General features: G+C 62.1%; 52 protein-coding genes (2 of these 52 only partly in view). 18 read left to right on the forward strand and 34 right to left on the reverse strand.

The window, feature by feature from the left end:
• The 5 genes from V5F23_RS28035 to V5F23_RS28055 all read left to right on the forward strand — a co-directional run.
• A protein-coding gene (locus V5F23_RS28035) for a glutamine synthetase (RefSeq protein ID WP_080922143.1) crosses the window boundary here: on the forward strand, window positions 1–363 show its 3' portion. Its footprint begins 33 nt before the window's first position; the window shows 363 of its 396 coding nt (coding positions 34–396); the start codon falls outside the window, past its left edge; it ends in the stop codon at window positions 361–363.
• Window positions 364–470: 107 nt separating this feature from the next.
• Window positions 471–1,367, forward strand: coding sequence for a GTP cyclohydrolase FolE2 (folE2, locus tag V5F23_RS28040; protein WP_212803182.1), 897 nt, complete (start codon window positions 471–473; stop codon window positions 1,365–1,367).
• Window positions 1,364–2,032, forward strand: coding sequence for an ATP-binding cassette domain-containing protein (locus V5F23_RS28045; RefSeq protein WP_042729924.1), 669 nt, complete (start codon window positions 1,364–1,366; stop codon window positions 2,030–2,032). Before folE2 ends, V5F23_RS28045 begins: the two co-directional genes overlap by 4 nt.
• Window positions 2,032–2,898, forward strand: a complete 867-nt coding sequence (locus V5F23_RS28050) for a metal ABC transporter permease (protein ID WP_047735389.1) — start codon at window positions 2,032–2,034, stop codon at window positions 2,896–2,898. Before V5F23_RS28045 ends, V5F23_RS28050 begins: the two co-directional genes overlap by 1 nt.
• A gap of 11 nt (window positions 2,899–2,909) precedes the next feature.
• Entirely contained in the window at window positions 2,910–3,785 is an 876-nt protein-coding gene (locus tag V5F23_RS28055) for a metal ABC transporter substrate-binding protein (RefSeq protein WP_042729922.1), read from the forward strand.
• A gap of 65 nt (window positions 3,786–3,850) precedes the next feature.
• Here the strand turns inward: V5F23_RS28055 and V5F23_RS28060 are convergent, their stop codons facing one another.
• Window positions 3,851–4,372, reverse strand: coding sequence for a DUF3617 domain-containing protein (locus V5F23_RS28060; protein ID WP_042729921.1), 522 nt, complete (start codon window positions 4,370–4,372; stop codon window positions 3,851–3,853).
• Between the two features lie 140 nt (window positions 4,373–4,512).
• On the opposite strand from V5F23_RS28060, the gene cls reads away from it, so the two are divergent.
• Window positions 4,513–5,952 carry a cardiolipin synthase gene (gene cls, locus V5F23_RS28065; RefSeq protein ID WP_212803183.1) on the forward strand — a complete coding sequence of 480 codons (1,440 nt, stop codon included), beginning with the start codon at window positions 4,513–4,515 and terminating at the stop codon, window positions 5,950–5,952.
• Here the strand turns inward: cls and cfaB are convergent.
• The 5 genes from cfaB to V5F23_RS28090 all read right to left on the reverse strand — a co-directional run bounded on the left by cfaB (window position 5,949) and on the right by V5F23_RS28090 (window position 13,273).
• Entirely contained in the window at window positions 5,949–7,136 is a 1,188-nt protein-coding gene (gene cfaB, locus V5F23_RS28070; protein WP_042729919.1) for a C17 cyclopropane fatty acid synthase CfaB, read from the reverse strand. The two genes, cls and cfaB, sit on opposite strands and share 4 nt — an antisense overlap.
• Before the next feature lie 182 nt (window positions 7,137–7,318).
• Complete coding sequence (locus tag V5F23_RS28075; protein ID WP_338497138.1) at window positions 7,319–9,226, reverse strand: cation-translocating P-type ATPase; 1,908 nt, start codon at window positions 9,224–9,226, stop codon at window positions 7,319–7,321.
• Window positions 9,223–10,275: a protease modulator HflK gene (locus tag V5F23_RS28080; RefSeq protein WP_338497140.1), complete on the reverse strand. Its 1,053-nt coding sequence runs from the start codon at window positions 10,273–10,275 to the stop codon at window positions 9,223–9,225. Before V5F23_RS28080 ends, V5F23_RS28075 begins: the two co-directional genes overlap by 4 nt.
• On the reverse strand, window positions 10,272–11,312 hold the full coding sequence (locus tag V5F23_RS28085) for a protease modulator HflC (RefSeq protein WP_047735374.1): 1,041 nt from the start codon (window positions 11,310–11,312) through the stop codon (window positions 10,272–10,274). Before V5F23_RS28085 ends, V5F23_RS28080 begins: the two co-directional genes overlap by 4 nt.
• Window positions 11,309–13,273, reverse strand: a complete 1,965-nt coding sequence (locus V5F23_RS28090; protein ID WP_047735372.1) for a protease modulator HflK — start codon at window positions 13,271–13,273, stop codon at window positions 11,309–11,311. Before V5F23_RS28090 ends, V5F23_RS28085 begins: the two co-directional genes overlap by 4 nt.
• 221 nt (window positions 13,274–13,494) lie before the next feature.
• Between V5F23_RS28090 and lpdA the strand changes: the two genes are divergently transcribed.
• Entirely contained in the window at window positions 13,495–14,895 is a 1,401-nt protein-coding gene (gene lpdA / locus V5F23_RS28095) for a dihydrolipoyl dehydrogenase (RefSeq protein ID WP_338497144.1), read from the forward strand.
• Window positions 14,896–15,019: 124 nt separating this feature from the next.
• On the opposite strand, the gene V5F23_RS28100 is transcribed toward lpdA, so the two are convergent.
• From V5F23_RS28100 to V5F23_RS28130, 7 genes are all read right to left on the reverse strand, one after another.
• Complete coding sequence (locus tag V5F23_RS28100) at window positions 15,020–17,164, reverse strand: hypothetical protein (RefSeq protein ID WP_338497146.1); 2,145 nt, start codon at window positions 17,162–17,164, stop codon at window positions 15,020–15,022.
• A complete protein-coding gene (locus V5F23_RS28105; RefSeq protein ID WP_338497148.1) occupies window positions 17,151–18,344 on the reverse strand; it encodes a DUF3142 domain-containing protein in 1,194 nt (397 codons plus the stop codon). The genes V5F23_RS28100 and V5F23_RS28105 overlap by 14 nt, the downstream gene beginning before the upstream one ends.
• A gap of 75 nt (window positions 18,345–18,419) precedes the next feature.
• Window positions 18,420–19,253, reverse strand: a complete 834-nt coding sequence (locus V5F23_RS28110; RefSeq protein ID WP_042729911.1) for a class I SAM-dependent methyltransferase — start codon at window positions 19,251–19,253, stop codon at window positions 18,420–18,422.
• On the reverse strand, window positions 19,247–20,401 hold the full coding sequence (locus V5F23_RS28115; protein WP_338497149.1) for an acyltransferase: 1,155 nt from the start codon (window positions 20,399–20,401) through the stop codon (window positions 19,247–19,249). Before V5F23_RS28115 ends, V5F23_RS28110 begins: the two co-directional genes overlap by 7 nt.
• Complete coding sequence (locus V5F23_RS28120; protein ID WP_338497152.1) at window positions 20,398–21,270, reverse strand: class I SAM-dependent methyltransferase; 873 nt, start codon at window positions 21,268–21,270, stop codon at window positions 20,398–20,400. Before V5F23_RS28120 ends, V5F23_RS28115 begins: the two co-directional genes overlap by 4 nt.
• Window positions 21,267–22,559, reverse strand: coding sequence for a glycosyltransferase (locus V5F23_RS28125; protein WP_042732885.1), 1,293 nt, complete (start codon window positions 22,557–22,559; stop codon window positions 21,267–21,269). Before V5F23_RS28125 ends, V5F23_RS28120 begins: the two co-directional genes overlap by 4 nt.
• Window positions 22,553–24,178: a glycosyltransferase gene (locus V5F23_RS28130; RefSeq protein ID WP_338497155.1), complete on the reverse strand. Its 1,626-nt coding sequence runs from the start codon at window positions 24,176–24,178 to the stop codon at window positions 22,553–22,555. The genes V5F23_RS28125 and V5F23_RS28130 overlap by 7 nt, the downstream gene beginning before the upstream one ends.
• 422 nt (window positions 24,179–24,600) lie before the next feature.
• Between V5F23_RS28130 and V5F23_RS28135 the strand changes: the two genes are divergently transcribed.
• From V5F23_RS28135 to V5F23_RS28170, 8 genes are read left to right on the forward strand one after another with little or no spacing between them, the layout of a single operon-like run.
• Window positions 24,601–25,515, forward strand: coding sequence for a GDP-mannose 4,6-dehydratase (locus V5F23_RS28135; RefSeq protein ID WP_042731395.1), 915 nt, complete (start codon window positions 24,601–24,603; stop codon window positions 25,513–25,515).
• On the forward strand, window positions 25,512–26,480 hold the full coding sequence (gene gmd, locus V5F23_RS28140; RefSeq protein WP_042731396.1) for a GDP-mannose 4,6-dehydratase: 969 nt from the start codon (window positions 25,512–25,514) through the stop codon (window positions 26,478–26,480). The genes V5F23_RS28135 and gmd overlap by 4 nt, the downstream gene beginning before the upstream one ends.
• A gap of 3 nt (window positions 26,481–26,483) precedes the next feature.
• A complete protein-coding gene (locus V5F23_RS28145; protein WP_042731397.1) occupies window positions 26,484–27,926 on the forward strand; it encodes a mannose-1-phosphate guanylyltransferase/mannose-6-phosphate isomerase in 1,443 nt (480 codons plus the stop codon).
• A complete protein-coding gene (locus tag V5F23_RS28150; protein WP_042731398.1) occupies window positions 27,926–28,723 on the forward strand; it encodes an ABC transporter permease in 798 nt (265 codons plus the stop codon). Before V5F23_RS28145 ends, V5F23_RS28150 begins: the two co-directional genes overlap by 1 nt.
• On the forward strand, window positions 28,723–29,988 hold the full coding sequence (locus V5F23_RS28155) for an ABC transporter ATP-binding protein (protein ID WP_042731399.1): 1,266 nt from the start codon (window positions 28,723–28,725) through the stop codon (window positions 29,986–29,988). Before V5F23_RS28150 ends, V5F23_RS28155 begins: the two co-directional genes overlap by 1 nt.
• Window positions 29,985–31,352 carry a glycosyltransferase family 1 protein gene (locus V5F23_RS28160; protein WP_042731400.1) on the forward strand — a complete coding sequence of 456 codons (1,368 nt, stop codon included), beginning with the start codon at window positions 29,985–29,987 and terminating at the stop codon, window positions 31,350–31,352. The genes V5F23_RS28155 and V5F23_RS28160 overlap by 4 nt, the downstream gene beginning before the upstream one ends.
• Window positions 31,343–32,473: a glycosyltransferase family 1 protein gene (locus V5F23_RS28165; protein ID WP_042731401.1), complete on the forward strand. Its 1,131-nt coding sequence runs from the start codon at window positions 31,343–31,345 to the stop codon at window positions 32,471–32,473. Before V5F23_RS28160 ends, V5F23_RS28165 begins: the two co-directional genes overlap by 10 nt.
• Window positions 32,474–33,604 carry a glycosyltransferase family 4 protein gene (locus tag V5F23_RS28170; RefSeq protein WP_042731402.1) on the forward strand — a complete coding sequence of 377 codons (1,131 nt, stop codon included), beginning with the start codon at window positions 32,474–32,476 and terminating at the stop codon, window positions 33,602–33,604.
• Window positions 33,605–33,655: 51 nt separating this feature from the next.
• On the opposite strand, the gene V5F23_RS28175 is transcribed toward V5F23_RS28170, so the two are convergent.
• Both V5F23_RS28175 and V5F23_RS28180 read right to left on the reverse strand, forming a co-directional pair.
• Window positions 33,656–34,282, reverse strand: a complete 627-nt coding sequence (locus V5F23_RS28175) for a glutathione S-transferase (protein ID WP_042731404.1) — start codon at window positions 34,280–34,282, stop codon at window positions 33,656–33,658.
• A gap of 125 nt (window positions 34,283–34,407) precedes the next feature.
• Window positions 34,408–35,310, reverse strand: a complete 903-nt coding sequence (locus tag V5F23_RS28180) for a LysR family transcriptional regulator (RefSeq protein WP_212803193.1) — start codon at window positions 35,308–35,310, stop codon at window positions 34,408–34,410.
• A 404-nt stretch (window positions 35,311–35,714) separates the two neighbouring features.
• On the opposite strand from V5F23_RS28180, the gene V5F23_RS28185 reads away from it, so the two are divergent.
• Window positions 35,715–37,862, forward strand: a complete 2,148-nt coding sequence (locus V5F23_RS28185; protein ID WP_338498995.1) for a sulfatase-like hydrolase/transferase — start codon at window positions 35,715–35,717, stop codon at window positions 37,860–37,862.
• Window positions 37,863–37,941: 79 nt separating this feature from the next.
• On the opposite strand, the gene nudK is transcribed toward V5F23_RS28185, so the two are convergent.
• Genes nudK through V5F23_RS28205 form a run of 4 tightly spaced genes read right to left on the reverse strand, consistent with a single transcriptional unit; the run spans window position 37,942 to window position 41,319 of the window.
• Window positions 37,942–38,538, reverse strand: a complete 597-nt coding sequence (nudK, locus tag V5F23_RS28190; protein ID WP_047739385.1) for a GDP-mannose pyrophosphatase NudK — start codon at window positions 38,536–38,538, stop codon at window positions 37,942–37,944.
• A 41-nt stretch (window positions 38,539–38,579) separates the two neighbouring features.
• Window positions 38,580–39,431: an ammonia-dependent NAD(+) synthetase gene (gene nadE / locus V5F23_RS28195; protein WP_047739384.1), complete on the reverse strand. Its 852-nt coding sequence runs from the start codon at window positions 39,429–39,431 to the stop codon at window positions 38,580–38,582.
• Window position 39,432: 1 nt separating this feature from the next.
• Window positions 39,433–40,662: a nicotinate phosphoribosyltransferase gene (pncB, locus tag V5F23_RS28200; RefSeq protein ID WP_042727796.1), complete on the reverse strand. Its 1,230-nt coding sequence runs from the start codon at window positions 40,660–40,662 to the stop codon at window positions 39,433–39,435.
• Window positions 40,663–40,671: 9 nt separating this feature from the next.
• Window positions 40,672–41,319: a nicotinamidase gene (locus V5F23_RS28205; protein WP_338497165.1), complete on the reverse strand. Its 648-nt coding sequence runs from the start codon at window positions 41,317–41,319 to the stop codon at window positions 40,672–40,674.
• A 169-nt stretch (window positions 41,320–41,488) separates the two neighbouring features.
• Here V5F23_RS28205 and V5F23_RS28210 point away from each other — a divergent pair, with 169 nt between their 5' ends.
• A complete protein-coding gene (locus tag V5F23_RS28210; RefSeq protein ID WP_042727798.1) occupies window positions 41,489–42,046 on the forward strand; it encodes an adenylyltransferase/cytidyltransferase family protein in 558 nt (185 codons plus the stop codon).
• Window positions 42,036–42,743, forward strand: a complete 708-nt coding sequence (locus V5F23_RS28215) for an NUDIX hydrolase (protein ID WP_338497168.1) — start codon at window positions 42,036–42,038, stop codon at window positions 42,741–42,743. The genes V5F23_RS28210 and V5F23_RS28215 overlap by 11 nt, the downstream gene beginning before the upstream one ends.
• A gap of 3 nt (window positions 42,744–42,746) precedes the next feature.
• On the opposite strand, the gene V5F23_RS28220 is transcribed toward V5F23_RS28215, so the two are convergent.
• The 15 genes from V5F23_RS28220 to V5F23_RS28290 all read right to left on the reverse strand — a co-directional run.
• Window positions 42,747–44,003, reverse strand: a complete 1,257-nt coding sequence (locus tag V5F23_RS28220; protein ID WP_042727800.1) for a HipA domain-containing protein — start codon at window positions 44,001–44,003, stop codon at window positions 42,747–42,749.
• A complete protein-coding gene (locus V5F23_RS28225) occupies window positions 43,996–44,454 on the reverse strand; it encodes a helix-turn-helix transcriptional regulator (protein ID WP_042727801.1) in 459 nt (152 codons plus the stop codon). Before V5F23_RS28225 ends, V5F23_RS28220 begins: the two co-directional genes overlap by 8 nt.
• A 313-nt stretch (window positions 44,455–44,767) precedes the next feature.
• Complete coding sequence (gene glmS, locus V5F23_RS28230) at window positions 44,768–46,603, reverse strand: glutamine--fructose-6-phosphate transaminase (isomerizing) (protein ID WP_047739378.1); 1,836 nt, start codon at window positions 46,601–46,603, stop codon at window positions 44,768–44,770.
• 1 nt (window position 46,604) lies between these two features.
• Window positions 46,605–47,381: a DeoR family transcriptional regulator gene (locus V5F23_RS28235; RefSeq protein WP_042727803.1), complete on the reverse strand. Its 777-nt coding sequence runs from the start codon at window positions 47,379–47,381 to the stop codon at window positions 46,605–46,607.
• A gap of 206 nt (window positions 47,382–47,587) precedes the next feature.
• Entirely contained in the window at window positions 47,588–48,955 is a 1,368-nt protein-coding gene (glmU, locus tag V5F23_RS28240) for a bifunctional UDP-N-acetylglucosamine diphosphorylase/glucosamine-1-phosphate N-acetyltransferase GlmU (RefSeq protein ID WP_123579289.1), read from the reverse strand.
• Between the two features lie 114 nt (window positions 48,956–49,069).
• Window positions 49,070–49,495, reverse strand: a complete 426-nt coding sequence (locus V5F23_RS28245) for a F0F1 ATP synthase subunit epsilon (RefSeq protein WP_024777790.1) — start codon at window positions 49,493–49,495, stop codon at window positions 49,070–49,072.
• A gap of 45 nt (window positions 49,496–49,540) precedes the next feature.
• Window positions 49,541–50,917: a F0F1 ATP synthase subunit beta gene (atpD, locus tag V5F23_RS28250; protein WP_042727805.1), complete on the reverse strand. Its 1,377-nt coding sequence runs from the start codon at window positions 50,915–50,917 to the stop codon at window positions 49,541–49,543.
• Between the two features lie 27 nt (window positions 50,918–50,944).
• A complete protein-coding gene (gene atpG / locus V5F23_RS28255) occupies window positions 50,945–51,805 on the reverse strand; it encodes a F0F1 ATP synthase subunit gamma (protein WP_030139034.1) in 861 nt (286 codons plus the stop codon).
• A gap of 50 nt (window positions 51,806–51,855) precedes the next feature.
• Window positions 51,856–53,400 carry a F0F1 ATP synthase subunit alpha gene (atpA, locus tag V5F23_RS28260; protein ID WP_042727806.1) on the reverse strand — a complete coding sequence of 515 codons (1,545 nt, stop codon included), beginning with the start codon at window positions 53,398–53,400 and terminating at the stop codon, window positions 51,856–51,858.
• A gap of 21 nt (window positions 53,401–53,421) precedes the next feature.
• A complete protein-coding gene (locus V5F23_RS28265) occupies window positions 53,422–53,958 on the reverse strand; it encodes a F0F1 ATP synthase subunit delta (protein WP_003187192.1) in 537 nt (178 codons plus the stop codon).
• Between the two features lie 12 nt (window positions 53,959–53,970).
• The gene (locus V5F23_RS28270) at window positions 53,971–54,441 is read right to left on the reverse strand and encodes a F0F1 ATP synthase subunit B (RefSeq protein ID WP_030139033.1); all 471 of its coding nucleotides are present in this window, start codon (window positions 54,439–54,441) and stop codon (window positions 53,971–53,973) included.
• Between the two features lie 58 nt (window positions 54,442–54,499).
• Entirely contained in the window at window positions 54,500–54,757 is a 258-nt protein-coding gene (atpE, locus tag V5F23_RS28275) for a F0F1 ATP synthase subunit C (protein WP_003097235.1), read from the reverse strand.
• 134 nt (window positions 54,758–54,891) lie between these two features.
• Window positions 54,892–55,761 carry a F0F1 ATP synthase subunit A gene (gene atpB / locus V5F23_RS28280; RefSeq protein WP_024777786.1) on the reverse strand — a complete coding sequence of 290 codons (870 nt, stop codon included), beginning with the start codon at window positions 55,759–55,761 and terminating at the stop codon, window positions 54,892–54,894.
• 16 nt (window positions 55,762–55,777) lie between these two features.
• Complete coding sequence (locus tag V5F23_RS28285) at window positions 55,778–56,185, reverse strand: F0F1 ATP synthase subunit I (RefSeq protein ID WP_042727807.1); 408 nt, start codon at window positions 56,183–56,185, stop codon at window positions 55,778–55,780.
• Between the two features lie 148 nt (window positions 56,186–56,333).
• Window positions 56,334–56,997, reverse strand: the 3' portion of a protein-coding gene (locus V5F23_RS28290) for a ParB/RepB/Spo0J family partition protein (protein WP_042727808.1). Its footprint extends 209 nt past the window's final position; 664 of the gene's 873 nt are visible here — the last part of the coding sequence; its start codon lies off the right edge, out of view — the gene reads right to left on this strand; it ends in the stop codon at window positions 56,334–56,336.

Below are 56,997 nucleotides of genomic sequence, written 5' to 3' on the forward strand. Positions count from 1 at the left end.
ACATTGCTGCTATGGACTCTGGGCGCAGCCTCGGCACAAAGTCCGCTGCTGGCGACCTGTACACGCAGCGCAAATTTGCTGGCGTGCGTAGATGGGCAAGGCAATGCCTACAGCGTCATGACAGCTGGAAAGACGGTCTACTTGCGCGGATTTGAAATGGCCAGCCGGCGCTACTGGGCGCAAACCAATGATCGGTATGGTCAGCTCACCTTCTTCACAGGCGTAGCCTCCAACGGCGAAAGTTGGGTGGGTTACAGCCGGCGTGTGGGATGGACAACGATCAACCGTTTCGCCAGCTCAGGCGGCAGCGCTGGCGCATTTATCTGCGGTCGCCTCAACGGTTGCCAGAACTCAATGCCTTGATGTTTCACGTGGAACGCAGGCACATGAAACTCCGTTCATGAACAAAGAGTGTTCGAATTTTATGTAATACTATAACATCAACTTTGAACACATCACGGACTTCGACCATGAATGCGTTAACACTGCCAGACGTGGCTGCGCAGGTTTCACGCGAAACCCTTCCCCTCGATTGGGTGGGAATGTGCGGCATCGCGACCCCGGTTTTGATCAACGGACAACGCCTGGGCGCAACCGCCGATGCAGGTGTCAGCCTGGATGACGGCACCGCTCGGGGCATTCACATGTCTCGCTTGTACGTGGCGCTGGAAACGCTCGAAGACGCACCATTGGCTCCATCACTGATGCGCGAAATCCTCCAGCAGTTCCTCGACAGCCATGAGGGCCTGTCGCGCGCAGCCTCTTTGAGCATTCACACCGATGTGTTGCTCAAGCGACCGGCATTGGTCAGTCCGCTGGCCGGTTGGAAAAGCTACCCAGTAAGCATCGAAGCGCACTTGGAAAATGCAATGTTCCACGTGGAACTGCGCATTCAAATTCCCTATTCCTCCACCTGCCCCTGCTCGGCCGCGCTCGCCCGGCAGTTGATCCAACAACAATTCGTCGACGATTTCGCAAACAAGCGACTCGAGCACGCGGAAGTTCTCGCCTGGCTGGGCTCATCTAATGGCATCGTCGCGACCCCTCACAGCCAACGCAGCACAGCCACCCTGACCCTACGCTTGAACACCGATTGCAACGACATGCCGCTGCTAGCCGTGATCGACAACGCTGAGGCCGCCCTCGGTACGGCGGTGCAAACAGCGGTCAAGCGTGCCGACGAGCAAGCGTTCGCCCTCGCCAACGGTCAGAACCTGATGTTCTGCGAAGACGCCGCCCGGCGATTGAACGCGGCGTTGAGTCCATTACCCAGCATCGTTGCCGGCCAGGTGCAAGTCGTTCATGCCGAAAGCCTCCACGCCCACGATGCCGTCGCCCACAGCCGTTGGCCTCGGGAGGCACCATGATCCGTTGCCAGGATCTGTGCTGGGGTGCTCCCGGACAACCCCTCACTCCGCCGCTGAACATGGAGCGACCGGCTGGCAGCCTGACCGCAATCATCGGTGCCAATGGTTCGGGCAAAAGCAGCCTGTTGAAAGTCCTGGCCGGGCTGCAAAAGCCGCTGTCCGGAAAAGTTGTGCTGGAGGTTCCACGTCGTGGCGGCGTTTCGTTCCTGCCCCAGCAGCAACACCTTGATCGTCAGTTTCCCATCAACGTGCAGGAACTGGTGGCTGCCGGCGCATGGGGAAACAAACACACCCCACTCATTCGTAAGCAGTTGCTGCAAAGCGCACTGGATGATTGGGCACTGACCGGCCTCGAACGCCGACCGTTGATGGCGCTGTCCGGAGGTGAGTTGCAACGCGCCTTGCTCGCCCGCCTGAGCCTGGCCGAAGCGCCGCTGCTGTTGCTTGATGAACCTCATGCTGCCCTTGATGAACAAGGTCAGGCCCTGCTGTGGAAACACATCCACGGCTGGCATGCCGAAGGTCGAACCGTGGTGGTGGTGTGTCATGATCTGGCTGCGGTACGCCAACATATTCCCCAAACGCTGCTGATTAAAAACACGGGTTGCACGCTGGGCCGAAGCGTCGAGCTGATTGCTCAACAACCCTGCGCGTGGGTGGCTTGATGCTCGCGGCCACTCATTTCTGGCAACCGTTCCAGGAGTTCCTCTTCATGCGGCGGGCCTTGCTGGGCGGCCTGGTGCTGGCGTGCAGCACCGCGCCGCTGGGCGTGTTCCTGATCCTGCGTCGCATGAGCCTGATCGGCGACGCCGTGGCCCATGGCATCCTGCCGGGGGCGGCGTTGGGCTTCTGGTTCGCCGGCCTCAGCCTGCCTGCCTTGACAATCGGCGGCCTCGGCGCGGGCTTGAGCATGGCCGGCCTCGCCGCTTGGATCACCCGGCGCACCGGCCTGCGGGAAGACGCCAGTCTTGCGGCGATTTATCCCATCTCACTGGCGGCCGGTGTGTTGATTCTCGGCATCGCCGGCAAGCGTCTGGATCTGCTCCACCTGCTATTCGGCTCGGCATTGGCGGTGGACGGTCCGACGCTTACCGGCATGCTCTGGGTCTCGGGGCTCAGCCTCCTGGCGCTGGCATCGATCTATCGCCCCCTGCTGCTCGATACCCTGGATCCTCTGTTCCTGCAAACCGTCAGTCGTCTTGGCCCGCTGGCCCATGGCGTGTTCCTGACCCTGGTGGTGTTGAACCTAGTGATCGGCTTCCAAGCCATTGGCGCATTGATGGTGGTCGGGCTGATGATGCTGCCGGCCGCCGCATCGCGATTCTGGAGCCGCCGCCTGCCGGTGCTGATGGCTGTGGCCGCGCTCCTGGGCTGTCTATCGGTTTGGCTGGGCCTGTTGTTGTCCTTCCATTTTTCACTGCCCAGCGGGCCATCCATCGTATTGGTGGCCGGCGTGCTGTACCTGCTGTCCGTGGTATTCGGTCCGGTGCACGGCCTTTTCCGCCGCCCACCCTTGCTCACATCCCAATGAGGTGTTTCCCGATGCGCGCTCTACTCGTGCTGTTCAGCCTGATGCTGTCCATGTCTTTATCCGCTGCCGAGAAACTCCAGGTGGTGACCAGCTTCAGCATCCTCGCCGACATGACCCAACAGATCGGCGGCGAACACGTGCACATCACCAACATGGTCGGGCCGGACGCCGATGCGCACACCTACGAACCCACGCCAGACGACGCCAAGGCGCTGCTGCGGGCGAAACTGATCATCAAGAATGGCTTGGGCTTCGAGCCGTGGCTGGATCGCCTGGTCACCAGCACCGAAACCACGGCGCCGGTGATCAGCGCCAGCCGTGGCGTGATCCCGCGCTCGCTGGATGAGGACGGTGAAACCGTTCCCGACCCGCACGCCTGGCATAACCTGGCGAATGCCGAGTTGTACGTGAGCAACATCACCAAGGCACTGGAAGCCGCTGACCCGGCCAACCGTACGGATTACCAACGCAACAGTCAGGCTTACTTGAAAAAGATCTACGCCCTGTTGGCCGAGGCCAAGGCCAAGCTCGGCGCATTACCGCCGGGCAATCGCAAGATCGTGACGTCCCACGACGCCTTTGGTTACCTGGGCCAGGCCTACGGCATCGAGTTCATGGCACCTCAGGGCTTGTCCACCGAACGTGAACCCTCGGCGGCCGAAGTCGCGGCGCTGATTACCCAGATCCGTCAAGCGAACGTCAAAGCGGTGTTCATGGAAAACATCAAGGATGCGCGCCTGCTCAAGCAGATCGCCGACGAAAGCGGCGCCCACATCGGCGGCACGCTGTACTCCGATGCACTCGCCGCCAGTGGCCCGGCCAGCACATTCACCGGTCTGTTCGAGTACAACCTCAACACCTTGTACGAGGCGTTGAGCAAACCCTGATCACATTGCGTCAGGTTTGTGGGAGCTCTCGGCTCCCACAAGGCCATTCATCTTTGGCCCGGCTTTCAAGCCCGCGGCTTGACCGTCCCGCAGTCCTGCCCTAACCACACCGCACGGGTGTCGAGGCTGCCATTCTGCTGGATACCGGTGGCGTTGAAAGTGCCACTCACCTTGGTCGTGAATTCCCGATCACTCTGGAACGTCGCAACACCATTGCCCTGTGCTTTCGGGCAACTGAAGCGGAATTTCCACTGATTGCCGGTCCGCTCGGTGATCTGCTGCTTGCAGCCCGACTGCGGGTCTTGCAAGGGAATATCATTGGTTTGCACCTGTGCCGGGGTCAGGCAGACGCGAATGCCTTTGCCGCCCATGGTAATGCCCTGCTTTTCCAGCATCGCCCGCTGCTCCGGGGTCATCTGATTTTGCACCTGGCCCAGGATCAACTGCAGGTCCGGCAGATTCTGGTTATCGACTTTCATATTGCTGGAGGTCAATTCCCATAATCCCGGCTGAAGCATTTGTGCCTGGGCCGCCACAGATACCGACAACCCCATCGCCATGGCCACACCCAGCAGACGAACATTCATTGCGAAAACTCCAGAGGACAAGTGGCCGTTAGACGCCGCCCACAGGTTTCGGTTCAGGCCCACATGGCTGAATTAAATAGCGACAATCGCCCTGGAACATGGTCTGTTAAGCATTGAAACTTCAGGAGCAAGGCTGCCCCATGGATTATTTCGGCCCGCATATCTTCGGTTACCTGATCGCGTTGCTGCATACCCTGGGCTCCATCGCCGCCGTCCATGCGGTGCTGACCGTACGCACTGCCCAAGGCTCGATCGCCTGGGCCCTTTCCCTGGTGTTCATTCCCTACCTGACGTTGATTCCTTATCTGGTCTTCGGTCGCAGCACCTTCGATGGCTACATCAAGGCGCGGCGGCAGGCCAACGAAGAAATGCGCAAGGCTGTCTCCGAGCTCAACTGGCGCCCATGGGTCGAGGAAGCCCTCGCCGCCCGCGCTTCGCAGGCCTACGCTTCTTTGCGGGCGATGCCCAAACTGGGGCGTACGCCGTGCCTGGCGAATAATCAGCTGCGGTTGCTGGTCAACGGGCAGGCTACATTCGAAGCGATCTTCCAGGCCATCGAAAGCGCGCGCGAGGCGGTGCTGGTCCAGTTTTTCATCATTCACGACGACCGTCTCGGCCGACGCCTGCACGCGCTGCTTTTGAACAAAGCCGCCGAAGGCGTGGCGGTGTACCTGCTCTATGATCGTATCGGCAGCCACTCCCTGCCCCACCAGTATGTTCAAACATTGCGCGATGGCGGTGTCCAGGTAAAAGCGTTCGCCACCCGCAGTGGTTGGCTCAACCGGTTCCAGGTCAACTTTCGAAACCACCGCAAGATTGTCGCGGTGGACGGCGTGGTGGGGTTCGTCGGCGGGCACAACGTGGGCGATGAATACATGGGCGAGCTGCCGCCGCTGGCGCCGTGGCGCGATACCCATGTCGAAGTGCGCGGGCCGGTGGTGGCGAGCATGCAGGAATCGTTTGCCGAGGACTGGTTCTGGGCTGCTCGCTCATTGCCGCCGCTGATTTTACCGGACGCCTACCCGGACGACGGTGTGCTCTGCCAACTGCTCGCCAGCGGTCCGGCCGATGCCTATGAGACCTGCTCGCTGTTCTTCGTCGAGGCGATCCACGCGGCCAGTGAACGGGTGTGGATCACCACGCCCTACTTCATCCCTGACGAAGCGGTATTCGCCGCGTTACGCCTGGCAGTACTGCGCGGCGTCGACGTACGCATCCTCCTGCCCTCGCGGCCAGATCACAAGGTGGTCTATGCCGCCTCCAGCCTGTATGCGTTTGAAGCCGTGCGCGCGGGGGTGCGGGTGTTCCGCTACAGCCCAGGCTTCTTGCATCAGAAGGTGGTACTGATCGACCGGGAAATCAGCGCCATCGGCAGCGCGAACCTGGACAACCGTTCGTTCCGATTGAATTTCGAAGTCATGCTGCTGACCGTGGACATCCCGTTCGCCAGCGAAGTCGAGCAGATGCTCGAACGCGACTTCGCCCACGCCCAGGAAGTCGACAAACAGGAAAGCCGGGAGACCCACCGCCTCCAGAAAGTCGGCATGCGGATCGCCCGGCTTATTTCCCCGATCCTTTAAGGGGTGTAGAGGTCGTCGCGAGTCCAGGGCAGATCGTGGCTACCGTCTGCATGCGTTTTCACCGCAAGGATCTGGTGCAGGTTGATCCAGCCCTTGGCGAACGCGTAGGCGCAGCCGGCCAGGTACAGGCGCCAGATTCGCAACGCCTGCTCCGGCACTTCCTTTGCGGCCGCCGCCAGGTTGTCTTCCAGACGCTCGCTCCAGTGATCGAGGGTGCGCGCGTAATGCAAGCGCAGGCTCTCCACGTCGACGATCTCAAGCCCGGCTTCGCTGATGTGGGCAGCGATCATCGACAGGTGCGGCAACTCGCCATTGGGGAACACATACTTCTCGATGAATTCCCCCGCACCGCGTCCCACCGGACGCCCGTCGGTGTGCTTGGCCGTGATGCCATGGTTCATCACCAGCCCGCCCTCTCGCACAGCCCCAAACAATGTCTTGCAGTACTGCTCGAGGTTCGCGTGGCCGACATGCTCGAACATACCCACGCTGACCACTTTGTCGAAGCGGCCATCCTGGGGCAGGTCCCGGTAGTCCAGCAATTGCAGTTCTACCTGGTCTGACAGGCCCTGCGCCTTGACCCGCTCTCGCGCCAGGTCCAGTTGCGCCTGGCTGAGGGTAATGCCGAAGACCTTGGCCCCGAACTCCCGCGCCGCGTAACGCGCCAACCCACCCCAGCCGCAACCGACGTCCAGCAGGTAGTCGCCGGGTTGCAACCGAAGCTTGCGGCACAAATGACGAAACTTGGCTTGCTGGGCCTGTTCGAGGGTTTCACTGCCGGTCTCGAAATAGGCGCAGGAATACGCCATGTCGCTGTCGAGCCAGAGCTGATAGAACGCGTTGGAAAGGTCGTAGTGATAGGAAATCGCCTTGGCGTCGGTTTCCTTGTCGTGGGCCGAACGCACGGGATGGCTGTCGGCGTCCTCCTCCACCAGTGCCTGGCTCCACTCATCGCAGACCCGCACGACTTCGTGGATCGAGCCCTCAAGTTCCAGTTTGCCTTCGACGAACGCCGCACCCAGCGCATCCAGGCTGGGATGGGTTAATTGCCCGACCATCTGTGGGTCCTTTACCACGATCGTGACACTGGGGTCGGCGCCCAGTGTGAATTCATGGCCATCCCAGAGCCGCAGCCGAAGCGGCAAGTGAAGATTCTGGAGGGCCGGTGGAAGCTGCGCGAGCATGAGATATCCCCCTGGTTTCAGAACATCTGAACTGAGGGTAGACCATGGTAGAAAAATAGCAGGCTATCGAATTTATAGCCTTTTTCTATTGCTGTCCCATATTCACTCCCTGTAACGGGTACTCCCAGCGTGGCGCGCCCTCTCAATAGCAGACTGCAATGTCGCTAGACAGTTCGCCTGGGTCAGCCTTCGCTGATTTTCAGCAACGGCTCCTGGAACCGCAGCAGACGCCCGGCATTGCCCAGCACCAGCAGCGTGCTCAGATTGTGCAACAACGCAGCGATCATCGCCCCCGCCGCGCCGAGCCAACCGAACGCGGCAAAGGCGACGATGGCCAGGGTCCAGCCCAGGCCGATGATCACGTTGACCTGCAAAGTACGTCGACATTGGCGACTGAGCCGCACGCACGTGCCGAGGCGGCGCAGGTCGCTGCCGATCAGCACGATGTCCGACGACGCGAGGGCAATGTCCGCGCCACCGGCCCCCATCGCTACGCCGACCACACCGGCCTTGAGCGCCAGGGAATCGTTGATGCCATCGCCCACCACCATCGGGCGGAAGCCATGGTCGATTTCGGTCATGACCCGGTTGAGTTTGTCTTCCGGCAACGCTTGGGCTTGCACCTCGCGGATACCGACATCCTGTGCCAAGGCGTTGGCCACGCTGTGCCGGTCACCGGTCAGCAGCAACTGACGGCCCAAGCCCAGCTCGCGCAACTCCGCCAGGGCCATCCGGGCTTCCGGCTTGACGCTGTCGGCCAACAACAGCCAGGCGAGAAACTTGCCGTCCAGGGCCAGGCCGGCGATCGGACCGTCGTGGACAGGAACCGCGCAGGTCTCGATCCCCAGCTGGGAGAACAGCTCCGGCCGACCCAGCGCCGCCTCGCCCTGCCCGGTCATCGCGACCACACCGAGCCCCTGGCGCTCCTGGACCTGCGTCAGAGGCAGGCAGTGTTCCGGCTCGACCAACCCGGCCAATGCGCGGCTGACCGGGTGGCTGCTGGCCGACCCCAAGCTCGCCGCCAACGGCAGCAATACATCGGCGGGGTCATCCTGGGAGCCTTCGATGGATTGCAAACGCAGGGCGCCGTACGTCAGGGTGCCGGTCTTGTCGACCACCAGCGAAGTGAGGTCGGCCAACTCTTCCAGAAAGGCCGAGCTGCGAATCAGGATCCCGTGACGCGCCGCCACGGCGATTCCTGCGATGGCCGTCGCCGGCGCCGACAGCACCAACGCGCAAGGGCAAGCCGCTACCAGCACCGCGAGCATGGCCTGGGCGTCATGGGTCACGAACCAGGTCACCGCCGCCAGCAGCAACACCAACACCAGATAGCGAGCGGCGTAGCGCTCCAGCAAACGGGTGATGGGCGGTTTCGAACGCTCGGCGTTCTGCATCAGGGCGATGACCTTGCCGAGCGTTGACTCATCACCGGTGCGGGTCACTTCCAGGCGCAGCAAACCATCCAAATTGATTGCGCCACCAAAAACCTCGGTGCCCACCCCCGCCTCCAGGGGCACCGATTCGCCGGTGATCGGCGCCGTGTCGAGGCTCGCCTGACCGGACAGCACACGGCCGTCCGCAGGCACCCGGTCACCAGCACGCACCTCCACTACATCACCGGGGCGCAACGTGCCGTTGTCGACCTCGATGATCGAGCCGTCGGCCTGCACTTTGCGGCCCAGACTGCGGGTGAGCTGGCCGAGGGCATGGATCGCTTCCTGGGAGCCGATGACGCTGCGCTCCTCCAGCACGTGCCCGAAAATCATGATGATGGGCAACAACGCCGCCGTCAGCAGATCGCCTGTAGCCCAGGCCCCGAGCATCGCCAAGGCGATCAACTGGTCGGTGATCCCGTGCAGGCTGGGATAACGCAAGCTGTACCAGGCCGAACGCATGACCGGAACCGCCACCAGCAGCGAGGCGACACCCAGCAGCAATTGGCTGACCCCTGTTTGCTGTGGCAACCAGCCGCGCCATACCAACCCCAAGGCGAGCAGCCCGAACGCAAGCATCGCCAGGGTCAGTTGGCGCGCGGCGGTGCGCTGTTCAGCCGAAGACAACATCGGCAGGGCGTTGGCTTGAGCAGTCATTGTTCAGCTCCCTGGATGATCAGGCGGGAATCGTCTTTCGGATCGACCGTGGTCACGGAACCGGCTTGGCGAAGGATCGCCGGCACACGTTCGCGATAAAGGCGCAGCAGGATCTGTGGATCAGTGACTTGAGTTTTTGCCAGCCCCAGTACCGTGGCCGTGTCGGCCGACGCCTTGGCGAGCCGTTCGCTGGCTTGGGCGTGGGCGACCTGGAGCGCGCGATCAGCGTCCTGGCGGGCCGTCTGGGTGAGCTTTTCCGCGTCGGTGCGGGCGTTGGCCACGGCTTTGTCAGCCTGCTGGCTGGCGGTCAATACCGCGTTGAAGGCACTCACCGCAGGGCCTGGCAGGCTCGATTGCACATCCACCCGTGCCACCTCGATACCCAGCCCCTGCCCTGTCGCCGCCAAGTCGGCCAGGCGCCGGTTGATGCCCTGGACCAGATCGCCGCGCAGCCGTTCACGACGCTCGGCGGCCTGGCTGTCACTGCCCATCAATTCCGGCCGCGCCACCAGAATCGTGTCCAGGTCCCGCGCCGCCGTCAGGGCCACGGCACTGCGGGTCGCCAGTCGATCGAGCGCCGGCAGCACGTGTTCGCCTTGAAGCACAAAGGCGTAGGGGTCGGTGACTTTGTAGAACACCCGCACATCCAGTTGCACCACACCGGCATCGCCGGTCAATAAATAACCAGAACCCGCCAGCGCATCACTGATCGGCGTGGCGAAGCTGGCCACCCGGTCAGCCTGCAAAGCGGGATCCGAGCGCAGCAGGTTTTCCACCCGTCGCTCCAGTACCCGATCCGCCGCGGGCAACAGGATCACTTGTTCCACGGGACTGGGCCACGCCAATAGCAGCCCGGCATTCTGGATTCGATCCAAGGCCCCAAAGTGCAACACCACGGCGCGGTTCTGTGGATCGATCTGCCGCACATTTGAGCAAGCCCAGGCCAATGCGGCCAGTACCGTCACCGCGTAAAGCCCGAGAAACGCCAAACGTCCGGCCTGGACCCACGGGCTGGATAACGGATTTGTTCCACGTGGAACCATGCTCATGGTTGTGTTCCACTTTTGCCGTCCATCGCTGGCGGGCCGTCCACCAGTACGCGGAACGGCGCCGCATCGGTGCGCAAAATCAATTTGGTAGCGGGGCTGACCACGGTGCCAAGGGTGTCCAATGAGCGCAGCAGGTTGTAGAGCTGCGGCGAGCCGGCGTAGGCCTTGCCATAGATTTCGGCGGCTTCTACTCGGGATTGCGCCTCGATCTCGGCCGCTTTCACCGTGGCATCGGCCTGCATGACCCGCGCATCCCGCTCGGCGGCAGAACGGATTTGCGCCGCTTCGCGCTTGCCGATGGCGGTGCGTTCGGTGGCAATGGTTTCACGCTCGGCACGCATGCGATCCACCGTCGCGGTCAGTGTCACCGAAGGCAAGGTCAGGCGCTCGACACCGACCTGCAACACGCGCACGCCGTAGGTGGTGAGCAACTGTTGATCAATTTGCTGGCGCAGCTGCGCTTCGAAATCGGCGATGTGCACTTGGCTGGCATCGGTGTTGACCAGATTCGCCAGGTCGAAACTGGCGGCGGTGGTTTCCAGGGCCGAACCGACAAACGTGCGGATCTGCCGCGCGGCTTCGTCCGGCTGGTTCTGCACTGCCCGCATGAAACGTTGCACGTTGTCCGGGTCACCCTGGACCTGCCACGCTACGTACGCCTGGACAATGATCCGCAGACCATCGCGCGTACCGACATCCTGTAAACCGCTGGACGTGGTGCGCAGACGCAGGTCCACCGGAATAGCCGCTTCGAACGGCGCCGGCCACCGCCACCCCAACCCTGGTTGCAGCAGGACCCGCGCCGGGTTGCCGAAACGCGTGATCACGGTGGCTTCTCCCGAACGCACTTGCACCAGGCTCGCGGCGGCGACCGCGAACGCGACCAGCAGCGCCGCCCAGGCCATGCGCCGCCAAGGAAACGGCCCAGCTTCCTGTGGCTCACCGTGATGGTGGTGATGATGCCCATGGTGGTGGCCGCCATGAGCGTGAGCGTGGCCGGCGTGGTCGTGGTGACCGTGTGAAGAGGACTGGCTCAATGGGCAGCTCCTGGCAGGACAGGGTTACGCGGCGACGCGGGGTCTGCCGGCAGCGTGAAAGTACGCAGGTCGAGGGTGGGCGCGTTGCCGCCGCCGCCCAGGCGATGATCGAGAATCAGCAGCTTGGCGTTGCCCAGGCCTTGGCTTAGTTGGCTCAGGTAGCGCTCCAGCACAAAGGCGTGCCCGGCGGTGGCATAGGCTTGGCGGTCTGCGTTAAAGCGCAGATCGGCGGCCTGGGCAGCCGCGTGGGTTTCCCGGGCTCCGGCTTGGGCCTGGTCGCGGGCAACACTGGCTTGCAGCTGTGCCTGGTTAGTCTGCTCCGCCGCCGCCCCTCGTTCGCGCGAAATCAGCGCCTGGGCACCTATCTGCGCCGCTTGCACACCGTGGTAGGCGTTGGCTGCTCCGGCCGGTGGATGAATTGCTTCTACCACCGTCGCCAGGATTTCCACACCGCTGTCCAGCGCCTGCAAATCCGCCTGGACCGCGCGACCGATCTCGTCGGCCAGGCTGACGCGGTCCGCGCCCAACAAGCCATCCAGGGTGCGCGAAGCAAACTCATGCACCAGAACACGGCTGGCGGTGCTGCGGATCAGCGTGGGAATGTCGGCGCTGTTGTAGGTGGCTGCCAACGCGGCGGCGTCGCTCAGGCCAATGCGGTAGACGAAGCGCACGTCCATGTTGACGATCTGGAAGCTCTCCTGATCCGCCCGCCGACTGGCGATGACTTGGGACTTGTCGTTGACATGGCTGGCGTCCCATAACCGATTGGCAACCGCCGGCGCCGGCCCCTCGGCCGGTTCGACATCCGCGGCCGCCGCAGTGTCGGCGACACTGCTCGCCAACTCGTGCACGACCCCATTCTCGACAGCCAGCACCCTGCCCCACGGCCAGGGCAGCCCTGCGTGCAAGCCAGGGCCGAAGACCTCCACGGGCTTACCGAAGCGCTCATAGATTCCGCGTGCTTGCAGCGGCACTTCATGCACGCCCGTCAGCAACCAACCCACCAAGGCCACCAAGGCCAACACCGGCAGGAAAGCACGACGCATGTAGCTGAACGCCCAAATCTGGCGCAGGTCGATGCCGAAGCGGTTGTGCAGTTCGTGCTGCAACGCCTGCAAGGGTTGCGGCGGCCAGCACAGCAGATCGGCAATGACACTACGCCCCAACAGGGTCGGCTCCACCGCATCCCGACGGGGGCTGAACAGCGACAACACGGCACGCAGCAGCAACTCCAGCGCCACAAGCCCTGGCAGCACACCCATCAACACCGCCAGGCGCACAGGCCAGACCGATGTTTCGCCGGCGAACAACAGGCACATGGCGCCGAGGACCAGCACGATGATCGGCACCCGAGCCAATTGCGCCAGAGGCTGCGCTTCCGGCCACTCCACGGCAGGTTGCTGGGCCAATTGGCGCTCGAACACCAGCAACCCGAATGCCAGCAGCAACGACAGCGCCGCCCCGACACTGGCCGACGTCCCAAGGGGGGCAGCGGGCAACGTCAGGTTCCAGACTTGCGCCAGGCTCAACAACACCAGCGTTGCCCAGCCGGCCAGCCACAACGCCGGTGCGCCGATGTGCGCGAGCAGACCGGCCCAGCGCACGCCGAGCCGTTCGAGCAATCGTTCATACCACCCACCCAGCTCATCCACCGGCGGTTGCGGCGAAGTCGGGTTATCCAGCGGCGGCGCTAACGCCTTGCCGCGCCATTGCGCGATCCACCCGGCCGATTGCACACCGGCCAGCAACACCAGCACGCTTGCGCCCTGGCTCACCAGCAGGGCTGGCCACAGCGACAGCGGCGAGAACAGCCCGATAAAAAACGCCAGCACCCCGGCCAGGCCTGCCGCCCCACCCAGCATCAGGACCATTCGCCTCATACGACGCCCATGCACTATCGCACGCTGAAAGCGCGGCCATTCGGCCACCTGGCCTCCCTCGACATCAAGATCGACTTGCATACCACCCCAACGCTTGTGGCGATCAGAACCCGGGCTTGTGGACAGAAGCCACCGCCGCTTCGTTACATCTCGTTACCTTATAACGATTACTGTGAAATTTCCGTTTTGAATTCTTCATGCCGCAAGCCATGCCAGCCCCTTGACTTAAGCCTTGACCGTAATCCGTGGAAACGCTCATATTACGAGCATAATTTTTTATCAGGCCAAGTGGGAGAAGCGCGATGAGCAATTACGACGTAGTCATTCTGGGCGGCGGCCCTGGCGGGTACAACGCGGCGATCCGGGCTGGACAGTTGGGCTTGCGGGCCGCCTGTGTCGAAGGCCGCGCGACCCTGGGCGGCACCTGCCTGAACGTCGGTTGCATGCCTTCCAAAGCCTTGCTTCACGCCTCCGAACTGTACGAGGCGGCCACGGGGTCGGCGTTCGCCAACCTGGGGATCGAGGTCAGCCCTACCCTCAATCTGGCGCAAATGATGAAACAAAAAGACGAAAGCGTGGCGGGCCTGACCAAAGGCATCGAGTTCCTGTTTCGCAAGAACAAGGTCGACTGGATCAAGGGCTGGGGCCACATCGACGGACCCGGCAAGGTCACCGTCACCGCCGAAGACGGCAGCAAGACCGAACTCAGCGCCAAGGACATCGTCATCGCCACGGGCTCCGAGCCGATGCCGCTGCCCGGCGTGACCATTGATAATCAACGTATCCTCGACTCCACCGGAGCGCTGTCGCTGAATGAAGTGCCGCGCCACCTGGTGGTGATCGGCGCGGGCGTCATCGGCCTCGAACTGGGGTCGGTCTGGCGGCGGTTGGGCGCCCAAGTGACCGTGGTCGAATACCTCGATCGCGTCTGCCCGGGCGTGGACGCAGAAGCCGGCAAGACCTTGCAACGGGCCCTGGCCAAGCAAGGCATTGCATTCATGTTGAGCAGCAAAGTCACCGGCGCCATCCCCTCGGCCAGCGGCGTGCAAGTGCAAGTTGAGCCCGCCGCCGGCGGCGAGGCCCAGAACCTGGACGCCGATTACGTGCTGGTTGCTATCGGTCGTCGGCCGTATACCCAGGGGTTAGGGCTGGTCAACGTCGGGCTGGAACCTGACTCGCGCGGCATGCTTGCCAACCGGCATCACCGTACCGAAGCACCCGGGGTCTGGGTGATCGGTGACGTGACGTCCGGACCGATGCTGGCCCACAAGGCCGAAGACGAAGCCATGGCCTGCATCGAACAGATCGCCGGCAAGGCCGCCGAGGTCAACTACGCGCTGATCCCCAGCGTCATCTACACCCGCCCGGAACTGGCCAGCGTCGGCCAGACCGAGGAGCAGCTCAAGGCCGAAGGCCGCGCCTACAAGGTCGGGAAGTTTCCGTTCACGGCCAATAGCCGGGCGAAAATCAATCACGAAACCGAAGGGTTCGCCAAGGTCCTGGCCGACGAGCGCACCGATGAGATCCTCGGCGTACACCTGGTGGGCCCAAGTGTCAGTGAAATGATCGGCGAATACTGCGTGGCGATGGAGTTCAGTGCCTCGGCCGAGGACATTGCCCTCACCTGCCATCCGCACCCCACGCGCTCCGAGGCATTGCGCCAGGCGGCCATGAATGTCGAGGGGATGGCGACGCAGATGTAACCCCTCCCCTGCAGCCTTGCTTTTTTGTGGGAGCTAGCTTGCCCGCGAAGAACGATAACGCGACCTGTCCATAGCCGCGATGTCCGCTTCGCGAGCAAGCTCGCTCCCACAAGGGAGTGGTGACTCAGGCTGGCCGGGCTTTGCGCCGACGCCGGTTGACCAGCCCCAGCACCGCTGCCGCCACCAGCACCAGACCGCCCACCAGCAGCCAATGTTTATACGGTCGCAGTGCCGAGCGGATCGGGTCCAGCGCCTGGGTAACATAGCGCTTGTTGGCGTTGTGGAATTCCGGCTCCGGGCATTGGTAGCCGAAATTTGCGGCCCACTCCACGTACGGTCCTTCCTTCACGTACCGCTGGTACAACGCGCTCTGCTCTTCGAGGCTCGAGTTGTAGCCGACCGCCTTGCACAACACGGCCGCAAACGCCTGGCTGGTATGGGGCAGGTGATCCGCCGCCTGGCTCGCCAACGCCGTGGCGACAAAACGATAGTGGTAACGCACGTCTGGTTGCGCGGCGCTGGCCTGCTGGCGTTGCACCTCACCCTCGGCCACCAGGGGCCCGACTTTCAACTCCACCGGCTCCAGGGCATAGCTGCCGCCGAGGCTGGCGTAGTCCGGCGCCATCTCATACCCCAGCAGTTCCATGCCCCATTGGCGCGCGATCCGGGACGCACGGTAGTACGCCTCGGCCTGCCGGGTGGGCCACCATTTGGACTCCGCGTCCTGGCGCGCCTGCCCGTAGGCCCGTGCCTTGTCCTGCAGATCGGCATTGTCGAAATAGGCCGGGGCTTCGTCGTAACGCCCTTCGCGCAACAAACGTCGTCCCAGCAGGTTGCGCAGGCTCGCGGCGACGGGCAAGGGCACGTAGTTGTCGCGATCCTGTTGGCTCAACGCCGGCGGCGCCGGCACTTGCGTATCGACGTACTGCTTGAGTTCCTCCACCGTCAGTACCCGCTCGGCGACTGCGGCGGCGTCGTACCAGTAATTGCTCTGGCCCCGGTAGAGCTGATCGAAAGCTTGCAGGTAATCCCCGCGCTGCAAGGCGAGGATCGCGCTTTCACCGTCGACCCGGCACTTGGGCTGCACCGTTTCGTAGTCCCAATCCGGCGTACGCCGGTTGCCCCACGACTCGTCTTTCGGGAAGGCCTGGGCCGCTTTGGCATAGGCCGCCGCCGCGGCGACTTTATCGCCATCGCGCAACGCCAGCTTAGCCCGCACCCACCAGGCCAATCCGGTGTCGGCGGCTTTATCTACAAAGGCCTTGGCACCGGCGTAATCGCCGTGCTGGTAACTCACTGCCGCCAAGCGATCGGCATCCTCCAGGTTGTCCCGGGCGTTGGCTTGCAACAGTTTGACCAGCCGTTTCTCGCCCGAGGGCTCCTCGCCGTCCCACCAACCGATGCGGCTGAGCAGGTAAGCAGCCGCCAGGCGCTGCACCGAACGGCTCTTGAGCAAAGCCGCCAATGGCTCATCCGGCTGCACGTAGAGATCGCCGGCCAACTGCAACAAGGAGCTGTAGCCGACCGGCGATCCTTGCGCGGACTGGCTCGCATACAGCCCGATGGCACTGTCCCAGTCGCTCGCGGTGTAGGCCACCCTGGCCTCTTCGCCCAGGCTGGCGATGCCCAATTCCAACGGGTCGCTGAAGCCGGCCACGCTCATCTCCCGGACCTGGCGGAACGCCGCGCGGGCCTGGTCCTGCAACGCCGCCGGCTCGCCACTGCCCGCCTCGGTGCTCATGGCGAACAAGGCGCGCCCCAGGGAATACGCCGCCCAGGTGCTGCGCAACGGGCGCTGGTCAGCTGGCAACGCCAGTAACTGCTGGAAGGCTTCGGCAGCGCGCTGATGTTCGCCAGCGCTGAAGGCCGCCGCGCCAATAGCGTACAACCGCAACTCGGGCGGCAGGTTCGCGGCCTCGGTGGCAATCTGCTCGACATCGTTGAGAGCACGCAGACGCTCGACCACCGCTTGTTGCGGGGGCGTCAGGCCAATCCGTTCGGCCTGATTGCGCTGTTCAACGTAGGACGACACGTCGTCGTAGCTGTAATCGGGGTTGCGGGTCGCCTCGGTGGCCGGCTTGAGCCCGGCAATCGCCTGGCCGAGACGACTGACCTCGAAGCGAAAGCTGCCTTCAGGCAATTCAGCCAGTGACTGGGCGCGGTTATCCAGCAGGCGCATCGGGAACTCCGGCCCGCAAGCCAGCGCTTGACCCAGCGGCAGGCTGAGGCTCAGGCACAGCAGGCGACGGGGCCACTTACGGGTCAACATTGAAGCCTCCTTGATCAATTTTCGTACAGCGCGCCCAGCCGATCGCGCGCTGGGCACCGGCGGCCAAGCGGCCTTCCCGAATGCGGGTGAAGGTAAGCAGTCCGGGAGTTTGTTGCAACGTGTAACCGGCCAAGGCATCGACGCCGTCACACCCGCCCACCGCCAACGTCAGGCGCTGGGGCCAGGGGCTGTCGAGATTGCCCTGGTTGACCAGCGCGATATCGTACAAGCCGTCCCGCTCCGCCAACTGCACGACCAGTCGACGGGTCAGGGCATCGCCCCGGGCGACGGCCGCGAGCGTGGTCAAGCTCCAGGCCCGGCGATCGCCGGCCAGTGGCAGGCGGAACCAGATCAACCCGGCCAGGTGTTTCGGTGGGTCGGTGCGCAGGCTCGCCGCCAGCCCGGCCACTTGTTGTGGATCAGCCAGCAGCTCGCGCCGCTCGCCGCCCAGATCGATCGGCACCTCGCTTTCCACCACGGGCGCACCGCTTTCCTGGGTCAGCAACGCCACACCGTAGGCCGGCAGGGCCAGGTAGAACGGGCGTGTGGTGACCGCGCTCCAGCGTTCAGCCCAACGCCGGGCCTGGTCCGGGTCGAACAACCCTAGTCGCGGATCGCTCACCGCATGAACCTGCAGCACGCTGCTCTGCACCGTCGCTAATACCTCCGGCAACGCGGGGCTGTCGAGCCAGGCCGGCAGCGCGGTGATGCTCAGCCGCAGGCTGGCCGGCAAACGCTGCCGCAACTGGCGAAGGAATTGCCCGTAGGCCGGCAAGCGCGCATTGCCGGCGTCGTGGTCGATCTCCACCCCCACGGGCGCCAGCCCTTGAACTTGCCAGTCGTTGAGCACCTGCTGGATCTGCGCGATCACCTCGTCCTGGTCCAGGGATTTGAGCTGCCCGTCCAGGCGAATCACCGCGATCAGCGGACGCCCGTCCGCCTTGAGCAAGAGCGGATCGATCCGCGCCCGGCTCCAGCCGGCCCCAGGAAATGCTTGCAGCGCCAGCACCCGCAGGCTGGAGAAATCGGCATGGCTTTGCCGCAGCGCCGGCGCGTGGGCCGGGGTCCATTGGCGTTGCCAGATATAGAGTTGTTGGTCGAGGGGCGGGGCTGGCGGTCGTTCACAGCCGCCCATGAGCAGCGTGGCGAAGGCCAGCGACAGCCGGAAAAGAACACCCATGGAACCTCACCACCCCAGCAAAAGGTCGGCAGATTAACGCCACCCGGACCCGCGGCAAACCGGTTTCGCCAAGGCCTATGGCAGCACGCCAGGCTTGCGCGCAATGATCACCTGACTCTTGGCCACTACCGCATCCAGTGCTTGCTTGATCTGCGCGCCCCGAGGGGAATTGAGCACAGCCTGCCAGGTGTCGGCCCAGTGGTTGAGCAAGGGGTGGTCGGCGTTGCTGAAGTCGACCTTGGCCTCCCAGAACAACAGCATCCACAAAGACCAATAGAAACCGTACTGGCTGTGGCTCAACACCTCCAGCCCGGCCTCGCTGACCATCGCCTTGAACTGCTCTTCGCTGATGATGCGAATGTGGTTGGGCTTCTGGAAGTACTCCGGCGCGGCGATGTCTTTCTGCAACTCTTCGGAGCTGGGGTGCGGCACGCTCAGCAGGTACAGCGCGCCGGGCTGGCCGACCCGCACCAGTTCGGCGAGAAACTGCGCCGGGTCGTCGACATGCTCGATGACCTCGGTGGAAACCACCCGGGTGGCCGTGGCGTCGGCGATGGGCAAGGGGTTGCAGTCGGTCACGTGGCACTCGATACCGCGCGCGGGGGTGTCGCTCAGGCGCTGGCGGGTAGCCTCGACCTTGGCGGCATCGATGTCAGCGATGATGATCTTCGCCCCACGCATCGCGCAGAAATGCACGTTGCCGCCATCGCCACAGCCGACATCCAGCAATGTGTCTTGTGCGGTCACCGGGAAGCCGCTGAACAACTCCCCCGTCTGCTGGTTGAACCAGCCACTGAGCATCGCATCGTGCAGCCCGAGCATGTACGGGTCGACCTTGTCGGCCTTGGCGGCCACGGGCGCTGCGGGCGCAGGGGTGCCCGTGGTGAGTTTCTTCAAAAGGCTCAGCATGACGGGGCTCCAGGAACAGGAAGGACGGTTCGGGCGGTGGACAGGCGTTCAACCAGGCGGACACCGCGCTTGCGCATCGGCATTTCCACCAGTCGGTAGTTGAGTTCGCTCAGCAGTCCGATCAGCAGCAAGGCGCACGCCAGGGCCAGCCACGGATGGCTGGCCGGGTCCGGCGAGCCCAACGGGGCCAAGCGAAACCACAGCTCGCGCAGCAGGAAGAACACCGGGATATGGATCAGGTAGATCCCATAGGAGCGGCTGCCCACCCAAGTCAGCGCGGTTTTCAGCCGGCTGCGCGGTAGCAGGTAATCCCGGTCGTAGGAGGCCACCCAGACCAGCACCGCACTGCACAGCGCAATGACCCCCAGCCGGTAGAACGACAAATTGAAGTGTTCGGTCGCGACCCAGGCCATCACGCCGCCCAGGCCCACGATCAGCAACACACCCAGCCCGGGCCAGCGCAACCCTTTAGGCTCCAAGCGCCAATAGCTCGGTTGCAGGCTCCAGATCGACAACAGCACGCCAAGGGCCAGGGCATCGGTACGGATCACCGACAGCCACAGCGCACGCCAGGTGAAGAACTGCACCACCACCACCGCCAGCAACACCCAGACCAGGTAACGGCGCGAGACGAACACCAGCAGCGGCAGGACCAGATAGAACTGCTCTTCCAGCGAGAGGGTCCAGTACACGAAACTCGCCCCGTATTCGTAACGCATGAACGCGTCGGCGAAGCGCAGGTTGGCAAACTGCAGAAAGCCGGCCAGGGTCGCTTGCAGGTTGGCTTGCACGCTGCCGAAGGCACCGGAACGGTTCAGGAAAAACGTCGCGAAGAGAATCAGCAGCAGCCAGAGCCAGGCTGACGGCAACAGGCGAAAGGCCCGGCGAAGCCAGAAGTCGCGGGTGGTGGGCCAGAATTGCCGGGGCCCGTCGCAGCGGCGCAATTGGGGGATCAGGCTACGCCCGATGACAAATCCCGATATCGCAAAGAACAGGTCCACCCCCCACCACAGCTGGAAACTGTCGGCCAGGGCTGCCAGGCGTGGCCAGCCGCCGGGGAATGGCATGCCTTGCAGGTGATGGAACAGCACGCCCATCACCGCGACGGCGCGCAGCAACTCGATGTCCATGATTCGCTTGCTGCTCATGTGGCACTCCCGGGCAAAAGATCAGGCTTGCGGGCGATGATGACCTGGCTCTTGGGCATGAAGCGGTCCAGCACCTGCTTGATCGCCAGGCCATCGGGTTGCGTCAGCAAGTCTTGCCAGACGCCCGCCCAACGCTCCATCAGCGGCGGGTACGGGGCCTGGATTCGGTCGCGCACGGCCCCCTCGAGGTGACGACCGGCCGCCTGTTCGCTGGCCCAGAAGAAAATCATGCCCATGACCCAGAAAAAACCGCTGGCCTGGCGGTGCTCAATCACCAGGCCAGCGTCTTCCACCAAGGCGGCAAAACGCTCGGCAGTGAACACCTGGACATGGTTGGGCGCCTGGAAATAGCTTGCCGGCGCGATACCTCGCTGCAAATGCTCGCCCACCGGCGCCGGTACGCTGAGCAGGTACTGCGCACCCGGCCGGCCCATGCGCACCAACTCCGCCATGAACGGCTCAGGCTGGTCGATGTGTTCGAGCACTTCCATGCAGACGACCTTGTTCGCACACCCGTCGGCCAGGGGCAACGGCAAGCTGTTGCTGACCAGCCCCAGGAAGGGCGCAGTCGCTTGTGCTTCGACCTGCCGCGCCAACTCACGCACCTTGTCCTGCTCGCTGTCGGTGAAGATCACCGACGCGCCCTGGCGCATCGCGAACAGCGTTGCCACGCCTTCGCCGCAGCCCACATCCAGCAAGGTGTCGCCCGCCCCAATCGCGAAACCCTTGAGCAATTCGCCGGTTTCAGGGCGAAACCAGCCATCGAGCATCGCGTCATAGAGGCCGACATCACGGGGCGAAACGGCGGCAGCGGGTGGCGGCGCAGGTTCGACCGGCGGCCTGAGCCAGGCAAGCAGGCGCTGGATCATGGCTGCGGCGCGCTCCGACGACGCTGCCCGACCTGCTGGAAGAAAGCCGCCAGGCGCTGTTCGGCGTTGGCCTGGCTGCAGAACGTCTCCAGGCTGCGCACGGCGTGGGCCGACATCCGGCGATAGCGCTCGGGGTCATTGCGAGCCACGTCATAGCTGGCGCGAAAGGCCGAGCACAACGAGTCCCAATCGGTGACATAGCGCAGGGTCCGATAGGCCGCACGTGGATCGTGGGGCCAGGCGGTGAGTTCTTCGGTCGACTTCACCACGAAGGCATTGTCGTGATCGATGTAATCGGCCATCGCCGTGTTCAGCGGCGCGATCGCAGGACGACCGCAAGACATGAACTCCATCAAGGGCAAGCATTGCCCTTCCCCGTAGGAACTGTTGACCACATACCGGGTGGCTTCCACCAGCCGCTCGTAGTCCGCGTCCGCCAGGTAGCCGTGAATCAGCACGATGCGGCAGCGGTAGGACTGGTTCTTGTAGACGTGGTGCAGCATGTCGACAAGTGCCGCGGTGACATCGTGGTGGGTCAGTTTGAGCACCAGGGTCGCGTCGGGCACCTCGCGGAACGTGGTGCAGAACGCGCTGATCATGTCCTTCCAGTTCTTGCGCCCGTCGTAGGGATTGAACACCGAGGTGTAGATCACCCCGTCCAGCAACAACTCGCAGTCCTGGGGCGGGCCGTCCAGCACCAACGGGGTACCGGCCTGGTGGGCCGGCGGGCCATAGGGGCGCAGGTCGGTGGTCCGGCTGTCGATCAGCAAGCCCCGCAGTTGCAGGCGCATGTGCTCGACCGTCGGTCGCTGGGCCAGCAGCGCACCGCGCGCGGCGAAGCGGTCCCATACCGGCGCCGCGATAGCGACGATCGGGTAATCGGCCCCCATCACCTCGCGCACCGCGTTGACGGTGAAACTGGAATGGGTGATCGCCATGCCGGTCGCCCCTAGCACCACGCGCCAATCGTGCCGTGGCTCACCCTGCCAGCTCTCGGTGGGGATGGTGCTGAATTCCCAGGCAAACACCGGCACCGTCGGGCAGGCATAATGGGCCGCGGTGCGGTGGGGCGGTGAAAACGACAGGAACACGCAGTCTTCGCCGCGCGCCAGGCAATCGGCATACAGCGAGTCGACTTCCTCGTCCGGGCGGGTCACCTCGATCACCCGCCCCAGCCGCTCCAGCACCGGGCGGAACTCCTTGAGCACGAAGTAATAGCTGTACTCGGGCTTGCCGAGGTTCTCCAGGATGTTGCTCTGGTTGGTTTCCGAATAAATGATGATCAGCATGACGCACTCCCCGCCTGCACCGCGAGCGGCAGGCTGGCGTCGTCATCGACCACCAGGAAATCCGCCAGGCGTTGTCGCACCGGGGCGAAGCCGCAATAGCGGCGCATCCGTTCGTTGGCGGCAGCGGCCATGGCCTGATAGGCCTGCGGCTGACTCCGCGCCATGGCATGGCTCTGCTGGTAGGCAAGTTTCAACGAGCCCCAGTCGGGCCGATGGCGCAAGGTGCGATACAAGATGCGCGAATCTTCCGGCCAGATGGTGGGTTCGCGGCTGGACTCGACCACAAAGGCCACCTCGGTGTCGATGTAGTCGCGCATCGCCGTGTGGTCCGGCGCAATGGCCGGACGCCCACAGGACATGAACTCCATCAGCGGCAGGCACAAGCCTTCGCAGCGCGACGCATTGACGTAGAAGCTGGCCGCGCCATACAGGCGGGCGAACTGCTCGTCTTCCAGGTAACCGTGCATCACGACCACCCGACACTTGAACGGCGACAACTGGGACAGCAACGTCAGCAACTCGACGTAGTAGGTCGACAGGTCGTTCTGGGTCATCTTCAGCACCAGCGTGGCGTCCTCGGCGTCACGCAGGGCCCAGCAGAAGGCGGTGATCAGGTGGTGCCAGTTCTTGCGCCCGTCATCAGGGTTGAACACGCTGACATACACCACGCCGCTGACGTGGGTCTCCACGGTCTGGCGGGTGTCCGGCAGCAGGGCCTGGGGGTGTACCGGTTCCGGTGGCGACGGCTCAGGCACTGGCTCGATGACCACAGGCGCAGATGGCCCCCTGAGAATCCGGCTGGCCGACATGCGGACCGGCACCGGCACAAGGTCACGGGCCGCTTCGCGATACCAGCAAAGCAGGTTGTGCTTGAGCCGCCACACCGGCCCTTGTTCGGACTTCGTGGTGAAGACACGGAACACTTCGCGCAGGTAATGGCGGGAGATGAACGCGCGGCGGCGCCACGTCAGGGGCGGTGACTCAATCGCAGGTTCCACCACCGGCGCCTCCACGGGCGGCTCGGGCAGCGGCGCTTGGCCTTCGTTGATCGGCGCGATCAAGCCATCGGCCGACAGCCCGAGGACCTGGCTGTCGATGATGCAGCCCTTGATCTGCAAGGTGGCGCCCGGGTTCACTGGCGTACTCGGGTACCGCTCGCGCACCGCCGCGAAACGCTCCCACAGCGGCGTCGGCAGGACCAGCACCGGAAAGTCCTCGCCCAAGGTCCGGCGAATCGCCGCGGCCGTGTGGCTGGACAGGGTGATCACCCGACCATGGCGCGCCAGCGTGCGGCTCCAGTCATGCCGAGGGTCGTCATCCCAGTGCTCGGCCGGGATCGAATCGAACTCCCAGGCGACGACACAGACCATCGGGCACAGCAGGTCGACCGGGGCCTTGTGGGGCGGTGAAAACGAAAGGAACAGGCAATCCTGCCCGGCTTCCTGCAATGCCAGGTAGAGCGGATCGACCTCGGCGACCGATGCCACCACGTGCACCGTACCCAGGCTTTCAAGCACGGGACGATAGGCCTTGAGCACGAAGTAGTAACTGTACTCGGGGCGGCCCAGGCTCTGGCTGATGGAGTGGTCGTTTACGTCCGAGTAAAGAATGAAGTTCATGGCACCCCAAAGGGAGGTCGCCTTCCTGGCCACCTCTTTTCATGACGGTCGAGCCAAAGAGCGAAGCGGTGCATGCCGCATTCGTCGTGACCCTCGCTACCCGTCTCGTTCTTGTTTTTAGTGATCCTCGCCCTGCCGTTCGATCTGCGAATCAGCACCGAAGAGGGTGTCGAGGGGCATTCTAAACACATCCGCCAAGGGTTCGTGAACCGCCCGGCGCGAATAAACCCGCTATAAATATGAGAACTGACCGGTCACGGTTTGCGTTATTGAAATTGCCGCGAAATTGGCACAGATTGGCAACCAAACAACTACAACAAACGCTTCTCTTGGCCGATTGTTGAGGGATATTTCCCCGATCTTACGGAGATTTCCTACTCGACTCAGCCAGGCACGAGGCATTCTTCAAAGGGGGTTGGTGCTTGAAAAAACGTCTGTTCGTCACGGGCCTCAGTGGTTTCGTAGGACGTCATATCAAATCACGTCTGGATGCTCCCGATTCGGCCTGGCACGTCATGCCCGCCGCCGCCCGCTACGACCTGACCGACAGCAAGACCCTGGAAGCCCTCTGGCCCGAAATACCCGACGCGGTGATCCACCTGGCGGGGCAGACATTCGTCCCCGAAGCCTTCCGTGACCCGGCACGTACCCTGCAGATCAACCTGCTGGGCACGTTGAATCTTCTCCAGGCGCTCAAGGCCCGGGGGTTCAGCGGAACGTTCCTGTACGTCAGCTCCGGTGACGTCTATGGCCAGGTCAGCGAGAGCCAGTTGCCCATCACCGAGTCGCAACCCGCCGCCCCGCGCAACCCTTATGCCGTGAGCAAACTGTCAGCCGAGCTGTTGAGCCTGCAATGGGGCATGAGCGAGGGCTGGCCGGTGCTGGTGGCCCGCCCGTTCAACCACATTGGAACCGGCCAGAAGGACAGCTTCGTCATTGCCAGCGCCGCCCGCCAGATCAGCCGGATCAAGCAGGGCCTGCAACCGGCCCGGTTGCAAGTGGGCGACATCGACGTGACCCGCGACTTCCTCGACGTCGGCGACGTGATCTCGGCCTACCTGGCCTTGCTCGACAGCGGCGTGCCGGGGCAGGTCTACAACATCTGCTCGGGGCGCGAGCAGAGCATTCGCAGCCTCATCGAGCAATTGGCCGACATCGCCCAGGTCGATGTGCAACTGATCCAGGACCCTGCGCGCCTGCGCCGTGCAGAGCAACGTCGCGTCTGTGGCAGCCCCGCCAAGCTGCAGCAGGCCACGGGATGGATACCTGAAACAACAACACAACAATCCTTGCGGGCGATCCTGTCCGACTGGGAGATACGGGTACGAGAAGAATGAAAAGTGCATTGATCACAGGGATCACCGGCCAGGATGGCGCGTATCTGGCCAAGCTGCTGCTCGACAAGGGTTACCGGGTCCATGGCCTGGTGGCGCGGCGAAGCAGCGATTCACGCTGGCGACTGCGCGAGACCGGTATCGAACAGGACATCGTCTACCTGGACGGCGACATGGCCGATGCCTGCTCGGTACAGCGGGCCGTGATCAAGTCAGCGCCGGACGAAGTCTACAATCTCGCCGCGCAAAGCTTCGTCGCCGCCTCCTGGGACCAGCCGGTGACCACCGGGATCGTCGACGGGCTGGGGGTGACCCACCTGCTCGAAGCCATTCGCCAATTCAGCCCCCATACCCGTTTCTACCAGGCGTCCACCAGTGAAATGTTCGGCCTGATCCAGGCCGAACAACAGGACGAACACACGCCGTTCTACCCGCGCAGCCCCTATGGCGTGGCGAAGCTGTACGGCCACTGGATCACCGTCAACTACCGTGAAAGCTTCGGCCTGCACGCCAGCAGCGGCATCCTCTTCAACCATGAATCACCCTTGCGCGGTATCGAATTCGTGACCCGCAAGGTCACCGATGCCGCGGCTCGCATCAAGCAGGGCAAGCAGCAGGAGTTGCGCCTGGGCAATATCGACGCCAAGCGTGACTGGGGTTTCGCCGGCGATTACGTCGAGGCCATGTGGCTGATGCTGCAACAGGACAAGCCCGACGATTACGTGGTGGCCACCGGCGTGACCACCACCGTGCGGGAAATGTGCAGGATCGCCTTCGAACACGTCGACCTGGACTACCGGGACTTCGTGAAGATCGACCCGGCGTTTTTCCGCCCGGCCGAGGTCGAGGTGTTGCTCGGCAACCCGGCCAAGGCCCAGAGAGTGCTGGGCTGGAAGCCCAGGACCGACCTCGACACCCTGATCCGCATGATGATGGATGCGGACATGAAACGCGTCGCCAAGGAGTAGGCCATGCTCATTCCCGTGATTCTCTCCGGCGGTGCCGGGACGAGATTGTGGCCGGTGTCCCGCGAGGGCCATCCGAAACCCTTCATGGTCTTGCCCGACGGCCAGTCGTTGCTGGGCAAGACCTACCGACGCGCCGCAGGGTTGTTCGACGGCCGGGGCGATATCGTCACCGTCACCAATCGCGAGTATTACTTCCAGAGCCGCGACCATTATCAGAACGCCCACCTGGAGCGCCATCGCGGGCACTTCGTCCTGGAACCGACGGGTCGCAACACCGCACCCGCGATTGCCGCCGCCACCCTCGCCGTGCAGGCCCTGCACGGCGACGATACGATCCTGGTGGTGATGCCCGCCGACCACCTGATCCAGGATGAAGCCGCCTTCAAGGCATCCGTGGACCACGCCGTAGAGCTGGCCAAGCGCGGCCACCTGGTGACCTTCGGCGTATTGCCGACGACACCGGAAACCGGCTTCGGCTACATCGAACGAGGCAAGCCGCTGGACACTCGGGGCGCGGCCAAAGTCGTGCGCTTCGTCGAGAAGCCCGACTTGCAGACCGCCACCCACTACCTGGAGAGCGGCCGCTTCCTGTGGAACTCGGGCATGTTCTGCTTTTCAGCCAAGACCCTGCTGGCGGAGTTGCACACCCACGCCCCCGAACTGCTGGAGAAGGCCCGCGCCTGCATCGCCGCGAGCACGGCCGTGGAGACGGCAGGTTGCGTGCAGCAGGAGTTGTCCGCCGAACATTTCGCCGACATGCCGGACATCTCCATCGACTACGCCCTCATGGAACGCTCGGCCAACGTGGTGGTGATCCCGGCGGCCTTCGACTGGAGCGATATCGGCTCCTGGACCGCCGTCGCCGGCCTGGTGCCGGCCGATGCGCAAGGCAACCGCACCACGGGCGAGGCCTTGTTCATGGACAGCCAGCGCAACTTCGTCCAGAGCGATGGGCGCCTGGTGGCGGCCCTGGGCGTGGAAGACCTGATCATCATCGACACCGCCGACGCCGTGCTGGTGGCCCATGCCGACCGCGCCCAGGAGGTTCGTCGCGTGGCCCGGCAGCTCAAGGACAAGGCGCACGAAGCCTATCGCCTGCACCGTACGGTCAGCCGCCCCTGGGGCAGCTACACCGTGCTCGAAGAGGGCCCGCGCTTCAAGATCAAGCGCATCGTGGTCAAGCCGGGCGCCTCGCTCTCGCTGCAGATGCACCACCATCGCAACGAACACTGGGTGGTGGTCGAAGGCATGGCCAAGGTCACCAACAACGGCTCGGGTTCGCACCTGGTGGCCAAGAACGAGTCGACCTTCATCCCCGCCGGCCACAAGCATCGCCTGGAAAACCCCGGCGTCATCGACCTGGTCATCATCGAAGTGCAGAGCGGCGAATACCTGGGGGAGGACGACATCGTTCGCTTCGAGGATCACTACGGCAGGGCCGGCTGATGTTATTGACCCTGCAACGCACCCTGTGGAGCTATCGCGGCTTCGTCCTGGGCAGCGTCAAGCGCGAGTTCCAGGCGCGCTATCGCAACTCGTTGTTCGGCGCGCTGTGGACGGTGCTCAATCCGCTGTCGATGATCCTGGTGTACACGGTGATTTTTTCCCACATCATGCGGGCTCGCCTGCCGGGTGTGGAAGATGGCATGGCCTACAGCGTCTACCTTTGCGCCGGGTTGCTGACTTGGGGTTTTTTCGCCGAGATCACCACCCGCAGCCAGGGCATGTTCCTGGAAAACGCCAACCTGCTGAAAAAAATCAGCTTCCCCAGGATCTGCCTGCCGGTGATCGTGCTGCTCAACGCCGGGATCAACTTCGCGATCATCCTCGGGCTGTTCCTCGGCTTCCTGCTGATCACCGGGCGCTGGCCAGGCCTGAGCTTGCTGGCGCTGGTCCCGCTGCTGGCCCTGCAAATCATGTTCGCCGCGGGGCTGGGCATGCTTCTGGGGATTCTCAACGTGTTTTTCCGTGATGTCGGCCAGTTGTTCGGTATCTGCCTGCAATTCTGGTTCTGGCTCACGCCGATCGTTTACCCGATCACGATCCTCCCCCCTTCGGTCCAGCCATGGCTGGCCCTCAACCCCATGACCGCCCTGATGCAGAGCTACCAGAACCTGTTCCTCTACAACCAGTGGCCGGACTGGGGCTCGCTGTTGCCGTTGCTGGTCGTGGGCCTGCTGCTGTGCATCACCGGCCTACGCCTGTTTCGCACGCGCAGCGGTGAAATGGTGGACGAACTCTGATGGGACATCTACGTGTCAGTGGCCTGGGCAAGGCCTACAAGCAGTACCCGAATCGCTGGAGCCGGCTGTTCGAATGGTTGATCCCCTTTTCCCGCCAGCGCCATCAGTTGCACTGGATCCTGCAAGGGGTGGATTTCGAGATCCAGCCCGGTGAAGCCGTCGGTATCGTCGGGGTCAACGGGGCCGGTAAAAGCACGTTGCTGAAGATGATCACCGGCACCACCCAGCCCACCTGCGGCCAGATCCAATTGCGAGGCCGCGTCGCCGCGTTGCTGGAACTGGGCATGGGTTTCCACCCGGATTTCACCGGCCGCCAGAACGCATTCATGGCCGGCCAGTTGCTGGGCATGCAGGTCGAGGAGATCCAGGCACTGATGCCCGAGATCGAAGGGTTCGCCGAAATCGGCGAGGCCATCGACCAACCGGTACGTACCTATTCCAGCGGCATGCAGATGCGCCTGGCCTTCAGCGTCGCGACAGCCCGGCGCCCGGACATCCTGATCGTCGACGAGGCGCTGTCGGTGGGCGATGCCTACTTCCAGCACAAAAGCTTCGAGCGCATCCGCAACTTCCGCAAGGCCGGCACCACGCTGCTGATCGTGTCCCATGACCGTTCGGCGATCCAGTCGATCTGCGACACCGCCATCCTGCTCGAACACGGGCGCATGGCCATGCACGGCAAGCCCGAAGAAGTGATGGACTACTACAACGCCATGCTGGCCCAGCGCGAAGGCCAGGTGGTGCGCCAGGAAATGCTCGCCAACGGCCAGGTGCGGACCATTTCCGGCACCGGCGAGGCAGGCATCCTCGATGTGCAACTGCTCAACAGCCAGGGCCAGTCGGTGGAAGTGGCCGAGATCGGCCAGCCGATGGTGCTGCAGGTCCGGGTCGAGATCCGCCAGGACATCGAGCGCCTGGTGCTGGGTTTCCTGATCAAGGACCGCCTTGGCCAACCCATGTACGGCATCAACACCCACCGCCAGGACAAGGCGGTGACCGACCTCAAGGCCGGTGAACAGATCACCTTCCGCTTCAGTTTCGACATGCGCCTGGGCAAGGGCAACTACTCCGTTGCCCTGAGCCTGTCGCGGCTGGATTCGCACCTGGACCGCAATTTCGAATGGCGCGACTACGGCTTGGTGTTCCACGTGATCAATAACCGCCAGGAAGACTTCGTCGGCTGTTCCTGGCTCCAGGCCCGGACCAGCATCCAGCGTTCGAGCCAGACGGCCGTCGAAGCACTGGCGCAAAAGGAGTTGCCATGACCCGCCTGCTGGTCGATTGCACCTACGTATACGACCACCCGAATGACAACTCGGGCATCCAGCGAGTGGTGCGCAACGTTATTCGCCAATTGCCGGCCAAGGACCGGGAACGCGAATGCATTCCGGTAGTGATGCTGCAGGGCAAGCTGTACGAAGTGAAAAGCCTGGCGCCCTTGCCCACAAGTGGGCTGGACCTGGCCAGGCTGCGCGTACGGCTGCTGCAGTTCGCCAATCTGTTCTGGGTCAGGCACAGGTCTCTGGAACAGCAGCGGCCTTTCAGCCAGTCGATCTGGGCGCGCCGCTTTCTGTACATTGCCTGCCGACTGTTTGCCCTGGGCTGCCTGAGCATCCCCATTCGAATCCTCGATCGCCTGCTCAAGCGCAAGCCAGGCCCGGAACGCAGCGTACCGCTGGCACATAGGGCCGGCGATCAACTGGTGTTGCTCGATTCTTCCTGGCACTCGGGCTTCTTTCCCCTGGCCGAACAACTCAAGCGTGACGGCGTCGGAATCATCTCGGTGATCTACGACCTGATTCCCCTGACCCATCCGCAATTCTGCGACGCCGGGCTGGTCAAGGTGTTCAACCACTGGTTCGACTGGATTGCCCGTACCGCCGACGGCTACATCGCCATTTCGCTCACCATCCGTGACCAGCTTCGCCAGGAAATGGTCCGACGCCTCGGCGAGCAACAGGTGCGCGAACGCTGGTTCGACTATTTCCATCTGGGCAGCGAACTGGACTTGGCCGACACCTCGCAAACCGTTGACCCAAACCTGTCGCGTCTGTTCCAGCAGCCCGAGCCGGTGTTCCTGATGGTCAGCACCATCGAACCGCGCAAAAACCATGCGTATCTGCTCGATGCCTTCGAGCGGGCCTGGGCTGCCGGTTCACGGGCAAGGTTATGCATCGTCGGGAAGGTCGGCTGGAAATGCGAAGCCCTGATCGAACGTATCAAGCGTCATCCACAACTCGACAGCCGCCTGTTCATGTTCAACAACCTGGCGGATCGAAGCCTGGAGCACGCCTATCAACACTCCACCGCCCTGGTATTCCCATCCTACGTGGAAGGCTTCGGCCTGCCGTTGGTGGAGGCCATGCAACGCGGCTTGCCGGCAATGGGCAGCGATATCGAAGTGTTCCGGGAAATCGGCGGTGATTTCATGACCTACTTCGACCTCGACGACCCCCAGAGCCTGGCGAACCTGGTTCTCGACATGGAACACACCGGGGTATTCCCGGCCAAGCGCAACCTGGATCAATGGCAATGGCTGAATTGGCGCCAGGCCAGTGCACAACTGGTGGAGCGGATCGAACACCATGTGGGGCAAAGGGTCGTCGACCGGGAAACAGCATGCGGATAGCCCTCAACGCCCGGATTCTCCAGGCGCCGCGCACCGGCATCGGCCAATACGTGGCAGAGCTGGCCACCGCCCTGGCCCGGGAACCGGACGTGCAACTGTCGCTGTTCCACGGCTGGGGCTGGAGCCGGCAGTTGCCGCAAGCAGCCAAGCCTGGTTATTCAAAGCTGAGCCCATTGCTGCGACGGGTTCCGGGCGCCTATCAGGCGCGGCGCTGGCTGGAACAGAAACGCTTCGATCAAGGCCGTTCCAAGGCTATCGACCTGTACCACGAACCCAGCCTCTGGCCGCTGGCCTTCGAAGGGCCGACGATGATCACCCTTCATGACCTCACGCACCTGCGCTACCCCGAGACGCAACCGGCGGCCCGCTTGAAGGAAATCGAGCGACGGCTCAGCAGGGCGGTGGAGCAGGCGCAACTGATCATGACCGACTCGCAGTTCATCGCCGATGAGGCCCAGCAGCATTTCGGCCTGCCAGCCGAGCGCCTGAGGGTTGCGCCGCTGGGGGTGGCGGCCCGTTTCCACCCGCGCGAACCGGAAGCGATCGACGCGGTGCTCAAGGCCCATGGCGTGGAGGCGGGGCGTTATTTCCTGTGTGTCGGCACCCTGGAGCCACGCAAGAATCTGTCATTGGCCCTTCGCGCCCATGCCGGGCTGCCCGAGTCCATCCGTCAGGCCTTTCCTTTACTCATTGTAGGAATGGGCGGATGGCAACAAGGGCAGTTCAATGAAGAGTTGCGAAAAGCCCTGGCTGACGGGCATGTTTGTCTGACCGGGTACCTGCCGGACGAGCAGGTCGCCCAACTCTTGGCCGGCGCACGCGCACTGATCTTCCCTTCGCTCTACGAGGGCTTTGGCTTGCCGGTGCTCGAAGCGATGGCCAGTGGAACACCGGTGATTACCACCCGCTGCTCGGCGATGCCCGAGGTGGCCGGGCCGGCCGGCAGCTACTGCGAGCCGCACGACCACCAGGGCCTGCGCGAAGCCATGCTACGGTTAATGGAAGATCGGCTGCACTGGCAGGCCTGTCGGGAAGCGGGATTGCAACAAGCGGCGCTGTTTTCCTGGGAGCGCTGCGCCAAGGTGACCGCGGGCGCGTATCGCCAGGTCTTGGGAGGTTGAATGCGAGTCCTGCACTTTTACAAAACCTATCTGCCCGACTCCATGGGCGGCATCGAACAGGTCATTTTCCAACTGTGCGACAGCACCGACCGGCTGGGCGTCAATAACACCGTACTGTCGCTGAGCAGGGAGCCCGCTGCCGACCCTATCCGGATCCGACAACATGATGTTCATCAAGCCAGGATGGATTTCCAACTGGCTTCCACCGGTTTTTCCTACAGTGTCTTCAAGAAGTTTCGCGAGCTCGCCGCCGAAGCGGACGTGATCAACTACCACTTCCCCTGGCCGTTCATGGACTTGGTGCATTTTTTCAGCGCCGTGAAAAAGCCCTATGTGGTCACCTATCACTCCGACATCGTTCGCCAGCGCAACCTGCTCAAGCTCTACAAACCGTTGATGCGACGCTTTTTGGACGGCGCCGATCGCATCGTCGCCGCATCGCCCAATTACGTGCACACCAGCGATGTGCTCAAGGACTACCCAGACAAAACCCGGCTCATCACCTACGGCCTGAACAAGAGCAGTTATCCACAGCCTGACGCCGAGCGCATGGCGGGCTGGAAGGCCAGGCTGGGCGAGCGCTTCTTTCTGTTCGTTGGGGTGATGCGCTACTACAAGGGCCTGCACATCCTGCTCGACGCCCTCAAGGGCGCGGATTATCCCGTGGTCATCATGGGCGCGGGCCCGCTGGAAAAAGCGCTGCACGCCCAAGCCGCGGCATTGGGCTTGCGCAACCTGCACTTTCTCGGGCGCCTGGGGGATGAAGATAAAGTCGCGCTGCTGGAACTGAGCTACGCCATCGTGTTTCCCTCGCACCTGCGCTCCGAAGCCTTCGGTATCTCCCTGCTCGAAGGCGCGATGTTCGGCAAGCCGATGATCTCCAGCGAAATCGGCACCGGCACCAGCTACATCAACATCCACAACGAAACCGGCCTGGTGGTGCCCCCGAGCGATCCCGACGCGTTCCGCGAAGCGATGCGCACCCTCTGGGATAACCCGGCGCAGGCGCACGCGATGGGCGCCAAGGCCGAAGCCCGCTACCGACTGCTGTTCACCGCCGAAGAGATGGGCCGCAAGTGGGTGGAGCTGTATGAAGAGTTGCTGGAGGAAAAGGCGCTTTCGTACGCATGACGACCATGGCCAGGGAGCCGGCTCCCTGGCCGCAAGGTCGTGGTCGATGGCTCAAGCCGTTTTCTGCAGCCCGATCACCGTACGCGGCATGCCCACGAACCCCGGCAACGCCTCGATCCGCGCCAGCCATGCCCGCACGTTGGCATAGTCCTCCAACGACACGTTGCCTTCCGGCGCATGGGCGATATAGGTGTAGCCGGCGATGTCGGCGACGGTCGGGGTGTCTCCCGCCAGATAAGGGCTGTGGCTCAGTTCCTGATCCACGACCTTGAGCAGGGCGTGAGAACGGGCAATCACGTCCTCGGCGTTATAGGCCGCGCCGAACACCGTGATCAGCCGCGCCGTGGCAGGCCCGGCATGGATCGGCCCAGCCGCGGCCGACAGCCAGCGCTGCACCCGTGCGGCGCCAATCGGGTCGGTTGGCAACCAGCGCCCCTGGCCATACTTGTGCGCCAGGTACACCAAGATGGCATTGGAGTCTGCCAGCACTACACCGTCATCATCGATGACCGGTACCTGGCCAAAGGCGTTGATGGCGAGGAACTCGGGTTTTTTATGGGCACCCTTGGCCAAATCGACGAACACCACCTCGACGGGCAGCTCAAGCAACGACAACATCAGTTCAACGCGATGGGAATGGCCGGAAAGCGGGAAATGGTAGTGCTTGATGGGTTTCATGGTCGACTCCGCTGAGGTGGACGCCATCACCGGAACGGCGTCGATGGAGTCATCCTGCGCTTGAACCGATAACTCGAGAATCACCCGCAAACGCAATCCATTATTTCAACGGAGGAAATAATGCCTCAGCCCCTCAAGGCCGGGACGTGGCGCAATGCATTGACGGTAAAGTCGACAAAACTGCGCACCCGCGCCGGTGCATTGCGCCCACCCTGATACACCACATGGATCGGCAGCGGCGGCAGTTCGAAATCAGCCAAGACAATCTCCAGCTCACCGGTGGCCACAGGATCGGCCACCTGGTAAGACAGCACCCGCGTCATCCCCAGGCCCTGGCGGGCTGCGTTGATCGCGGCCTGGTTGGCCGTCACCGCCAATCGCGGCGCGAGCCGAACGACCAGCGGCTGTTCGCCCTCGGCGAAGGTCCAGCTTCGGTTCTGGTTGATGGCCGATGACAACACCACCGGCATCTGCTCCAGCTCGCCGGGATGCCGGGGCCGGCCATGGCGGGCGAAAAATCCCGGCGAACCGCACACCACCCGCCGCACCTCGCCCACGCGCACGGCATGCTGGCTGCTGTCCGGCAACTCGCCGATGCGTACCGCCACGTCGATGCCCTCCTCGACCATGTTGACGTTGCGATCGAGCAGCAAGGCGTTGATGCTGACCTCGGGAAACTGCAGCAGGTAGTCAACCAGCAACGGCGTGACGAAGGACTGGCCGAACAACACCGGCGCGGTAATCGCCAGTTGCCCACGAGGCTGGACATGGCTTCCCGCCGCCGAATCCTCGGCTTCCTGGAGATCGTTCAGGATCCGCCGACAATCTTCCAGAAAGCGCTGGCCCGCTTCGCTCAAGTAGACATTGCGCGTGGTGCGCACCAACAGGGGCGTACCGATGCGCTGCTCCAAGGCCGCCACCGCCCGCGTGACACTGGCCGCCGACAGGCCAAGACGCCGTGAGGCCGCCGAAAACCCCGACTCCAGCGCCACGGCGACAAACACCTGCATTTCCTGAAACCTGTCCATCCAGTCCCCCGATGAGAAATCCTGATACAAGTTTTCCAGACATCCTGAAACAGCGCTACGCAGCCAGTGTAGAGGCCTGGGCCAGTGAACCACAGCGTAGCGCCGCCGGACACTGGGACATTGAACCGGTCGTTGGCAGGCATGCTTGGTACCATCGCGCCGTGTGACAATTTGATGACGAAGGAAAACCCTGTGGGAGCGAACCTGCTCTCGATGGCGGCGGATCAACATGAAAATCAGCGGCTGATTCACCGTCTTCGCGACCACGCCCGTTCCATAGGGTTTGTCTGCTGTTTCATGGATTAGCTTCGACCGAAGGCCTGCTTGTGAAAATTTTTTACCCCCGTTTAAACCCTTCCTACACGCCCCTTCTTGCCTTGATCGGCTGCGTGCTGTTGACCCCGATGGGCCTGCGCCTGGCGCTGGGCTGGTCCGACCCGCTGGGCTATCTCTCGGACCTGGGCGTCGGCGGATTGCTGGTCGCGCTGCTCTACCGTCGCCCCTGGTGGCTGGCATTGCCCGTGCTACTGGCCTGGAGCGCGTTGACCCTGGCCAGCATCGAACTGGTCAGCGCCGTCGGGCGGATGCCCAACCCTTCGGACGTGCATTACCTGATCGATCCGCAATTCGTTGAGAACTCTACCAGTGGCGGCTTCGCCCACCCCTGGCTGGCCACGTTCCAGTGCGCGGCACTGGGGTTCTGGCTGCTGGTGCAATGGCTCGATCGGGCGCGACCGGCCCCACGCTTGCCGCGCCATGCCTGGGTAGCGCCGCTGCTGGTGCTGCTGATCCACGGTGCGGTGCAATCCTGGCGGCCCAGCGAGGCGGACCAGTGGAACCTGTTCAACCTGCCCCATCAATTGGCTACCGCCGCCCTCGCCGAGGGTCAGGAGGGCGCCCAGCAATGGCTCGAAGGCAGCGCCCCGGACCCGGTGCCGCCCATGGACGGACTCACCCGCCTGGACCTGGACGGGCAACGCTTGCTGGCCGAACCGGGCCGCGCGCGCAACGTCCTGGTCATCGCCCTGGAAGGCATCCCCGGGGCCTACGTGCGTGCCAATCGCCAGGCGTTGAACAGCACCTATCAAGAAGACCTGATGCCGCACCTGAGCGCCTGGGCCGAGCGCGGCATGAACACCCCCGATTACGTCCTGCATAGCCACCAGACCATCCGAGGCCTGTACGCCATGTTGTGCGGCGACTACGACAAACTCGACGACGGCACGCCCAAGGGCGTCGAAATGCTCAACCAGACTCAGCGCAACCAAGCCTGCCTGCCGGCCCAATTGCGCCAGAACGGTTTCTCCACCCACTTCCTGCAAGCCGCCGGGCTACGGTTCATGGCCAAGGACCGGATCATGCCGCACATCGGCTTCGACACGGCACTGGGCGTGGAGTGGTTCACCCAGCCCGCCTACCTGGAATTCCCCTGGGGCAAGGACGACAAGACCTTCTTCGAGGGCGCGCTGGACTACGTCGGGCAATTGCAACAGGCGGACCGGCCGTGGATGCTCACCTTGCTGACCGTCGGCACGCACCAGCCCTACTCCGCACCCGATGACTACCTGAAACGCTACGACTCTGCCAAGCAGGCGGCGGTCGGTTACCTGGACGACGCCTTGGACAGTTTCCTGGCTGGCCTTGAGCGCCAGGGCATCCTGGACAACACCTTGGTGGTGATCACTTCGGACGAATCCCATGGCATCGACGATGTGCGCCTGGCGTCATCCTGGGGTTTCAACCTGATGCTGGCGCCGGAACCATTGCCCAGGATCAAATCAGGGGTCTATGGCCACGTGGACCTGAGCGCCTCGATCCTCGACTACTTCGGCTTCGCGGTGCCCACGGCGTTGTCCGGACGCTCGATGCTCAGGGATTACACGACGGGCCGGGAGATCATGTCGTTCACCAACGGCAAGCTGCGCCATCACGACGGCAACGGCACGTTCACCGAGTGCGATTTCCTGCAGCGTTGCCGGTCCTACGCCAGCCCCGGCTTTATCGCCGACCGGGCTGTCTACAGTGGGCAATACAGCGGCCAGCGCGCACGGCTGATCAGCGCCCAGGCCACCGCCCTGGGCCAGACCCTGCTGCCCACGCCTCTCAACCAGCGTTATCAATTTGGCAGCGCAGAAAAGATCCCGCTGCCGGCTCAGGTCTCCAACGACTGGACCGACAACCTGATCGGGGCCCAGTACCTGGAGATGCCCAAGGGCTCGCAGACCCGCGTCAGCCTGACCATCCGCGCCCTGGAGGCCGACCACGCCGCCTATATTTCCCTGAAGGCCAAGGAGTTCGAACAGGACGTCGCCATGGACCTGCCGACCGAGGTGGCGGTAACCCCCGAGCAGCCGCTGGTGATGGACATCAGTTTTGACAACCCGCAACAGCGCAAGGCCTTTTCCTTCCACCTGCTCGGACATGGGGTGGGCGCCATCGAGATCAGCGACTTCAGCGTCGTGACCGAACTGCCAGGCCAGCCGGAGCAACCGGAATATCTGGACGAGTACCTGGACGATGGGCAGGACGACGGCGAAGTCCAATCCAGCTGAACAAAAAACGCGCAGCCTTTGAAACAGGCTGCGCGTGATCGAAATCGCCCAATGCCACTCGGTGTGGGGATGCCCCAGGCTAATCCAGCAAGCGGTGCAGCTTCGCGTACTGCAACAGCATGATGGTCTTGGCGTCGCAGATCTCCCCCGCCTCGACCATGCCCAGGGCCTGGTCGAGGGACATCTCCAGCACCTCGATCTCCTCGCCCTCCTCCTCCAGCCCACCGCCTTCATGCTGCTTGTCTTCGTCGAAATACTCGCCGACGAAAAAGTGCAGCCGTTCCGTCACCGAGCCCGGGCTCATGAAGGCTTCGAACACCTTGCGCACGTCCTGGATGACGTAGCCGGTTTCCTCTTGGGTTTCCTTGCGGATGCAAGTGTGCGGGTCGTCGTTGTCGAGCAGCCCGGCGCAGGTTTCGATCAGCAGGTCATCGTGCCCGTTGACGAAGGCCGGAAAGCGGAATTGCCGGGTCAGGACCACGGTCTGCTTGGCCTTGCTGTACAACAGGATGGTGGCGCCGTTGCCCCGGTCGTAGGTCTCGCGCGTCAGTTCCTGCCATCGACCGTCACGACCGAGGTAGTCGTAGGTGGTCTTGCGCAGTACGTACCAGTTGTCCGAGAGGACTTCGACGTGCTTGATCCGCACACGGTCCTTGATGCTGGTTGCCTGGGTCATTCATCCACTCCCTTCGAGATCCGTGTCCCATTAAACACTGTTCAGGCGGCCTCGCCGTCAATCGGCACGGCCGGGACCCGGGGCAGCGCTCGCTTGTGCGCCGTCCTGGCGTAGGCGCCCTCGATGATCCGTTGCGCCTCGGGCGAGACCTCTTCGCCCATCAGGTACGCATCGATTTCCTCGTAGCGGCAGCCATAGGCGTCTTCATCCAGCTTGCCAGGGGCCAGGTCCTCCAGGTCCGCGGTCGGCGCCTTGTGCACCAGGTGCGCCGGGGCGCCCAGGGCGTCGGCCAACCCGCGGACCTGGGTCTTCGTCAGCCCGGACAACGGCGCCAGGTCACACGCACCGTCGCCAAACTTGGTGAAAAAGCCCATCACCGCCTCCGCGCCATGATCGGTGCCCACCACCAATCCCTGGCTCAGGTTGGCGATGGCGTATTGCGCCAGCATCCGGGCCCGGGCCTTGGCGTTGCCCTTGGCGAAGTCGGTGAGCGCTGCCGAAGGCTGCAAGCCGTCGAGGACGATATCGGCCATTAGCCCGTCCACGCATGCGGCGATGTTGCACGTGGTGATCACGTCCGGCTGAATGAAATCCAGGGCTGCCTGGGCATCCTGTTCGTCGGCCTGGGCCTTGTAGGGCAACCGGACGGCAATGAAACGCGCCTCGTGGTTTTCATCCCGCAGTTGCTTGACCGCCCTCTGGCACAGCAACCCGGCCGTGAGCGAATCGACGCCGCCGCTGATGCCCAGCACCAGGGACGTACAACCCGACTCGCGCAGAACCTGCTGGATGAACGCGACGCGACGGGCGATCTCGGCGGCTTCACCGCCTGGTTTGAGTTGGCGATCGATGCCCAGTTCCCGGGCAATGGTCTGTTGCACAAGCGAAGTCATATCAGGCTCCCAGTTGTGGATTGATCAGGGCAACGTTGAACACTTGAGCGGCGTACCGCAGGAACGAAACATCCTCACAGACATTCTTGACCGGATCGTCGGAGAACTTCACGACCGGCTCGCCATGGACCCGCACCAGTTTCATGACGATGCTCAGCGGCTCGACACCGTCGACATCGCAAGCCAGGCTGGTGCCCATCCCGAAGCCGAACTTGGCCTTGCCACGCACATGCCGCAGGATCGGCAGGCATTTTTCGAAATTGAGGCCGTCGGAAAACATCAGGTCCTTGGTGCGCGGATCGACACCCAGCGCCTTGTAGCGGTCCAGCACCTTGTCAGCCCAGAGGATAGGGTCACCGGAATCCTGGCGCAGGCCGTCATAGAGCTTGGCGAAGTACAGGTCGAAGTCCTTGAGGAAGAAGTCGGTGCTGATGCAGTCCGTGAGCGCGATGCCCAGGCGGCCGCGATACTCGCGTACCCAGTTTTCCAGCGCGGCGTTCTGGCTCTCGCGCAACCGGCCCAGTTGCTGGTGCACCATCAGCCACTGGTGGGCCATCGTGCCGATCAGCGGCAGGTCGAACTCGTAGGCCAGGTGAGCGTTGCTGGTGCCGACAAAAACCCCGGGGAAATCGCTGCGCATGACGTTCACCACTTCGCGCTGGGCCCGGAACGACAGCCGCCGACGGGTGGAGAAGTCCGAGACACGGAACTCGGCGAGCTCTTCACGGCTGGCGTTTTTCTCCAGCCATTCGAACTTCTGGTACAGCTTGCGGGTGACGTCGGCCAACTCGACATCCGGGTACTTCTCGCGGTTGCGCAACTCACTGACCATGGCCAGTACCGGTTGCTCGAACATGATGCAGTGCAACATCGGGCCACGGACGCGGATATGCAGTTGGCCGTCGACTTCCGACACATGGATGTAGCGCAGATTGAAGCGGAACAGGCCAAGAAACTGTTCGAAGTCGGCGGTCAGGTACTCGCGAAAACGCTTGTTGAACAGGAACCGCTGCTCGCCTTCGCGCAGTTGCAAGCCGGCGAGTTTCTCCAGTTCGACCCGAATCTGCGGGATCAGGTGGCCGAGCCGTTCCTTGGAACGCACGATGAACTGGTATTCCACTTCCACGTTGGGGTGCTGGTGCAAGACCGCCTGCATCATGGTGAAGGTGTAGTAGTCGGTATCCAAAAGACTCTGGATGGTGCCGTTGCTCGAATCGAATGCGCTGTCCATGGGTCTTCCTTACACGCTTGCCAGTTGAACGGTTTCTTCGCGAGTCGCGGCCACCGCGATGCCCGCTTGCTGCATATCCCGGATGGCCTGGAGGGCGCCCTCCTCGCTGATGGCCCGGCAGGCCGGCAAGTGGATGACCACCTTGAACCCGGCGCCCGCCAGTTGCAGCGCGGTGGTCTTGACGCAGAAATCCAGCGCCAGCCCGCCGACGATGACCTGCTCGACACCTTGGCCCTTGAGGTACTCGATCACCCCGGTAGAGAGCTTGCCGTGCAAGTCGTGGTAGCACGCGCCGTACGGGTGCAGGTCCGGCTCGACGCCCTTCCAGATGAAATAGTCGTAGTCGTAAGGCGTCGGCAGTTCGTCCAGCAGGGTGAAACCTTCGGTGCCGGGCACACAGTGACTGACCCATGTGATGTCGGCGTGCGCGAGCCCGGTGGGCTTGAGCATCTGCGCATGGTCGGCGACCACCCAGGGCGCTTGGGGCGAGTGGGCATCCTTGCTGCCGATGCGCAGGCTGGCCAGGGACGCGATGAAGTTCAACTCACCGCCGATCTGCTCGCCGCCAGGCACCGGCAGCTCATCAGGGCAGAGCGGGGTAAAGCTCTTTTGCGCATCGACATCAAAGGAAGCGGTTTTGCGAGTCAGGCTGTTCATGCTGGGTTTCTCCTGTTCATGGTCGATACAGTACACAACATGTACTTTTACAACAAGCTTCGTCTGCAAAATTTTTTCACGCCCATATCTATTAAATATGGGATCCGGAAGATGTCGTTTGAGATCTTTGGTGATAAAGTACACGTCACGTACCAATAGAGGATCAGCCATGTTCGAGATTGCGCTTTATGGCGGTGCCTTCAATCCGCCTCACGCCGGCCACGCCCAGGTGATGATCGAGGCGTCCCGCCAGGCCCGGCGAGTACTGGTGGCCCCCAGTTTCAGGCACCCTTGCGGCAAACGAATGGTCGACTATGAGGTGCGTATGAAGTGGCTGGAGTCGATCGTCGAGCACATCCAACCGCTGTGCCGCACCGAAGTGCGCGCCAGCCGGGTGGAGCAGCTCGTGGCCCGTGGCGTCGAAGGCCCCATCTACAGTTACACCCTGCTCGCCCACCTCGCCGACAGCCTGGCCCTGGACGGCAAGCGGATCGCGCTGGTGGTGGGCCAGGATGTGGCCGAGCAGTTGCCGAGCTTCTATCGCGGCCAAGCCCTGCTGGAGCGTTTTTCCATCCTGTGCGTGGAGGAAAGGCTCCACGTGCGCAGCACACTGCTGCGCGAACGCCTGGCCCTGGGCGAACCGCTGCCCAGCCACTGGATGGCACCGGGCATGGACCCGTTAAACTATGACCTTTATGCGACCTACGGAAACCGACATGCGCAATAGCACCGCCCCCACGCGCGATTACCTGCACACCATCGACCTCTGCGTGCTGCGCTTCAACCGGCAAGCCCAGGCCATCGAAATCCTCTTGAACCGCAGGGAGGCCGAACCGTTCGCCGGCCACTGGGCTCTGCCCGGGATCGTAGTCAATGGGGGGGTTGAAGATCTGACGCTGAACGACGCCGTGGAGCGCCTGCGTCACTCCAACAAGGTAGGGATGCCACTGGCCTGGATCGAACAGGTCGGCACCGTTGGCGACGCCTTCCGCGACCCGCGTTGCTGGTCATCGTCGACGTTCTACCTGGCGATTGCCAGCGAGGCGGTCCAGCTCGCCGAGCACCAGGGCTTCTTCCCGCTCAAGGACGTCGCGGATGCCGCGATCAAACTGCCTTTCGATCACAACAGCCTGGTGGCCGCCGTCCAGGAACGGCTGTTGTCCAAATCCCTCTACAGCAGCCTGCCGCTGATGTTCCTCGGCCCCGAGTTCAGCGCGCCGCAAGCCGTGGGCATCTTCTCTGTGGTGCTCGAACGCCCGGTACTCAAGACCAGCATGCGCCAGCGCCTGCTGAAGATGACCGAAGCAGGCTACCTGCAAGAGACCGGGCGCAAGAAAAGCGGCGACGGCGGCCGCCCCCAGCGCACGCTGGAAAACCTGAAGCCGGGCAGCGTTTATCTTTTTGACCGGTGTTTTCTGGAGTAGCGCTTAGCGAGCAAGCGCAAATGCTGGCGCCATCCGCTCCTGCTCATTGCTTGAGATGCCCAGATAGCACGCGACCCTGGGCCATTTTCTGACGACGCCCTGGAATCTTTGGATGGTTTGTCTGGCATCGTCAGCAGAGACGCGGAAGTAGCCGGCCACGCTCATTGCCAAATCAAGGTCTATGGCGTTATCAGCCTCTGAAACGTTGAGCCTCAGGCCAGTGTCACCAGGGACAGGGTTCATGTCATACGCAGGCGAAAGACGCCAACCGCGCCCTGGCTCCAATAGGAAGCCATGGTTTCGTAGATGATCGTCAGTATTCGAAACCAGCATGTTGAAAACAATTCTTCGCCAAAGCTCGGGAAGATCTACGTCGGCAGCGGCTCCCTCCCTTACCAGTACCTCTGCAATCTCCAGGTAACTGGCCCCTGTCTCATGCCCATCACCATCTTGGTGGTCCGTCAGGGTCATCGCTGAAGCAAAGTGAAGTCGGCCCCCCCTTGCTGTTCTGTCAAAGCGCTTAACCATGAAACAGTGATACTCACTCGCGTACCGTTGCGCTTTTCCTTCAGCCACATATAGCCCACAGCCTTGAGCCAATGTGTTGACGACCATCTCCCAGCCGCCCACGTCGTGGGCGTCTCTATTACTGGGAAATTTTCCTATCCAGAGAGCCTGATCGTCATCAACTACGCTTGCCTTGGGCCTCGCTCCACCCAGAGAACCACCTGGAGCGATGAGCATTCGAATCCAGTCCTGACCCTGTGCACCCCGATCCTCGCCAGCTTCAAATCGACGCGAAGCCTCTTCAAGCTCACGCATGCGGGCCATCGGTGGGGCGGCATGCTCCATATGGGCATCAAGGAACGCTCCTTCTTCCTCGACTTTGAAACGCAGTCCCCCTACCCGGTAGGCGTCGTGAACCCCGATGAGATAGTCCGAGTCAAACAGCCGTGCGTCCTGCGGTGCGACTCCAGCTCTTTTATCCCGCTCCAAGCGACGATCCATCAGCAGTCGCCCCCATCGATCAGGCGAGGAGTCCGATATGCACCCAAAGCAATTTCTCGCTGGATATTGCCTCCCTTCGTAAGGCTGAATCCGAGGGTCTATCGCAATCTGAGTGTGAATGGTTTGAAGAACAGCCCGCGCGTACTCAAACTCCATACGCTCGGATCCTGCCAATCTGCGGGAATGAAGGGTTCCAAGCAGTACGGGTGCTGTTTCGTTCCAGTCTGCGTAGACGAAAATCCTTTCAGGCATCGTCTTCCCCTAAAAGCTTCTTAGCGAGTTCAGAGCTTGTCTGGCTTCGGCTATAAGCGGCTGGTGATGCAGAACTATTATCTTTTGCTGAGACGCTGACCAAGTTGTCCCAATGAAACTGCGGCAGCTTTACTTTTGGCTTGATGTGCTCGACTGCAGAACGCCCTTTCAATTCAGCATCTTGCAGATCACGGCCTAACTCATCCGTGCGCGCGAGCAATTCAAGGTCCTTCTCCAGGCCCAAGGCTACCAATACCGAGACGTAAGCCCCTATGGTTACAGCAGGACTGCCACTTTCCAGCGCCCTTAACGTTGGGGCGCTCATGCCCGCACGCGCAGCCATTTGCGTCGCAGTGATCTTACGACGCTTACGAGCCAGCTCGATCCGTTCGCCAAGCTGGCGCAGGAGCCGCTCAGCGGATGGCATGAGGGGTGCTGTTTTTTTGGGCATGGCCGTATTTTTTCAATTTCTTTGAGGATTTGAAAAAATACTAGCACAGAGATGCCTGATATCGGCTTCCAATGAGGAAAAGTGAAATTATTTTTTTAATATTTAGAAAAAAAAGAAAAAATACCTTCAAACCCAAATTTGGTTTCTCAAGATGAGCCCAGATGTTTAGTCGGGTTCTCTTCAGCTATTTGGCGAAGCGCCAGCCATGCGTAAAGGACGATGCGGCTTGGACGAATGAGCGGGTTTAGCAGCGCTAAACCCGCTCAGATTCATTACGCAGAATCACCAAGAAACCTGGCTCTTGGTGGACGACTCACTCCACCGTCACAGACTTCGCCAGATTGCGCGGCTGGTCCACGTCCGTGCCCTTGAGCACGGCCACGTAGTACGACAGCAGTTGCAGCGGGAGGGTGTAGAGGATCGGCGACAGGATGTCGTGGATGTGCGGCATGTGCACCACGTGGGTGCCTTCGCCGTTGGTCATGCCGGCTTTTTCGTCGGCGAAGACGATCAACTGGCCGCCGCGGGCGCGCACTTCCTGCAGGTTGGACTTGAGTTTTTCCAGCAGCTCGTTGTTCGGTGCCACGGTGACCACCGGCATGTCGTTGTCCACCAGGGCCAACGGGCCATGCTTGAGCTCGCCGGCAGGGTAGGCTTCGGCGTGGATGTAGGAAATTTCCTTGAGCTTCAAGGCCCCTTCCATCGCCACCGGGAATTGCGCGCCACGGCCGAGGAACAAGGTGTGGTTTTTCTCGGCGAACAGCTCGGCGATTTTTTCCACGGTGCTGTCCATCGCCAGGGCCTCGCCCAGGCGCGTCGGCAGGCGGCGCAGTTCTTCCACCAGTTTTGCCTCGACACCCTCGGCCAACGTGCCACGCACCTGGCCCAACGACAAGGTCAACAGCAGCAGGCCGACCAACTGGGTGGTGAACGCCTTGGTCGACGCCACGCCGATCTCGCGGCCAGCCTGGGTCAGCAGGGTCAGGTCGGATTCACGCACCAGTGAGCTGATGCCCACGTTGCAGATCGCCAGGCTGGCGAGGAAGCCCAGCTCCTTGGCGTTGCGCAGGGCCGCCAGGGTGTCGGCGGTTTCGCCGGACTGGGAAATGGTGACGAACAGCGAATCGGGTTGCACCACCACCTTGCGGTAACGGAACTCGCTGGCCACTTCGACCTGACACGGAATCCCGGCCAACTCTTCCAGCCAGTAACGGGCGACCATGCCGGCGTGATAGCTGGTGCCGCACGCGACGATCTGCACATTGCGCACCTTGGCGAACAGCTCGGCCGCTTGCGGGCCGAAGGCCTGGACCAGCACCTGGGTCTGGCTCATGCGCCCTTCCAGGGTGCGTTGCACCACGGCTGGCTGCTCATGGATTTCCTTGAGCATGAAGTGACGGAACTCGCCCTTGTCGGCGGCTTCGGCGCCGTCGCGGTACTGAACGGTTTCACGTTCGACGGCTTTGCCCTCGATGTCCCAGATTTGCACGCTGTCGCGGCGGATTTCGGCGATATCGCCCTCTTCCAGGTACATGAAGCGGTCGGTGACCTGGCGCAGGGCCAACTGGTCGGACGCCAGGAAGTTTTCCCCAAGGCCGAGGCCGATCACCAACGGGCTGCCGCTGCGGGCCGCCACCAGGCGATCCGGCTGTTTGGCGCTGATGACCGCCAGGCCATAGGCGCCGTGCAGTTCCTTGACGGTCGCCTTGAGGGCTGCGGTCAAGTCCGCCAGGTCCTTGAGCTTGTGGTTGAGCAGGTGGGCGATGACTTCGGTATCGGTGTCCGAAGTGAACACATAGCCGAGCGCCTTGAGCTGTTCACGCAGGGCCTCGTGGTTTTCGATGATGCCGTTGTGCACCACCGCCAGGTCGCCGCCGGAGAAATGCGGGTGGGCGTTACGCTCGCACGGCGCGCCATGGGTGGCCCAGCGGGTATGTGCGATGCCAAGGCGACCGACCAGCGGCTCGGCGTCCAGCGCCTGCTCCAGCTCACTGACCTTGCCCGGGCGGCGCATCCGCTCAAGCGTCTGGTCGTTGGTGAAAACCGCCACGCCGGCACTGTCGTAGCCGCGATATTCCAGGCGCTTGAGGCCTTCGATCAAGATTGCAGTGATATTACGTTCAGCAACGGCGCCGACAATTCCACACATGTTATTTCTCCTGGCTGACAGACGCGCAGATCACATTGATGCCGCGGGCCTGAATCTGATCGCGGGCCTCTACGGGCAGGCGATCATCGGTAATGAGGGTATGGACGCTGCTCCACGGCAGTTCCAGGTTGGGGATCTTGCGGCCGATCTTGTCGGCCTCCACCATCACGATCACTTCGCGGGCAACCTCAGCCATCACACGGCTCAGGCCCAGCAGTTCGTTGAAGGTGGTGGTGCCACGGACCAGATCGATACCGTCGGCACCGATGAACAACTGGTCGAAGTCATAGGAACGCAGGACCTGTTCGGCGACCTGGCCCTGGAATGATTCGGAATGCGGGTCCCAGGTGCCACCGGTCATCAACAGCACCGGTTCGTGCTCCAGCTCGTTCAGGGCCCTGGCGACGTGCAGGGAGTTGGTCATGACTACCAGCCCGGGCTGCTGGCCCAGTTGAGGGATCATGGCCGCCGTGGTGCTGCCGCTGTCGATGATGATGCGCGCGTGTTCGCGGATCCGCTTCACAGCGGCCCGGGCAATCGCCTGCTTGTAGCTGGAGACGGCTTTCCCGTTGTCGGCCACCAGCTCCTGCGGCATCGGCACAGCGCCACCGTAGCGGCGCAGCAACAGGCCGTTGGTTTCCAGGGCGGCGAGATCCTTGCGAATCGTAACCTCCGAGGTTTCGAAGCGTTTGGCCAGCTCATCCACACTGACCTCACCCTGCTCCTGGAGTAAGGCAAGGATATTGTGGCGGCGCTGTGGCGTATTGCGTTTCGACATGGCGAGATAAGTTTCGATTCGAAAGATAACGTAAGCAATCAAAACCTATTGCCGTGCAATCGTCAAGGCGGGGGCAGAAAAATTCAGAAATCATTAGATCAATGTGGGAGCGGGCTTGCTCGCGAAGGGGTCGAATCAGACAGTACAGCATGAACTGACACGACGCTTTCGCGAGCAAGCCCGCTCCCACAGGGGTTGTGGATAACTTAGGACTTCTTGATTTTCTCTGGACGCTTCCAGTTATCGATGTTGCGCTGACGCGCGCGCCCTACGGCCAGTTGCGATTTATCCACATTCTGGTTGATGGTCGACCCGGCTGCTGTCGTCGCGCCGCTGGAGATATCCACAGGCGCAACCAGGGAGTTGTTGGAGCCGATGAACACGTCCTCCCCCAACACGGTCTTCCACTTGTTCGCGCCATCGTAGTTGCACGTGATGGTGCCGGCGCCAATGTTGGTGCGGGCGCCGACCTCGGCGTCGCCCAGGTAGGTCAGGTGACCGGCCTTGGCGCCTTCGCCCAGGTGCGCGTTCTTCAGCTCGACGAAGTTACCCACATGGGCGCGAGCATCCAGCACGGAGCCGGGGCGCAAACGGGCGAACGGGCCGGCGTCGCTGCCTTCGCCCATGATCGCGCCGTCCAGGTGACTGTTGGCCTTGATCACCGCACCCTTGCGCAACGTGCTGTCCTTGATCACGCAGTTCGGGCCGATGACCACGTCATCTTCGATCACCACGTTGCCCTCGAGGATGACGTTGATGTCGATGACCACATCGCGACCCACGCTAACCTCACCGCGCACATCGAAACGGGCCGGGTCGCGCAGGGTCACGCCCTGGGCCATCAGGCGGCGGGCGGCGCGCAGTTGATAATGACGCTCCAGCTCGGCCAACTGCCGGCGGTCGTTGGCGCCCTGCACTTCCATGGCATCCAGGGGTTGCTCGGTGGCCACCACCAGGCCGTCCGCGACTGCCATGGCAATCACATCGGTCAGGTAGTACTCGCCCTGGGCGTTGTTGTTCGAAAGGCGGCTCATCCAGTCACCCAGGCGCGCGGCCGGTACGGCGAGAATCCCGGTGTTGCCCTCGGTGATAGCAAGTTGGGCCTGGTTGGCGTCCTTCTGCTCGACAATCTCGGTGACCTGGCCGTCGGCATTGCGCACGATGCGCCCGTAACCCGTGGGGTCATCCAGCTCGACGGTCAGCAGGCCCAGCTGTTGTGGCGCAACCTGCTTGAGCAGGCGTTGCAGGGTGTCGACCTCGATCAGCGGTACGTCGCCATACAGGATCAGTACCGTGTCGGCGGTGATGAACGGCACGGCCTGGGCGACGGCATGGCCGGTCCCCAGTTGCTTGTCCTGCAGGACGAAATTCAGGTCATCGGCGGCCAGGCGTTCACGAACGGCATCGGCGCCGTGGCCGATCACGACATGGATGCGCTGTGGATCAAGTTGCCGAGCGCTGTGGATAACATGGCCAAGCATGGAACGCCCCGCCACCGGATGCAGTACCTTGGGCAGCGCCGAGCGCATGCGGGTGCCTTGACCGGCCGCGAGGATAACGATTTCGAGAGACATGACTGGCTACCAATCCTGGGTGGTCAGCGGCTGCGACCAGATGATGAGTGTCGGAAAAAGAAAAAGGGTAGCCGAGGCTACCCTTTTTAATCAATCACGCAGAAAGCGGACGGCTTAGCCGCCGAACTTCTTGCGGATCTGCTGGACGGTGCGCAGCTGGGCTGCGGCCTCGGCCAGACGTGCAGCAGCAGAACCGTAGTCGAAGTCTGCGCCTTTTTCGTGCAGGGCCTTCTCGGCAGCCTTGACGGCTTCCTGAGCGGAGGCTTCGTCCAGGTCGGCAGCACGTTGCACGGTGTCGGCAAGGACCTTGACCATGTTCGGCTGAACCTCGAGGAAACCACCCGAGATGTAGAACACCTCTTTTTCCCCGCCCTGCTTGGTCAGACTAATCGGACCTGGCTTCAAGCTGGTGATCAGCGGTGCGTGCCCCAGGGCGATACCAAGATCCCCCAGTTCACCGTGCGCAACCACAAACTCGACCAGACCGGAGAAAATTTCCCCTTCCGCACTGACGATATCGCAATGGACTGTCATAGCCATCTGATTGCCTCAACCTAAATTAGCGCCCGTTGCCGGGCGCCGGGATTACAGTTTCTTGGCTTTCTCGATCGCTTCTTCGATGCCGCCGACCATGTAGAACGCTTGTTCTGGCAGGTGGTCGTAGTCACCGTTGAGGATGCCTTTGAAGCCAGCAATGGTGTCTTTCAGGGAAACGTATTTACCCGAGGCACCGGTGAAGACTTCAGCCACGAAGAACGGCTGCGACAAGAAGCGCTGGATCTTACGAGCACGGGCTACCAACTGCTTGTCGGTTTCCGACAGCTCGTCCATACCCAGGATCGCGATGATGTCCTTCAGCTCTTTGTAGCGCTGCAGCACGTACTGAACGCCACGAGCGGTCTCGTAGTGCTCGGTGCCGATCACGTTCGGGTCCAGCTGACGGGAAGTCGAGTCCAGTGGGTCTACCGCTGGGTAGATACCCAGGGAAGCGATGTCACGGGACAGAACGACGGTGGCGTCCAAGTGGGCGAAGGTGGTCGCTGGCGACGGGTCGGTCAAGTCGTCCGCTGGTACGTATACCGCCTGGATCGAGGTGATCGAGCCTTGCTTGGTCGAAGTGATGCGCTCTTGCAGCACGCCCATCTCTTCAGCCAGGGTCGGCTGGTAGCCTACTGCCGAAGGCATACGGCCCAGCAGTGCGGATACTTCGGTACCGGCCAGGGTGTAACGGTAGATGTTGTCGACGAACAGCAGAACGTCGTTACCTTCGTCACGGAACTTCTCGGCCATGGTCAGGCCGGTCAGGGCTACGCGCAGACGGTTTCCCGGCGGCTCGTTCATCTGGCCGTAGACCAGTGCCACTTTGTCCAGAACGTTGGAATCCTTCATCTCGTGGTAGAAGTCGTTACCCTCACGAGTACGCTCACCCACACCGGCGAACACGGAATAACCGCTGTGCTCGATGGCGATGTTACGGATCAGTTCCATCATGTTTACGGTCTTGCCTACACCGGCACCACCGAACAGACCGACTTTACCGCCCTTGGCGAACGGGCAAACCAGGTCGATAACCTTGATGCCGGTTTCCAGCAGGTCGTTGCCGCCCGCTTGTTCAGCGAAAGACGGCGCAGGACGGTGAATGCCCCAACGCTCTTCTTCGCCGATCGGGCCCGCTTCGTCGATCGGGTTGCCCAGTACGTCCATGATCCGGCCCAGGGTCGCTTTACCGACCGGTACGGAGATGGCTGCGCCAGTGTTGTTGACGTCCAGACCGCGCTTCAAGCCTTCGGTGGAGCCCATCGCAATGGTACGAACCACGCCGTCGCCCAGCTGCTGCTGGACTTCCAGGGTGGTTTCGGCGCCTTGAACCTTCAAGGCGTCGTAGATGCTCGGTACGCTGTCGCGTGGGAATTCCACGTCGATAACGGCGCCGATGATTTGAACGATACGTCCGCTACTCATAGCTGGATCCTCTGAATATTTGAACCGTTAAACCGCGGCAGCGCCGCCGACGATTTCCGAGATCTCTTGGGTGATCGCAGCCTGACGCGCCTTGTTGTAGATCAGCTGCAAATCGCTGATCAAATCACCGGCGTTGTCGGTAGCGTTCTTCATCGCGATCATCCGCGCGGCTTGTTCAGCTGCGTTGTTCTCGACCACCGCCTGGTAGACCTGCGACTCCACGTAACGGACCATCAAGCCGTCGAGCAGCTCCTTGGCATCCGGTTCGTAGAGATAGTCCCAGTGGTGCTTGAGTTCCTGTTCCGGGGTCGCCACCAGTGGAATCAACTGCTCCACGGTCGGCTGTTGCGTCATGGTGTTGATGAACTTGTTGGATACCACGGACAGGCGGTCGATCCGGCCTTCCAGGTAAGCATCCAGCATCACCTTGACGCTGCCGATCAGGTCATTGATCGACGGCTCTTCACCCAGGTGGCTGATAGCAGCGACGACGTTACCGCCGAAGTTGCGGAAGAAAGCCGCACCCTTGCTACCGACCACGCACAGATCGATCTCGACGCCTTGTTCGCGGTTTACCGCCATGTCCTTGACCAGGGCCTTGAACAGGTTGGTGTTCAAGCCACCGCACAGACCACGGTCACTGCTCACCACGACGTAACCGACGCGCTTGACGGCGCGGTCGATCATGAACGGGTGGCGGTATTCCGGGTTGGCGTTGGCCAGATGACCAATCACCTGGCGGATGCGCTCCGCATAAGGACGGCTAGCAGCCATGCGCATTTGTGCCTTGCGCATTTTGCTGACCGCCACTTTTTCCATGGCGCTGGTAATCTTTTGCGTGCTTTTGATGCTCGCAATCTTACTGCGAATCTCTTTTGCGCCTGCCATGTAACACCTATCAGGTTAGCAAGCGGGAGCCTTGCGGCTCCCGCTGCGGCTTACCAGGTTTGGGTGGCCTTGAACTTCTCGATACCAGCCTTCAGGCCAGCGTCGATTTCGTCATTGAAGTCACCCTTCACGTTGATCTTGGCCATCAAATCGGCGTGATCGCGGTTGAAGAAAGCAATCAGCGCTTGTTCGAAGCTGCCGATCTTGGTGATTTCAATGTCAGTCAGGAACCCACGCTCAGCGGCATACAGCGACAGCGCCATGTCAGCGATCGACATCGGTGCGTATTGCTTCTGCTTCATCAGCTCGGTAACGCGCTGACCATGCTCAAGTTGCTTACGGGTCGCTTCGTCCAGGTCAGAAGCGAACTGGGCGAATGCCGCCAGTTCACGGTACTGGGCCAGGGCGGTACGGATACCACCGGACAGCTTCTTGATGATCTTGGTCTGAGCGGCACCACCTACACGGGATACCGAAACACCGGCGTTCACAGCAGGACGGATGCCCGAGTTGAACATGGCCGATTCCAGGAAGATCTGACCGTCGGTGATGGAAATCACGTTGGTCGGAACGAACGCGGAAACGTCGCCAGCCTGGGTTTCGATGATCGGCAGGGCGGTCAGGGAACCGGTCTTGCCAGTCACTGCGCCGTTGGTGAACTTCTCGACGTACTCTTCCGAAACGCGGGAAGCGCGCTCCAGCAGACGGGAGTGGAGATAGAACACGTCGCCTGGGTAGGCTTCACGGCCTGGTGGACGGCGCAGCAGCAGGGAGATCTGGCGGTAAGCCACTGCCTGCTTGGACAGATCGTCATAAACGATCAGCGCGTCTTCACCGCGGTCGCGGAAGTATTCGCCCATGGTGCAACCGGAGTACGGTGCCAGGAATTGCAGTGCGGCCGATTCCGAAGCACTGGCTGCCACGATGATGGTGTTGGCCAGGGCGCCGTTTTCTTCCAGCTTGCGAACCACGTTGGCGATGGTCGATTGTTTCTGACCGATGGCTACGTAGACGCAGAAGATGCCGCTGTTTTTCTGGTTGATGATCGCGTCGATCGCCAGAGCGGTCTTACCGATCTGACGGTCACCGATGATCAGCTCACGCTGGCCACGGCCGACAGGGATCATGGCATCGACAGCCTTGTAGCCAGTCTGTACAGGCTGGTCTACCGACTTACGCCAGATCACGCCAGGAGCAACTTTCTCGACCGCGTCGGTCTCGGTGTTGTTCAGCGGACCTTTGCCGTCAACAGGGTTACCCAGTGCGTCGACAACGCGACCCAGCAGTTCCTTACCTACCGGAACTTCGAGGATGCGGCCGGTGCACTTGGCGCTCATGCCTTCAGCCAGAGTCGTGTATGCACCCAGTACCACGGCACCTACAGAGTCTTGCTCCAGGTTGAGGGCCATACCGTAGACGCCGCCCGGAAACTCGATCATTTCGCCGTACATGACGTCGGCCAGACCGTGAATCCGCACGATGCCGTCAGATACGCTGACGACAGTGCCTTCGTTACGGGCTTGGGAGGTCACATCGAGCTTTTCGATGCGGCCCTTGATAATTTCACTTATTTCGGAAGGATTGAGTTGCTGCATTGCTCTGCTGCCCCTTCAAACTCAAGATTTCAATGCTTCGGCAAGTTTCGCGATTTTGCCGCGAATCGAGCCATCGATAACCAGGTCGCCGGCGCGGATGACAACGCCCCCAATCAGGGACTTGTCTTCCTCGACTTGCAGGCGCACTTCCCGGTTGAGTCGTGCACTGAGAACCTTGGCGAGTTTGTCTTGCTGTTCTTGGTTCAATGCAAAAGCACTGGTCACTTCCACGTCTACCGACTTCTCTTGCTCAGCCTTGTACAGGTCGAAAAGAGCGGCGATCTCCGGCAGAAGCGGGAGACGGTCGTTTTCGGCAACGACGTGAATGAAATTCTGTGCCTTGGCATCGAACTTGTCGCCGCACACGTCAATGAACGTGGCGGCCTTTTCTGCGCTCGTCAGTCGCGGGGCCTTGAGCACGCGCTGCATGGTGTCGTCTTGCGACACCGCTGCAGCCAGGCCGAGCATGGCTGACCAATTGGCCAGTTGCTGGTGGGCCTGAGCGTGCTCGAAGGCCGCCTTAGCGTAAGGTCGGGCCAACGTGGTCAGTTCTGCCATGATCGCCCTCGCTTAGATTTCAGCAGCCAGTTGGTTAACCAGCTCTGCGTGCGCGTTTTGATCGATTGTGGCACCCAGGATCTTCGAAGCACCGCCAACGGCCAGGCTACCCACTTGGGCACGCAGCGCGTCTTTGACACTGTTGAGTTCCTGTTCGATCTCGGCTTGAGCCTGAGCCTTCACACGGTCAGCTTCGACGCGAGCCTGTTCACGGGCTTCGTCGACAATCTGGGTACCGCGTTTCTTGGCTTGCTCGATGATTTCAGCTGCCTGAGCTTTCGCTTCGCGCAGTTGCTGACCCACTTTCTCATGGGCCAACTCCAGGTCGCGAGCTGCTCGGCTGGCAGCGTCCAGACCATCAGCGATCTTCTTTTGACGTTCGTGCAATGCCGCAATGACCGGAGGCCATACGAATTTCATGCAGAACAGTACAAAAATCAGGAACGCAACGGACTGGCCAATCAGGGTCGCATTAATGTTCACGCCAACACCTCGCAGTTACGTTGTCCATCACATCAAACTACTCGAAGAATCCGAGTAATTAGCCAGCGATCTGACCAACGAACGGGTTCGCAAAGGTGAAGAACAGAGCGATACCAACACCGATCATGGTGACGGCGTCGAGCAGACCGGCAACGATGAACATTTTGACTTGCAGCATAGGAACCATTTCCGGTTGACGCGCAGCGCCTTCCAGGAACTTGCCGCCCAGCAGGCCGAAACCAATTGCGGTACCCAGTGCGCCCAGGCCGATCAACAGTGCAACAGCGATAGCGGTTAGACCAACTACAGTTTCCATCTTTCCTCCCGACTTTTACGTCGTATGGTTTAGGTTTTTTTAATTTAAAGCGGGTAAAACAAATCGTTTCATCAGCCCTGTTCGGGCTCCTTCCCGTTTGACCGGGAAGGACATCAGACTAGTCGAGACTGGCCTTAATGGTTTTCTTCGTGCGCCATCGACAGGTAGACGATGGTCAGCATCATGAAGATGAACGCCTGCAGGGTGATGATCAGGATGTGGAACACAGCCCACGCCCACTGCAGGACGACGCCCAGGCCGCTGAGCCACAACAGGCCGCTGCCGAACATCACGGCGATCAGGATGAACACCAGCTCGCCGGCATACATGTTGCCGAACAGACGCAGGGCCAGGGAAATCGGCTTGGCGATCAGGGTCACGAATTCCAGCAGGAAGTTCACCGGGATGAGCAGGGCTTGAACCAGGATGTTCTTGCTGCCGAACGGGTGCAGGGTCAGTTCGCCGATGAAGCCGCCGATGCCCTTGACCTTGATGCTATAGAAAATGATGAGTGCGAAAACCGAGAACGCCATGCCCAGGGTCGCGTTCGGGTCGGTGGTCGACACGGCGCGGAACGGGATGTGGTGGTCGCCGGAGATCAGGATGGCCAGTTGAGGAATCCAGTCGACCGGTACCAGGTCGACGGCGTTCATCAGGAACACCCAGACGAAGATGGTCAGCGCCAGCGGTGCGATCACCGGGCTACGGCCATGGAAGCTGTCTTTCACGCTGCCATCGACGAATTCGACCAGTACTTCAACGAAATTCTGCAGTGCACCAGGCTGGCCGGAGGTCGCCTTCTTTGCCGCCATGCGGAAAAGGAAAACGAAGATCAGGCCCAGTGCGACCGACCAGCCGAGGGTATCGACGTGGAAAGCCCAAAAGCCCATTTCCTTGGCTTCTGCTGCGGAGTGGGCAAAGCCCCAGCCGCCGTTGGGTAGCTGACCGAAGGTCAGGTTCTGCAAGTGGTGCTGGATATAGCCCGAAGCGGTTGTCTCTGCCATGGTTGCCTCAAACGCCCTAAGGTCTCGAAAGTCTTGTTCTCATCAGCAGGGGAGCGAACCAGCTGACCAGTTGGGTCAGCACGAAGACGCCGAATACAGCCAGCGGCGCCAATGGCTTCACACCTGCAAACGTCAGTGCAAACAGCACTGCCGTCAAAATCAGTTTCCCCGCTTCACCGGCATAGAAAGACCGGACGATAGCCTGGGCTGCTCGGGCGCCGGAAAACCGAAAGGCCCTGTGAGCAAAGTAAATATTGGGGAGCAAGGCTATCAGGCCTCCGCAAAGACCTGAGTATCCGGCGACGACACCTTTGCATTGCCAGAGCGCCAATGTGGCGATCAGTACAACGACAAACTGAGTCATCAATACCGGGAAAACTGCCAGACGATGGAACGGCAAGCGGTTTGGCGTGCGGGTTTCCATCGCTTTTGCTCTCCAAGGGTCGGCCGCCATAATTCAATAACTTGGCATAATTTGTGCCGACAAAATGCGCGCAGAGTATAGGGGCGGTTCTGCCCCTATTCAACTGCCAGGTAGTGATTTCCGACTGCGCGCTACAAGGGCAATTGTTTCAGCGAATGTGTGCAAGGACACCTTGCAGCTCATCGAGGGAGTTGTAACCAATCACCAATTGCCCCTTGCCCTTCTTGCCGTGGCGAATCTGCACCGCAGAGCCCAGGCGCTCGGCCAGGCGCTGTTCGAGGCGGGCGATATCCGGGTCGGGTTTGGAGGGTTCGACAGGGGCTGGTTTGCCACTGAGCCACTGGCGGACCAGTGCCTCGGTCTGGCGCACGGTGAGACCGCGTGCGACAACGTGTCGCGCCCCTTCAACCTGTTGATTTTCCGGCAATCCCAGCAATGCCCGGGCATGCCCCATCTCCAGATCGCCATGGGACAGCATGGTCTTGATGACTTCCGGCAATGCAATCAGCCGCAGCAGGTTGGCCACGGTCACACGCGACTTGCCCACGGCCTCGGCCACTTGTTGCTGGGTCAGTTGGAATTCCTGCTGCAAGCGCTGCAGGGCCACCGCTTCTTCGACCGGGTTGAGGTCTTCACGCTGGATGTTCTCGATCAGCGCCATGGCGATGGCGGCTTCATCGGGCACATCGCGCACCATCGCCGGAATGGTCTCCTGGCCGGCCTGCTGGCTGGCCCGCCAACGGCGTTCACCGGCAATGATCTCGAAACGGCCATTGGCGATCGGACGCACCACGATCGGCTGCATCACGCCC

Source organism: Pseudomonas sp. WP18, assembly GCF_036689585.1.
GTDB lineage: Bacteria > Pseudomonadota > Gammaproteobacteria > Pseudomonadales > Pseudomonadaceae > Aquipseudomonas > Aquipseudomonas chlororaphis_E.

Excerpts from the sequence above, each read along its gene's own strand:
- folE2 (WP_212803182.1), top strand. The coding sequence starts at position 471 with ATGAATGCGTTAACACTGCCAGACGTGGCTGCGCAGGTTTCACGCGAA.
- V5F23_RS28045 (WP_042729924.1), top strand. The coding sequence starts at position 1,364 with ATGATCCGTTGCCAGGATCTGTGCTGGGGTGCTCCCGGACAACCCCTC.
- V5F23_RS28050 (WP_047735389.1), top strand. The coding sequence starts at position 2,032 with ATGCTCGCGGCCACTCATTTCTGGCAACCGTTCCAGGAGTTCCTCTTC.
- V5F23_RS28055 (WP_042729922.1), top strand. The coding sequence starts at position 2,910 with ATGCGCGCTCTACTCGTGCTGTTCAGCCTGATGCTGTCCATGTCTTTA.
- V5F23_RS28060 (WP_042729921.1), bottom strand. The coding sequence starts at position 4,372 with ATGAATGTTCGTCTGCTGGGTGTGGCCATGGCGATGGGGTTGTCGGTA.
- cls (WP_212803183.1), top strand. The coding sequence starts at position 4,513 with ATGGATTATTTCGGCCCGCATATCTTCGGTTACCTGATCGCGTTGCTG.
- cfaB (WP_042729919.1), bottom strand. The coding sequence starts at position 7,136 with ATGCTCGCGCAGCTTCCACCGGCCCTCCAGAATCTTCACTTGCCGCTT.
- V5F23_RS28075 (WP_338497138.1), bottom strand. The coding sequence starts at position 9,226 with ATGACTGCTCAAGCCAACGCCCTGCCGATGTTGTCTTCGGCTGAACAG.
- V5F23_RS28080 (WP_338497140.1), bottom strand. The coding sequence starts at position 10,275 with ATGAGCATGGTTCCACGTGGAACAAATCCGTTATCCAGCCCGTGGGTC.
- V5F23_RS28090 (WP_047735372.1), bottom strand. The coding sequence starts at position 13,273 with ATGCAAGTCGATCTTGATGTCGAGGGAGGCCAGGTGGCCGAATGGCCG.
- lpdA (WP_338497144.1), top strand. The coding sequence starts at position 13,495 with ATGAGCAATTACGACGTAGTCATTCTGGGCGGCGGCCCTGGCGGGTAC.
- V5F23_RS28100 (WP_338497146.1), bottom strand. The coding sequence starts at position 17,164 with ATGTTGACCCGTAAGTGGCCCCGTCGCCTGCTGTGCCTGAGCCTCAGC.
- V5F23_RS28105 (WP_338497148.1), bottom strand. The coding sequence starts at position 18,344 with ATGGGTGTTCTTTTCCGGCTGTCGCTGGCCTTCGCCACGCTGCTCATG.
- V5F23_RS28110 (WP_042729911.1), bottom strand. The coding sequence starts at position 19,253 with ATGCTGAGCCTTTTGAAGAAACTCACCACGGGCACCCCTGCGCCCGCA.
- V5F23_RS28115 (WP_338497149.1), bottom strand. The coding sequence starts at position 20,401 with ATGAGCAGCAAGCGAATCATGGACATCGAGTTGCTGCGCGCCGTCGCG.
- V5F23_RS28120 (WP_338497152.1), bottom strand. The coding sequence starts at position 21,270 with ATGATCCAGCGCCTGCTTGCCTGGCTCAGGCCGCCGGTCGAACCTGCG.
- V5F23_RS28125 (WP_042732885.1), bottom strand. The coding sequence starts at position 22,559 with ATGCTGATCATCATTTATTCGGAAACCAACCAGAGCAACATCCTGGAG.
- V5F23_RS28130 (WP_338497155.1), bottom strand. The coding sequence starts at position 24,178 with ATGAACTTCATTCTTTACTCGGACGTAAACGACCACTCCATCAGCCAG.
- gmd (WP_042731396.1), top strand. The coding sequence starts at position 25,512 with ATGAAAAGTGCATTGATCACAGGGATCACCGGCCAGGATGGCGCGTAT.
- V5F23_RS28145 (WP_042731397.1), top strand. The coding sequence starts at position 26,484 with ATGCTCATTCCCGTGATTCTCTCCGGCGGTGCCGGGACGAGATTGTGG.
- V5F23_RS28150 (WP_042731398.1), top strand. The coding sequence starts at position 27,926 with ATGTTATTGACCCTGCAACGCACCCTGTGGAGCTATCGCGGCTTCGTC.
- V5F23_RS28155 (WP_042731399.1), top strand. The coding sequence starts at position 28,723 with ATGGGACATCTACGTGTCAGTGGCCTGGGCAAGGCCTACAAGCAGTAC.
- V5F23_RS28160 (WP_042731400.1), top strand. The coding sequence starts at position 29,985 with ATGACCCGCCTGCTGGTCGATTGCACCTACGTATACGACCACCCGAAT.
- V5F23_RS28165 (WP_042731401.1), top strand. The coding sequence starts at position 31,343 with ATGCGGATAGCCCTCAACGCCCGGATTCTCCAGGCGCCGCGCACCGGC.
- V5F23_RS28170 (WP_042731402.1), top strand. The coding sequence starts at position 32,474 with ATGCGAGTCCTGCACTTTTACAAAACCTATCTGCCCGACTCCATGGGC.
- V5F23_RS28175 (WP_042731404.1), bottom strand. The coding sequence starts at position 34,282 with ATGAAACCCATCAAGCACTACCATTTCCCGCTTTCCGGCCATTCCCAT.
- V5F23_RS28180 (WP_212803193.1), bottom strand. The coding sequence starts at position 35,310 with ATGGACAGGTTTCAGGAAATGCAGGTGTTTGTCGCCGTGGCGCTGGAG.
- V5F23_RS28185 (WP_338498995.1), top strand. The coding sequence starts at position 35,715 with ATGGGCCTGCGCCTGGCGCTGGGCTGGTCCGACCCGCTGGGCTATCTC.
- nudK (WP_047739385.1), bottom strand. The coding sequence starts at position 38,538 with ATGACCCAGGCAACCAGCATCAAGGACCGTGTGCGGATCAAGCACGTC.
- nadE (WP_047739384.1), bottom strand. The coding sequence starts at position 39,431 with ATGACTTCGCTTGTGCAACAGACCATTGCCCGGGAACTGGGCATCGAT.
- pncB (WP_042727796.1), bottom strand. The coding sequence starts at position 40,662 with ATGGACAGCGCATTCGATTCGAGCAACGGCACCATCCAGAGTCTTTTG.
- V5F23_RS28205 (WP_338497165.1), bottom strand. The coding sequence starts at position 41,319 with ATGAACAGCCTGACTCGCAAAACCGCTTCCTTTGATGTCGATGCGCAA.
- V5F23_RS28210 (WP_042727798.1), top strand. The coding sequence starts at position 41,489 with ATGTTCGAGATTGCGCTTTATGGCGGTGCCTTCAATCCGCCTCACGCC.
- V5F23_RS28215 (WP_338497168.1), top strand. The coding sequence starts at position 42,036 with ATGCGCAATAGCACCGCCCCCACGCGCGATTACCTGCACACCATCGAC.
- V5F23_RS28220 (WP_042727800.1), bottom strand. The coding sequence starts at position 44,003 with ATGCCTGAAAGGATTTTCGTCTACGCAGACTGGAACGAAACAGCACCC.
- V5F23_RS28225 (WP_042727801.1), bottom strand. The coding sequence starts at position 44,454 with ATGCCCAAAAAAACAGCACCCCTCATGCCATCCGCTGAGCGGCTCCTG.
- glmS (WP_047739378.1), bottom strand. The coding sequence starts at position 46,603 with ATGTGTGGAATTGTCGGCGCCGTTGCTGAACGTAATATCACTGCAATC.
- V5F23_RS28235 (WP_042727803.1), bottom strand. The coding sequence starts at position 47,381 with ATGTCGAAACGCAATACGCCACAGCGCCGCCACAATATCCTTGCCTTA.
- glmU (WP_123579289.1), bottom strand. The coding sequence starts at position 48,955 with ATGTCTCTCGAAATCGTTATCCTCGCGGCCGGTCAAGGCACCCGCATG.
- V5F23_RS28245 (WP_024777790.1), bottom strand. The coding sequence starts at position 49,495 with ATGGCTATGACAGTCCATTGCGATATCGTCAGTGCGGAAGGGGAAATT.
- atpD (WP_042727805.1), bottom strand. The coding sequence starts at position 50,917 with ATGAGTAGCGGACGTATCGTTCAAATCATCGGCGCCGTTATCGACGTG.
- atpG (WP_030139034.1), bottom strand. The coding sequence starts at position 51,805 with ATGGCAGGCGCAAAAGAGATTCGCAGTAAGATTGCGAGCATCAAAAGC.
- atpA (WP_042727806.1), bottom strand. The coding sequence starts at position 53,400 with ATGCAGCAACTCAATCCTTCCGAAATAAGTGAAATTATCAAGGGCCGC.
- V5F23_RS28265 (WP_003187192.1), bottom strand. The coding sequence starts at position 53,958 with ATGGCAGAACTGACCACGTTGGCCCGACCTTACGCTAAGGCGGCCTTC.
- atpE (WP_003097235.1), bottom strand. The coding sequence starts at position 54,757 with ATGGAAACTGTAGTTGGTCTAACCGCTATCGCTGTTGCACTGTTGATC.
- atpB (WP_024777786.1), bottom strand. The coding sequence starts at position 55,761 with ATGGCAGAGACAACCGCTTCGGGCTATATCCAGCACCACTTGCAGAAC.
- V5F23_RS28285 (WP_042727807.1), bottom strand. The coding sequence starts at position 56,185 with ATGGAAACCCGCACGCCAAACCGCTTGCCGTTCCATCGTCTGGCAGTT.